Raw genomic sequence first — 57671 nt, forward strand, 5'->3', positions numbered from 1 at the left:
GTTGCTTTGCATATTATTTTTCCACCTGTAGCAGCATTATATACGTTAACTATATCACCAGTCATTACACCAGTGACATATATAGAATCCGCTGTTCCTATTACATTGTTGGTAATTGTAACCTCATCTGAACTCGGTGCAGCTGATGCGCTTAGTGCATAGGCCGTATATGGTTGAAAAACAAAAAATACGATTAATAGTATAGACAAAATTCCTAAAAGTGACTTTTTCATTATAATAACTCCTTTCAATAATAAGATGCATATCAACTATTTACAATTAGATAAATTTTATAAGGTGTTCTTTATCTAACGTTTTAACGACATTTCAGAAGGAAAGCCTCCTACTTCTATAAGTGGGAGGTACATGCTACAACAAAAATAAAACTTCAGTGGGAGTCTAAATCTCCTTCTGAAGTCGTTAATATTGCAACACCGCAGGTGATGATTTAACGACTTGATCTAACTTAAATTATAATAACAATAAAAGCAAATTTTCATGTGTACCTCCAAATTATTAATTTGCATCCTTGCATAAATTTGCATCCTTGCATAAATACTCTTTAAATAAATTATCGTAATAAATTGTCTTTTCTTTAGGGGTAGAGTCAACATTTCCCATAAAGTATGGAGGTGATATATTTGGTAACATTCGATGATCGATTAAAAACTAAAAGAAACAAAAACCATATTAATTAGAAACAATGCCTGATTATTTATCCAGATCTTCATTGTCACTTAAATGGAGTTTGATATGAATTACCACCTTAAATTTTTTATGTCGCCTAAAAGATGTAATATTATAACAATTCAAATACCATCTAAAACGAATCTACAGTAAGTATATACAAGCATGAGGGACAATATATGTTTTTTTGTGAATAAACTCACGAATTTAGTCGTATTTTGTCATAATTGAAGGAATTCCAAATTGATGTTCCTCAATCAATACTATATAATAGAAAAATATTGTAATGATAAATTCTATTATAGAGGTGTATTTATGTTTTCAAAGTTAAGAGAATTACTAATAGGTAAGACACTAAAAACAGAAGAATTAGAGGGAGAAAAATTAAATGTTTTTTGGGGACTGCCCATTTTATCTAGTGATGCTGTTTCTTCCGTTGCATATGCTGGGGAAGAAATTTTAATTGTATTAATTGGCGTTATAGGTCTTATGTCATATAGATATATGTTTTATGCCGCATTGTGCATTGTTGTGCTATTATTTTTACTTGTTATGTCTTACAGGCAGACTATTGATAGCTACCCATGTGGTGGAGGCTCATATATAGTTGCAAAGGATAATCTTGGTATAGTCCCTGGACTTACTGCTGGAGCAGCACTTACCATAGATTATATACTTACAGTTGCTGTTAGTATATGTGCTGGAACCGCTGCAATAACTTCAGCTATGCCATCCTTGCTTCCTCATAAAGTACCTATAGCTCTTACGATGTTATTCATTATAACATTAGGTAACTTAAGAGGAGTGAAGGAATCATCTAAGCTTTTTGGAGTTCCAACATACTTATTTATCTTTTCTTGCGTAGTGCTTATTGTTACTGGTATTGTACGGCACTCTATTTTTAACTATCAACCAGCCCCACTGTATCCAGCGCCACAAGCAATAGGCGACATTACATTGTTCCTGTTTCTTCGCGCATTTGCTTCAGGCTGTACTGCATTATCAGGGGTTGAAGCGGTAAGTAATGGTATACCTAATTTTAAAGAACCATCACAAAAAAATGCAAAAGCTGTTTTGGGTTTACTAGCTTTTTTAGTTCTATTTATTTTTGGTGGTTTATCTTTCCTAGCAACAATTTATCATCCAGTACCTCATCCAGATGTAACAGTCTTTGCTCAAATTGCTCAGCAAGTTTTCGGAAAAAACATTATGTTTTACACTATGCAAGTTACCACTGCATTAATTTTGGTAATGGCTGCAAATACAGCCTATGCGGGCCTACCACTGTTACTTTCTTTGATGGCAAAAGATGGATATGCTCCAAGACAATTTTCTCAAAGAGGAAAGAGGCTAAGTTTTTCAAATGGAATAATAGTACTGGGAGCAGCTGCAGCTATGTTAATTATTGTTTTTAAAGGTGATACTCATTTGCTTCTTCCTTTATATGCAGTAGGTGTATTTTTATCTTTTACACTTTCACAGGTTGGAATGTTCTTAAAGTGGGTAAGAAGTAGAACACCTGGCTTTAGACATAAGGCATTTATAAATGGATTAGGTGCTATTGTAACTTTTATTACGGTAATACTCATAGGTATAACAAAGTTTTTCCATGGTGCTTGGATAGTTTGTATTATAATACCTATACTTGTTTATCTTATGGTGAAGGTTAAGGAACATTATACCAAAGTAGCAGAGCAACTTAAATTAACCTTAGAACAAAGACCTAATGAAGGAGTTACAACGAATAACCAACAACATGTAATAATACTTGTAAGCGCCTTAAATAAATCATTTTTAAAGTCATTAAACTGCGCTAGATGCTTATCACAAAATGTAGTTGCCTTTCATGTATCAACTGATTCAGAAGCTACTGAAAAATTAGAAAGAAAGTGGAAAGAGTATAATCCCGGAATTCAATTAATAATAAAGCATTCTGCCTATAGGGATATAATGAGACCATTAATGAGTTTTATAGAATCTGAAGAACGGGCTTCAAAACATGGTGAAACTGTAACAGTTGTGATAACACAATTTTCTATTACTAAGTGGTGGCATAATATACTTCATAACCAAACAGCATATTTTATAAAGAGTATGCTATATAAAAACAGAAATGTAGCAGTGCTTACTGTACCATATATAATAGAAGAGTAGAAATGGATGTTTTTTCCTCCGTCACCATTAAATTAAAAAAACACCTAAGAAAATTTTTCTTAGGTGTTTTTTTGTATTTGTCTTTTTCAAATTTTATATCACCATCTTACCACTCCATTTACCACATCTATCTCCAAAGCAGCCTATAGTTTTTTCTCCATCTTTTATTTGAATTACCTCACAATTATTTCCACAACCATTACACTCAATACTTCTAGGCACAAAATCATTAGTTGCTATTTCAAAGCCTTTGAAATTAGTTTTTCCACTTTTCATAAGTTCTTCTTTTGCAAGTATAGCAGATCCTATTGCCCCCATTACATCATAGTGCTCTGGAACATAAATCTCAGTATCTAGTGCTCTTTCAAAAGCTGCTTTAATGCCAATATTTGCTGCCACTCCGCCTTGAAAAAATATTTTTGAGCGAATATCTTTTCCTTTGCCTACATTACTTAGATAATTCCGTACCATGGCCTCACAAAGACCTCCTATTATGTCTTCCTCATTATATCCAAGCTGCTGCTTATGTATCATGTCAGATTCAGCAAAAACAGCACATCTACCAGCTATTCTTACGGGTGATTTTGACTTTAATGCGTACTGCCCAAAATTTTCGATAGGAATCTCAAGCCTTTCTGCCTGCCTATCAAGAAAAGACCCTGTACCTGCTGCGCATACCGTATTCATAGCAAAATCTGTAACTATGCCATTTTTCAGTAAGATTATCTTTGAATCTTGGCCTCCAATTTCTAATATAGTGCTTACATCTTTGTCAATTTCAAGGGCTGCCACTGCATGAGCAGTAATTTCATTTTTTATTATGTCAGCGCCTATTAAGAAAGCAGCCATCTGTCTTCCACTACCCGTAGTACCTACTGAAGCTATTTGCTCACTACCATATTGCTCACTTAAAATTTTAAGTCCATTTTGGATTGCCTTTATTGGTTTACCTTTTGTTCTTAAATATAACTTTTGAATAACCTTTAAAGTATTATCTAATAGTACAATGTTAGTACTTACAGATCCTACATCAACTCCCATATAATACATTGCTTTTCTTCCTTTCTAACATATCTACAAATGCTTCTATTCTAGTAATGTATCCTGCCTCTCCAGTCATTTCATCTACTACCAAGGTCATTATTGGAAAATCCTTGTCATTTGAAATTGCAGGCAAAATAGCTTTTGATACAATTTCTGGCATACATCCCATAGGGAAAATTTGAATTGCTCCATCTAAACTCTCTTTCTGCGCAAGTAATGCTTCTCCTATACACTCTCTAGCGTGCCCACCAATATAATGTGGAAGGTATTCTCTAGAGGCTAATCTTATATCAATTGAGTTAAGCTTTAAACACCTAAGCGCCGTGTCTTTAATCCACCAACTAGGAGTAAGCATTCTTTTAGTGGATACTCCGTAATCCATAAGTTTATCTTCTATATAAAGATTAGAAAATGGTTCAATTACAGTATAGATTTCACCAATAATTGCAATTTTTATTGGTGACTTATGTTTATTAATAGAAATCCCACTTATTTTCTTCTTGTATTCTTTTAGGATATTCACCATCTGTGATGGTGTATTTGCTTTTGCAGCATTGTTTTTGCATTCTTTTAAAAGTCTCTTAAATTCTCCTTTGTTTACTTCAAATCCTGTTAAATAATGTGCTTTACTTTCAATTTTCTCTATTAAATCAATTACATTATAGGCCATCTTTAGTGCTCTAAATCTTTCACCCCTACTTTTTGTACTATTATCTGAAATCTTGGATAAACGATTTAAAAATTCCTCTTTGCCTATATCAAAAGGGCTATCGACTACAATAAAAGTCAAATCGTGTCCCATTTTCTTTAGTGCATTGATCTGTAATTCACAGTACTCACCAAATCTACAAGGTCCACAGCTTCCAACTATAATTATGGTATCTGCGCCCTTTTCTATACTCTGCAAATAATTACCCATCATAATTTTATAAGGTAAGCACATTTCTTCTGGAGAAAACTTTGAACCTAATTCTAGCGCCTCGTTACTACTAAAAGGTGGAATTATGCATTCTATTCCCAGTCCATCAAATAGTGCTTTAGCTGCAAGATATGTGTTGCCTAAATGTGGAAATGTTATTTTCATTATTTTTTTTCCTTTCAATCATATCAATAAAAGCCTCAATCCTTGTGTCTAGCCCGCCTTCACCAGTATGTTCATCAACTTTTAACACTAATAGTGGAAAATCCTCAATTTTTTCTTTAATAAGTTCAAGCACCACAGAGTCTATTCCACAAGCAAAGGATGATATATATATTGCTCCGGAAATCTCATTGTGTTTTGCTATAGCAGTTGTAAATCCATAGGAATTTGTAGCAAAGGTCCAAAATGGCCTTTTAAAAAGAGTTTTTACTTGTAAGTTAATTTGCTCCTCCTCTACATATTCTTCTGTTATAACCCCCACCCCCATTTTATTTAATTTTTTTACTATATTCATATTAATAAAAGTGTCATAAAGATTATATGGATGACCTACTAGTGCAATAGTTATTTTAAATCCTTCATCTTTAATACCAAATTTAAAGTTTCTCTGCTCTTCTAAGGCACTGTTAAATGCAGCTCTTATTTTACTAGTATCCCTGGTAATCATCTTCCCAAGTTTTTTACACCAAGTATATAAGTCCTTCTCACTGTTGGCATATATAGGTTCTGTCATTACCTTTGGCATATTGGGTATGCTATATAATATCATTTCCGGAAGCCCACAAAACTTAGGACATATAAATTCTCGCTCCCTGACCCTCATAATTCTAGGTATTATTAATAAATCACATTTGTCTTTTATATCTATTATATGTCCATGAAATATCTTTATAGGCAAACAAGCCTCGTCAACACAGCATTTAACTCCTGCGTTTAAAATATCTTTATTTGTATCTGTAGATGTAATTACTTCTGCATCTAATTCAATTAAAAACTTTTCTATAAAAGGATGGTATTTATAATATAATAAGCCCTTTGGGACACCAACTTTCATATTTTCCTCCTTGTTTTCCAATCTATTAGTACTTCTTTATTCTGAACTATTAAACTAAAAAGTATTCCTAAATATAAAAAAACCTGGACTTAAGTCCAGATTTTTTACACTATTAATCCATTCCAAGTAACTATCCCCACTATACCATCAACATTTATTTTTTTTATAGTTTGATATTTTAATACCGCTTTTTCAGTATCATTACCAAATATTCCATCTATAATTATATTTAATCTCCACTGAATATAACGGTTAGCAACAATATTATTATTGCCAAATTTAAGCAGAGGCTTACTTAAAATATTTGCAAGTGCTGCATTTGTCTTCAAATCGTTAACACCATTTATTTCGAGGCCTATTATGCCTTGGAATCTCTTAATAGAAGATATAGTTTTTTCGCCCATAATTCCATCCTCATTAAGTTTTTTTCCAGTATAATCTAATATATTTAGTATATTCAATCCATTTTGCATTTTTAACAATGCAATGTCCGCTGAGGGTTTTGCATCTCCATTTTCACTGTCTTTTTCATTAACGGTACTTCCTGTTAGCCCTTTTACAATGGCATTTGCTGTCTTTTCTGCATTAAATCTTTGCATATCCTCTTTAGAATCTACAAATCCACCTTCCACAAGTATAGCAGGCATTTTTGTGTTTTTTAGTACATATAACCAGCTACCATCCTTTACCCCTCTATTAACATAATCTAATGCTGCTATGGCATCCACAACTCTTTTTGCTATATCTTTTCCTTCTTTTGATATAGCAAACACTTCTGTTCCACGTCCACCGCCTAGATTAAAATGAATAGACACATAGACATCCACCTTTTCTTCATTTGCTTTATTTACTCTTTTATAAAGTGAGTTGCCTAAATTAGATGCAAAACTTGGAGTACAATTAACTACCTCATACTTAAGTGTTTTTAGTTTTTCTATAACGCGATCTCCAACTTGTTTATTTAACTCATCTTCTTTTCTTATACCCACAGCTCCCGTGTCTACTGGTGGACAGTTGTGTCCAATATCAATCCCATATTTCAAAGTAATTTTCCTCCCCTTTAAACTTTAATTCCAAGTTAATTTTCTATCTCACAATTAAAATATGCTAATATCCATATATTGTGTAATAAAAGATAGTTTTGCAACATATTTTATTTACAAGGCAGTATAAGGATGTGGTTATTTGAAAGTTAATATAAAGAAATCTATTTTAATAGTAGTATGTATTTTTTTCTCTTTAAATCTCTCTGGATGTAATTATAAATTTAATAAAACTGTTTTTACAAAAAATAAACCAAACAATTATTATTACACAAATTTATTAATGAAAGATTTATCTCTAGAAAAGCCAACAGAGCTTTATGCTCTATATATGAATTTTTATAAGAAGAAGGACTTTTCTGCGGAGGATTTATCTGCATTCACTGGATTTTTCAATTCATTAAATAAGGATAATTTCATAGAAAAGCCAGCTAACTTACCAAATAAACCTTTATATAAAATATTTTTAACCTTTAGTAAAAATAAATATATTATAAATGTCTATAGCCAGAATTCTATTTCCATATATCCCTGGGATGGTGAATACAGCATGGATTATATTGACACAAGTAAAATGTACAAAGCTTATAATCTTTATGGACTATGCAAATACCTTATACCTAAATAAGGTATTTGTTTTTTTTCTAGGATAATTGCATTCTCCTCTATAATTAATCACATTATAAGTATATAATTTCTAATATAGATAAGGCACATAGCAATCCATAATTGTTATGTGTCCAAGATAACTATGAGGAGGTATGCATGCAAGCTATAGATTTTAAAGGGATTAATCAAAAAATATCCAAAAAATTATTAAGTCCAAAATATTTGAAAAGACATGATATTCCAAAAGCTCTTATAGAAGATTTTTTATCAAGCTCATGCTATTTAGAAAACTTAAGAATTATGATAGAATGCATGGATTTTACATGCACGCGCACTCTTTTAATTTGTGAACCTGTGATGACTCAGCTGTGCAAAGATAATTTACCCAAAGACATGCTTAAATACTTATATAATTTCGCATTAAATAAATCCTTTCCAGAGGCTGTAACTATGACACTTCATAGTAATTTAGAAACTGCTTGTAAACTGTATCTAGCGGTTCTTAGAATTGTATGCAATGTTCAAAAAAGTTATAGTGATAACACTTGGCAAAGTGAATACGCCATGAATTTTTTACTACAGGAAGAAATAGAAAGTTTAGAAAATGACGATGAATATATAAAATTCACTAAAGCTTTTAAAAAAGATTATATATATGAGATGATGAAACTTAATGGTGAGGTTTTTAAATATAATACCCTTGACCATATTTGTGGAGTGCATTATCTGGCGCTACATCTTGCAAGGCAACTTAAGCGCAAGAATGTTAAAATAGATTTAGGTAGAGTTTCAGGAGCTGCGGCTGGGCATGATGTTGGAAAATATGGTTGCTTTGGTGATGATCTTAAAAGAGTTCCTCATTTACATTACTATTACACCGATCAATGGTTTAAAAAACATAACATAAACTACATTAGAAATATTGCAATAAATCATTCTACCTGGGATTTAGAGCTTGAAAACCTATCACTAGAATCACTAATATTAATATATTCTGACTTTAGAGTTAAAAATCTTGAAACAAGTTTTGGCCCCACTATGAACATCTTCTCCTTAGATAAATCCTTTAAGGTTATACTCGATAAATTAGAAAATGTTGATGAAAAAAAAGAAAAAAGATATAGAAGGGTATATGCTAAACTAAAAGATTTTGAAGATTATTTAATTAGTATTGGCATTAATACGTCTCTAGATAAAAATGAAAATCATGAGATTCCAAAATCTCCAATTTATTCACTAATGCAAGGAAATGATATAGTTCAAAACCTTAAATATCTTTCTATAAATCATAATATTAACTTAATGCATACCTTGCGTGACGAATTTTCTTTAGATGAGGTATTAGAACAAGCTAGAAGTGAAAAAGACTGGAAAAATTTAAGACAATATATAATGGTGTTTGAAGAATATTCTACATATTTAACTCAAAAACAAAAGCTACAGACTATTAAGTTTCTCTATGATAATCTGACTCATTCTGAAGACGATATTAGGCGTGTTTGTGCTCAGCTTATTGGAGTGCTTATAGCTATCTTTGACGAAGACTATAGCAAGGAAATTCCCAAAAATGTTAATATAGAAAACCCTAATATACCAAGCTCAGATTTATTTGTGGAATATTTGAATTTATTACTTTATCCAAGCCACAAAATGATTTCAAGTCATAGAACTTGGATGGGCTATAGCACTAGAATTATGGTTAATAGCTTATTTGAAAATTGCAGAAAAAGTATGCTCATCCCCTACAGAAATATTATTCTTAAGTATTATGATTCTGCACACTTTGGCAATACGGAAACTCAATTGTTTTTACTCGTAACTGCAAAATATATTCCCATGGAACCTTATGAAGAGAAATTGTCCGTATTGTTTAAATATGTGATTTCAATGACAAACAAAAGAAGCAGTATTTTAAGGCTTTCTGCCTTAGAAATTATAAACGACTTAATAATAAAGCTTCCAAAATCTAATTATTTAAAGGACAATTTAATAGGACAGTTTTCCAGTTACTATACTAAAAGTAAACTCCCTGCGGAAAATTTACTTAAACTTAGAATTTTCACACTGCTTAATCTTAAAACTTCTATTCCTATTTTTCAAAAATTTTGCGTGCAGGATTATGCAAAAATACCCGATATATTTTTAAGCAATTTAAAAACAGCAACTGATTGGATAAAAAAGAAAAACCAAATCGATTTATTATTAAATTATACTTTAAATAAAGCCCCTGCCACAGGACTACATACAGCTATTCATTTTTGTAATTTGCTTAAAGTAAGTGCTATTGAGAGTGTCCGCAGTAGGGCAGGCATTGCCATACTTAAAATTATGCCAACACTTACATTACCTGAACGAAACGAAATTTCAGTAGAACTTCTTCGGGCACTCGAGATAGAAGGCCATAGATTTACTGAGTATATTCCACCATATTTCGGTGAAATCCTTCTTTGGTTACAACCTGTAGAGTTAAATGAAATTATTGATGATTTAAAAATTAAAATAAAAATAGCCAATGAAAATGTAAAGCCTCTTATTCTTAAGACCCTAGGTGTGTGCCTAGCTAATTATCCTAAGTACAAAAGTAGATTTATTGAAAAATCAGAGGATTATGATAATCGCCTATTAAATATACTTGGTATACTTTTAAATGGCCTGGCTGATTACAAAACAAAAGTTAAACAGTCCGCCATAAGTACCCTGGGCAAAGATGTTTTTGGTTCTAAACTGCTGTCTTTAGAGGAGAAAATTGTTATATTTAAATTAACTGCAAAAAAAATTCTTACACTAATTACGGAGGATAGCGAAGAACAGTTACTTTTCCTTACAAATTCTGCAGCACTAAATCACATATATAGATTTATATCAGATTTCAGTTTCTTTATAGGTGAAATTAATATACCTATTCCTTCAAAAACAGCTTTTTTCCCGGGCACCTTTGACCCCTTCTCCCTTAGTCATAAAAACATTGCAAAATCTATAAGAAATATGGGTTTTGAAGTTTATTTATCTGTAGATGAGTTTTCTTGGTCAAAGAAAACCTTACCAAATTTACTTCGTAAAAATTTACTAAGTATGTCCATTGCAGATGAATTAGATATTTTTATTTATCCAGAAAGCTTTCCAACAAATATTTCTAATCCAGAGGATTTGAAAAAATTAACGGAAAACTTTAGTGGATCTCAGGTTTATTTTGCCTCTGGCAGTGATGTTATATTAAATGCTAGTTGCTACAAAAAGCCTATAACAGAATTCTCTATACACAATTTTCCACATATAATTTTTGAACGTGGAAAAAACAAACAATTAGATGAGGCTAAGAAAAGAATCCTTGGAGAAATTAAATTGATAAATCTTCCTTCTAATTATGCTAGTATTAGCTCTAGTCAAATAAGAAATTATATTGATGACAACCGTGATATTTCAAGCTTAATTGATCCGTTAGTTCAACAGTATATTTATGAAAATGGTTTTTATCAAAGAGAACCACAGGATAAGCTTTCACTGGCATATCCTCATATAGATATTGAGTTTGCTGAAGAGTTTACTGAAAGCTTTATAAAAAAGCTCTCTAATTCCTGTAGTGACAAAGAACTTGTTTTCCAAATTTTAACCCAGCTATCAAAAAAAATAGCGCCAAAACTTGTCATAATTAAAAATATCCAAAGTCATGAGATTCTAGGTTTTGCATCAATGCATTGGATTCGTTCCAATATTTTATACAGTGAATTATATGATGATAAATTATCAAGATATGTTCGTGAAAATGCCTCTGGTAGAATTATCCTTATTGATCTAATGTATATAAACAATAAGGAAAAAAGTAAAGAAAAGAACAAAATCTTGGAGCAAATACTTATTACAGAGTCTTTAGCTTATGCCTTATCTAAAGACTATGAATATGCAATTTTCAAACCAATTTTACAAGAATTATATGCTCCTTCATTAATAGAACTTCTATATTTACATGGTTTTAAAAAAGTTGATACCACTGATCCTAGTTTAACTGCTCTTGTGGTGGATATGAATAGTCCTTGTGTATTAAACTTAGATTTAGAAAATATTCTTAAAGAACCCTTTAGGAGCAGTGCACGGGTAAAGCAAGTTATTTGCAGTACAAGAAAGCGTTTGCAACAGGTTATATCTAATTTGTATCCTGGAGAACTCGTATTATCCTTTGATAGTGATGTACTTCACCAGCAAATGATAAAAAAGGTTTGTAGTGAAAATGATGTCCCAATTAAAATAAGCCATACAAAGCAAAATGGGGAAGCTATGTGTGTACCTTATGGAGATATTCTTGACAGATATATAGTTCCAAATACTGTTACAAAATCACTACATACAGAAAAGTTTTTTAATCCTGAGCTTAAGAAATTTCATATTGGAGAATTCCCTTATTATTTAAATCTTGAGCATCAAATTAAAATGATAAAGTCTTTTAATAGACCTGTGATACTAGTAGATAATATACTTCATAAAGGTTATAGGATGAAAGCTTTAGACCCTCTCTTAAAAAAGGAGTCCGTAAATGTAAAAAAAATTATTGCTGGTATTCTATCTGGACGAGGAAAGGATCTAATGGATATGCAAAGTCGCGATGTTGATAGTGTTTACTTTATACCAAAGCTTAAAATCTGGTTTAATGAGAATACACTATACCCATTTATTGGTGGAGATGCGCTATGGAGAGGCACTTACCCAAAAAGAAACTTACTTCCCTCCATTAATTTAATACTTCCCTATACTTACCCAGTTTTCATAAAAAATGTACTACCCAAAAATCTTTATGAATTATCAAGAGTGAGTATTGAAAATTCTATAGAGCTTTTAAAAGTTCTGGAAAATGAATACCATATCTTATATACTCGTAATTTAACTTTAGCTTCACTCGGTGAAGTATTTACGGTTCCACGCTGTCCTGATATTGGACGTGATATGCATTATGATTTAAATATTTCACCCTCCCACTACCTAGAAAATGATTTACAGCAATTACGTAGGTTAGATAATTTATTATAAATAAAAAGAGGTGCTTAAAATGTTTTACTATATTTGCCACGAAAAATTATTAATATCTAATGAAGAATATCCAAGTCTTGAGATTATGTCTGAAAGTGAAGCAAAAAAATATAAGGGTATGGTTTTTGCCCTTAGTAAGATTAGCCCAGGACATGGGCGGAGGAGTTTCTCTGTTTCCCATGAGAACTTTCTCTTTTTAAAAGAGGAAAACTTAAATTTACTTGTAAGGCCTGTAGCATCCACTGTGAAAGTGCCACAGTGGGTAAAAGAAGCTATTGTTAATAATCGCGTTACCTCTTTAAATACCATGTATCCTAACTGGCAGCAGGTATTAACATACAGGTCGCCTAATAAATGGAGAATAAATGTAGTAGGACTTGGGGATGTTGGTGGCACTTTACTTACAGGTTTAAAACTCTTAGGCGCTCAAAAAATTCAAAGTCTCGGACTTTACGATAGAGATACAAATCGCAATGAACGCTACAAATATGAACTTAGTCAAATCCTTTCACCAGACATGAATGAAAATTCTATAAATATAGTGTCCTTAAAAGAGGAGGATGTCTTTGACTGTGATATGTTTGTATTTTGTGTATCTGTTGGAGTACCTGAGGTTGGAAAAGAGTCTACAGATGTTAGACTCGCACAGTTTAAAGGTAATTCTAAAGTAATTTCCCACTATGCTACCCTTGCACGTGAAAAAGGATTTATTGGCGTATTTGCGGTAGTATCGGATCCAGTGGATTTGCTTTGCAAAGTAGCATTTGTTGAAAGTAATAAAGATAGTTCTGGGCATATGGACTTTAAGGGCCTTGCTCCAGAACAAATTAGAGGGTATGGCCTGGGAGTTATGAATGCTAGAGCTTGTTATTATGCCATGCAGCAAGATGCTACAAAACATTATATACATGAAGGTAGAGCTTTTGGACCACATGGTGAAGGTCTCCTCATAGCAGATAGTATTGAAAATTATAATGAATCACTTTCAGATTCTTTAACTCTCAGCACTAAGACTGCAAATTTAGAAGTTAGATCTACAGGATTTAAACCCTATATTGCTCCAGCTCTTTCTTCTGGAACTTTGTCAATACTCGCCACTATTAATTCACAGTGGCATTATAGTGCAACATTTATTGGGGGTACTTTTATGGGCTCTAGAAATAGACTTCTACCTTCTGGAACCGAGCTTGAAACCTTGAACCTAAATGAAGCACTCTTATGTAAGTTAAATTCAACCTATAAACTTCTTCGTGACTTTATATAACTTATTTAAGAAGTTTGTAAAAAGGGGGTTTTTATGAAGGATCTATTTGTAATTGTACCAAGCAAAAATGTATCTCCCATGCTTTCAGAAATGATAAGCGAGGTTACTCGTTACACCAATTATACTTTAGTGGAGGATTCTAACAATATTCCTGACCTTCAAAACAAGAAAATATTCTTTGCTTCTGAAAGTACAGATATTAATTGTGATATTGCAATGCTACAATTCTTTTCGAAATTATATGAAAAAGGCAATAAATGCCTTTTGGGTTCTTATGCTGCTGTCCTTGTTCATAGTAGTACGGAACATGGTACCAAACGTACAAGTCAAGATATTATATATCTTGCAAACAACTTAGGTTGCTCCTTCATAGGGCACAGCGTAGTAGAAGCTACTTCAACCCTTCGAAATTTTCTCACTTGGCAAAAGATTTTAAATTTACCATTAGAAGAAATTTGTTTGAACCTGTGCTCTAGGCTTCGAAATCGATTATTAGAATATGACCCAATTACCATAAATAATCCTAAAATATTAGTGCTATACTCAAGTCCACATAAAACTTCTAACACTTTGGATTTATGGCATATGACATCGAATTATCTCTCGCTTTACGATATTAAAGAACTACAAATAGAAAATGGAGAGGTTTTAGACTGTAAAGGTTGCTCTTATAAATTATGTACTCATTACGGCACTCAAAATAAATGCTTTTATGGCGGAGTAATGGTAGATGATGTTCTTCCCTCCATTGAAAAATCTGATGCAATAATATGGCTATGTCCTAACTATAATGATGCAATAGCTTCAAATTTAACAGCTGTAATAAATCGGCTCACAGTGCTGTATAGAAAAATATCCTTTTATGATAAGAATATCTTTGCAGTGGTGGTATCCGGTAGTTCTGGAAGTGATTCTATTAGTAAACAATTAATTGGAGCTTTAAATATAAATAAGGGCTTTAGATTGCCACCATATTTTTCTATAATGGCTATTGCTAATGACCCTGGTGAAATTTTTAAAGTTCCGCAAATTCATGAATCAGCTAAAGATTTTGCTGAGAATATTAAAAAGGAAATAAAAGCCTAATGTGCTTTTATTTCCTTTTTAGGTATCTTTTAAAAATAAACCTTATTCTACTTATTAGTTATTTTTTAAAGATTCCTTGATTTGGATTATAGGTTTATTCAAAATTGGATGAATAACATAAGGTGCTATATCACATAATGGCTCTAAAACAAACATTCTTTCCTGCATTCTTGGGTGTGGCAATATTATTTCTTCTAAAGGACTAATAATATTATCATAAAGCAATACATCCAAGTCTAAAGTTCTAGGACCCCATCTTATAACTCTTTCCCTTTTAAACTCCTTTTCTATAGATAATAGGAATCGTACAAGCGCGAGTGGATTTAAAAGTGTTTTTACCTCAATAGCACAATTTAAGAAATCCTCTTGTTCTAGATATCCTACAGGACTTGTTTCATAAAATTTTGATGTTTTTGTTATTTTAGTATGCGGTGAATTGTTTATACGCTCTAGTGCGCCCTTAACATTTTTTTCTTTGTCTCCCATATTTCCACCTATACCAATATAAGAAATATGCCATTTTCTATCCACCTCTACTGATACATACTTAAGTGGCTTTCCAATAGGTGCCCAAGGTTTTTTAATTTTAACCACTACTCTTTGGACTAAATCATATTTTAAAAGTATAAATTCCGCTAATTTCTCTGTAGCTTTTTCTATTAAATCATAGCTTTCCTTCTTAAACTCTTCCTCCACAAATTGGCAAAGCTCACCATAATGAACTGTTTTAGTTAAGTCATCAGTAGTGCCTGCTTCCCTTAAACTAAGGAAAAGCTCTAGTGAAATTAAAAATCTTTGTCCTAAGTTTTTTTCCTCTTTAAATACACCATGATGGGCGTATACTTCTAAGTCTTTTATATAGATTTTATCCATAGTACTGTAACCCCCTATATTCCTTTGTAACTAAGAGTATTTCTTAAGCTTGCAAATTGTCATCTTTCAACTTCTGCATATAGCATCCGTCATAACGCAAACCCTCTTATTCTCGAGTATATCATGCACTCTTATAAATTCACAACCCTTCATTATTCCTATAGCAGTAGTTGCAAGGGTCCCGCAAAGCCTTTCGCTTGCAGGTAAATCCAGTGCAAATCCTATCATGGATTTTCTTGAAGTTCCAAGCAGTACTGGATATCCTAAGCTATTTAGCTTTTCTAGGTTATTCATAGTTTTTAAATTTTCCTCATAACTTTTTGCGAACCCAATACCTGGATCTAGTATTATATTTTCACTTTTAACTCCTGCCTTTATTGCTATTGCTATGCTCTGTTCTAAATCTTTTAATATATCCACCATTAAATTGTTATATTCTCTATTATCTCTATTGTGCATTAAACAACAAGGCACATTATACTTAGCTGCAACTTTTGCAATGTAATCGTCCTTCTTAAAGCCCCATACATCATTAATCATAGCTGCCCCTGCTTTTATGGCAAGTTCTGCAACCTTACCTTTATATGTATCCACAGAAATAGGAACCTCTATCTCCCTCTTTAAAGCCTCTATAATAGGCACTACTCTTTTAATCTCTTCTTCTTCACTTACAGAATTATGCCCTGGTCTTGTAGATTCACCACCAATATCGATAATATCTACTCCCTCAGAGACCATCTTTTTGGCATGCTTTATGGCTGCCTCAATATTATTAAATCTTCCCCCATCAGAAAAAGAATCAGGGGTAACATTTAAAATTCCCATTATGTACGTCCTTTTACCAATTTCAAAATCTTTGTTTCCTATTTTCATAAACTTCCTCCTAAAAAATAATTTTTAGTATGTTATCTTCAAGTTTTTCTTCTCCACAGGCCATTTGCAATCATAACTAGCCCTACAGTTAGCACAATTTCTTGAAAGCTTGTCACACTTGTATAATATATAGCTTAAACTATTTGATTTTTCAGTATTATTTCTATGATTTCCTATAGCCTCTATAATCTCATCTACTTCTTCAATATCATAACTACACTGCTTCAATATTTCACTCGCAATTTCCACACTAGCAGTATCATGAGGTGTACCATTCTCATACTCTTCTCCACGACCTATATCATGCAAAAGTGCAGTTGCATAAATCATATATTTGGGTATATTTAAGGTATTTTCTAAACTTATTATGTACATAAGTCTTGCCACATCTAAAAAGTGCGGCATATCATGTCTGCAAAATTCTCTTTGCTTTTCTAAATTTTCTATCTTTTTTAAATTATACTGAAAACTATGGTTTTCTATAATAATATTGATTTTATCATTTATTAAATTTTTATCTATTGTTTCCACCCCTTTGGAGTAGTATTTAGGCTAGTTAAAACAAATAACAAATCAATTTGCTAGTCTATTTTCATATGCCTTATTCCTTATAATTTTCCACACATCTATCATAATACTTTTTTATTTGGGAAACAACCAAACTTTCATTAAAAATTTTATCTTCGATTTTATTTATCTTCATTATGCCCATAATACTATTAGTTATAAAAATGCCCTCTGCTTTTATTAATTCGTCATATGTAAACTCACCTTCTTGGATTTTAAATCCCAGTGGCAATGAATTTTGTATAATAAAATCTCGAATAATACCCGGTAGTAAGCCACATTTAATCTTTGGCGTAAATATAATTCCATTTTTCACAAAAAATATATTACTTACAGTTCCCTCACTTATAAATCCTTCTGTATTTAAAAATAGTGCTTCATTATAGCCTTTTTTTATAATCTTATCTCTTTCAATAATATTCTCTACGTAGTTAAAGGATTTCACATAAGTTAAATTAGAATGTGCATTTCGCCGTGTCTCACTCAATCCTAAAGAAAACCCTCGCGCGTAGTCACTATCTATATATGGAATTTCTCTTTTAGTAATTATAGTATTTTTCTCAGATACCATAATCTTAAGCACAGAGTTTTTAGGGCTAAGCTTTTCCACGCCAGCAAAAATTTCAGCTTCTGTAATTTCTTTATTTACCCCTAGTGTGCTAAGTCCACTATTTAACCTTTTTATATGCTCTCTAAGAAATATTGGTTTTTCTTTAACTAATATAGTCTCAAAGACTCCTCTTCCAAAGAAAAAGCCACTATCAAGAGATATCTTGTCTTCGCTTAAGTTACCATTTATAAGTATCATAATACCTCCTTAGGTGTCACCTATGTAGCACTACTCTATAATACTCGCATCAAAGCCTTTGCTTTATCTAAGGTTTCATCATATTCGCATTCTTCATTAGAATCCCAAGTTATTCCGCCACCTACGCCAAAATAAGCCTTATTGTCTTTTATTAAGATTGTTCTAATAATTATATTTAAATCCACGTTTCCATCAAAGCCTAAGTATCCAAGTGCCCCTGTATACACATTTCGACCTACTGGCTCTAATTCCTCAATAATTTCCATTGAACGTATTTTAGGTGTTCCTGTTATAGAACCTCCTGGAAAACAAGCCTTAATGCATTCTAGAGGGCTTATCCCATCTTTTAGTTCACCTACTACTGTAGATACCAAATGAAATACTGTACTATACTCCTCTAATTTAAAAAGTTCAGTTACTTTAACAGAGCTGGGTTTGCATACTTTACTTAAATCGTTTCGCTCTAAATCCACCACCATCAAAAGTTCAGCCTTATCTTTTTCGCTATTTATTAATATATTTTTATTTTTCAAATCTTCTGATTCATCTATTCCTCTTGGCATAGTGCCCTTTATAGGCCTAGTTTCTACCATTCTATTTTTAATTGACAGAAATCTTTCTGGGGAGGAGCATATTATATTAAAATCTTCAAAGTTCATAAAGGCAGCAAAAGGAGCTGGATTTATATGTCTTAAGTCTTTATATATTTTATATGCACTTTTACGAGTGTTACAACTAAATCTTTGAGTTAAATTGGTAATATATATATCCCCACTTTTTATATAAGCTCTTACCTTTGATACAGTATTCATATAATCCTTCTTTTCAAAACCCGAAGTAAATTTATTCACTATGCTTCCTACTTTTTCATATACAATTTTATGTCCCTTTTGTATCAGCTCTGCAATATCTAAAATGCTGTCTTTTGGTGATTTAAGTATGCCTAGTGCAGATATATAAACACTCCTTTCAAGATTATCTAAGACAATAACGTTATCATAAAAATTATAAATGCAATGTGGTATATCTATATCTTGATTTGCTATATTAGGTAGCTCTTCAACTTCCCTAGCAAGGTCGTAGGAAAAATACCCCATCCCGCCAGCTACAAAAGGAAGATGAGTATTGTTTTCTATAGCATATTCTTTTATGATTTTATTTAACTCTTCAAAGGTATCCCCTGCATATACTTCTTCTCCCTTGTAGCATATACCATCTTTACTTTTAAAAGTTAAAAAACAGTTAACCCCTATAAAAGAGTATCTTCCTAAAGTTTCCGCATCTCTAGCACTATCTAATAACATTGTATTTAAATCTTCTTTAAATAGTGAATATATCTCAAATCCATCAAGTTTTGTGTTGAATTTTTCAATTAGTAGATTCATTTTTTCTCCTTAGATTTTTATAACTTTATTTTTAGTTCTGACCTCATTAATAAAATTTTTAAGAATTTCATGTCCATACTCAGTTAGCTCTGCTTCAGGGTGAAATTGTACCCCTTCAATGTGATACTGCTTATGTCTTATTCCCATTATAACTCCATCCTCCGTCTCACTAGTTATCTCTAGCACATCTGGTAGTGATTCTCTCTCTATTATTAAGGAATGATATCTTGTAACCTTCATTGGACTTACAATATTCTTAAACATATATTTTCCACTATGTACAATTTCAAATACTTTTCCATGTACTGGCTGAGACCCTTGAATAATTTTACCACCAAACACCTTACCAATAATCTGATGACCGAGGCATATTCCCAAAATAGGTATACTCCCTTTAAAGGTTTCTACTATTTCCATACAAATTCCTGCATATTCTGGAGATTTTGGACCAGGTGAAATTATTATGGCTTCTGGTTTAATTCTCTCAATATCGGAAAAGGTAATTTTATCGTTTCTATAAATTAATATTTCCTCACCTAATTCTTCAAAGTATCTAACTAGGTTGTATACAAATGAATCATAGTTGTCTATCATCAAAAACATAATGTATCTCCTATTCTCTTATAATTACCTATTATAGCAAATATTTTGCAGAAAATCATTAGGATTAGGATAAGAGTTCACTAAAAGCGATTCATATATTCTTTAAAATTAAATGTATATATTGCTAAAACTGTTTAGAATTTGTGGTATTCCTCCAAATAATAATTATTATTTGTTAGAAACCCCTTTTAATATTCACCATTATTAGTTAAAATGATATTATATAAATAAAATATCATAATTATTTTTTAGTTACTTTAATATTATTTATGATAAACTTTAAATTCGAGGTGATTTTATGTACAATAGAGGTGATTTCCATCTTCATACAAATGCATCTGATGGAAAACTAAGTCCTAAAGAATTAATTTATACAGCTTCTACAAGAGGTTTAGATATTATTGCAATAACGGATCATGACACTACTTTAAATGTTGAAGAAGGAATTAGAGAAGGTGCACGTGAAAATATAAGGGTAGTACCTGCCATAGAGCTCTCTACTATTCACAATAAAGAAAGTATTCATATTTTAGGTTATTTTAAAGATGATAGTTATAAAGATGGTGTTTTTCAAAATTATTTAAAAGAAATGGAAATTTATAGAGTATTAAGAGCTGAAAAAATAGTGGAAAATTTAGATACATTTTTCAAAATAAAATTAGATTACCAGAAAATTTTAGATGATGCCAAAGGTGTAATAGCTAGACCTCATATAGCTAAAGCTATAATGAATGCTGGTTACAAATATGATTGGAAATATATATTTGATAATTTGCTTTCAAACGATAGCCCTGCATACGTGCAAACAAAAAAAATTTCAACAGCTGATGGTATCGCTATGTTAAAGAAAGTTAATGCATTAGTAGTACTTGCACACCCTGTGCTAATTAAAAAGTCTTCTATAGATGAAATGATGTGTTTTGATTTTGATGGTATTGAAGCCGTCTATCCAATGAATACAAAAAAGCAAAAAGCCTTTCTAAAAGCAAAGGCTAGAGAGTACAATAAGTTTATTACCGCTGGTTCAGATTTTCATGGGATCACAACCTCAGATACAAGTCATGGTGTAATTGGTTCAGTTTTCCTAAGTCATAATGAACTAGCTGCCTTTGTGAAAGAATTGGATTCATAAAAGGGATGTTTTCACATCCCTTTTATCATTTAGTGCGTAAAAAAAGTATATATTACGTAAACTGCATTCGACCAAGCTTTAGTAATTCTTAGATAATTTTATGAAATATACGTGAAGAAAAGTACATGTTTGAGCATAGCGAGTTTGTACTTTTTAGTATCCCTCATTAAAATTAGTTTAGAATTACTTAGCGCAGTGAGATGCAGTTGTAGTAATATATACTTTTTTAAATCTCTATTAGGAATGCTTCGTAAGCTCTACAAGCTTCATAAATATCTGCTTTACTTGCAATTTCCCATGGTGCATGCATGTTATGAAGAGCAACTCCTGAATCAATAACCTGCATACCATACTCAGCTAGTATATAAGCTATAGTTCCACCGCCACCTTGATCTACTTTGCCAAGCTCTGATGTTTGCCATGAAATTTTATGTTTAGCCATTATAGTTCTAAGCTCTGCAATAAATTCTGGATTCGCATCGTTGCATCCGCCTTTTCCGCGAGCTCCAGTATACTTGTTTAAAACTATACCTTTACCAAAATATGCAGAATTACGTTTTTCCATAACTGAAGGAAAGTTTGGATCAAAAGCAGCACTTACGTCAGAAGATAACATTTTAGAATTAGCTAATGCTCTTCTTACTTTTAAGTCACTATATTCTCCCATTAAATTAACAACTTCAGCTACTGTGTTTTCAAAGAATCTAGATTGCATTCCTGTTGCACCAATACTGCCTACTTCTTCTTTGTCCACAAGTAAAACAATACAAGTTTTATCTGTTTCTTTGATGTTCATCAAAGCTTCATAAGATGTATAAGCACAAACTCTGTCATCATGTCCATACGCCATAACCATACTACTATCTAGTCCATAGTTTCTAGCACGCCCTGCAGGTACTACTTCTAATTCAGAAGATACAAAATCTTCTTCATCTATATCATATTTATCATTTAAAAGTCTTAATACATTTAACTTAACTCTATTTTTAGCTTCCTTATCTCCTACTGGTATACTTCCCATAAACACATTTAAATCTTCGCCTTCGATACCCTTTGCCATAGTTTTTTGCATTTGGTCTGCAGACAAGTGAATTAGAAGATCTGATATTCCCACTACTGGTTCTTTTTCATCTTCTCCTATTACTATATTTACTACAGTACCATCTTTCTTAACCACAACACCATGAATAGCTAAAGGGATAGTCACCCATTGATATTTCTTAACCCCACCATAATAATGTGTTTTAACTAATGCTAAATCAGAATCTTCATATAATGGATTTTGTTTTAAATCAAGTCTTGGCGAGTCAACATGAGCCCCTAAAATTTTAAAACCATTTTCAATAGGCTCAGAACCAATTAAAAATAATGCTAAAGTTTTTCCCATGCAGTTTGCATAAACTTTATCACCGGCTTTTAATGCAGTGCCATCTTTTATATAAGTATCAATGTTTTTGTAACCATTTGTTTCAGCTAAAGTAATAAATTCAGTTACGCACTCTCTTTCAGTTTTGCATTTTGACATAAAATCTATATAATTATCAGATAATGCGAATACTTTTTCCAAATCACTTTTAGTGTATTTGTCCCAAGCTAATTCATATTTTTTTTCTAAATCTTTAACATCAGACATGTTTACTTACCCCCTCGTATAAATACTCTTTGTATTTACTATTCTACTAAATATTTTATTGAATTACAAATACCAAAACTGTCTAAAAAAATCCGTTTTGGGTTTAGTTGGTTCTAAATCAAATAAAACTTTCAAATTTTACAAATAAACAGTATATTTATGGTATTCACTGTATATTTTTGAAGTTTTATTATCTGAAAATTGCATATTATTAGAATAAATTATTTTTTAATTATTTCGAGCTGCAGTTACTTCCTCTATTCTCATATTTATGGTTTCAACAGGTGTTATCTTAGAATTCAAACTATATCTATAATTAGCTGCAGCAGCTTCTATAATCACCGCTATATTTCTACCCGGCCTAATTGGCAAGGTTATTTTTCTTAAAGGCACATTTAAAATGTCCATAAATTCATTATCTATACCAAGTCTATCATATTCTTCATTCTCATTCCACAGAGTAAGTGAAATATATATACTAATAGTCTTAGTGTTTAGAACAGAACTCATACCATAAATCGCCGGAATATCTATTATTCCCATACCTCTCACTTCCAGCATACCTGAGGTTATATATGGACAACTTCCTAGGAGCACACCATCAATTTCTTTAATGTCTACCGCATCATCTGCAATAAGTCTATGTCCCCTTTTGATTAATTCTAATGCACATTCACTCTTACCTATACCACTTTCACCACTGAGTAATATTCCTATGCCATAAACATCTACTAGAACTCCATGAAGTCTAGTTTCTGGGGCTAGCTTAGTATCTAAGAAATTTGTAAGCTTACTAATAAATCTTGTGGAAATTAATTTGGTCCTTAAAATCCATGTACCATTTTCCTGCGCTGCCTTAAGAATTTCTTTATGAGGTTCCAAATCCCTAGTAAAAATAACACAAAACGGATCTAACTTGAAATATTTATTAATTCGTTTCTTCCTAAGTTCTACTTCCATGCAGTCTAAAAATCCCCACTCTGCCATGCCTATTAATTGAACCCTCTTATTATCAAAATACTGATAAAAGCCTGCAATTTGAAGCCCTGGTCTATTAATATCACTAACATTAATTAATTTACCCTTCTCTCCTTTCACTAAAACCTCTAACTTAAAATTCACTATTAATTCCTCTATAGTAACATCCATTAAAATCCCCCCATTTCTACTCATTAGTAAATTTATTGTTTTTAATCCTTATATTATACTTTTTTTATTGTATCTAATTGCGCTCTAAAATTTCTTTTAACATTATCAATATACTTTTGTCTTAATTCTTGCTGTTCTGCTTTCTCCTCACTAGTAAGTCCCTCTTCTTTGCTTTTCTTGTAAAGGTAATTTATTCTATTGGTTAACTCATCTATACCCATAATATCACTCCTATACTATTTTTAACTTTTTTATTATATCAAAATCTTTTATTAGTAACTATTGAAAATAAACGTGTTCTATTTCTTATAATTGTAGCACAAGAAATTTAAGACCTTTTTCGCCATTTACATATTATGTAAGATAGCTTTCTCAAACATTTGCATGGGTTTATTTGGTATATTTTACCATATAGTGTTTGATTATTTCCCCAATTTATAGTCTATTTTGTAATTTTGTATATTTTATTGACTAAGAAAAAACCTAACATGATTTGGATAATTTGGTATACTATATTTGCTTTACAAAAACAAAATTAACAACAAGGAGTACACGTATATGAATAAGAGGTATAAATTTATGAATATTAAATTACAACTTATAAAAAGAGAATTAGAATCATTAAGACTGATATTGCATTTTCTACTGAATTTTAAAAAACCTACAGATAAAATAGTTGTGTCTTGCAGTCAGCAATTAGATGAAGTTATTGTTAAGTATGAAAAAGTTAAAGCCACTTGCAAAAAAGTGGCTTAACCGTCCACCTATTATTATAAAAGAAATTTAGATATCTAGCTCAAGTAAAATATCATCAATTTCTATATCTGCATCTTCACCATAAAAAACTACAGCGAATTCATTAAATTCATATGCATCTTGTGATATATCACAGCCAATAAACTCGTACTCAATTTCCATTTGCTCCGCACATTCCTCCATAATATCTTCCACATTATCTGCTGCAATATCACTTAAATAAGGTAGAAAATATTCTTCGTACCAGTCCTCTTTATTCTCTTTAAGATTGCCTTCTTCATTTGCATAACAAGTAGCTGCTTCTATTTCTACTTGATCGTAATAATATTTAAATTTTATAGCTATGGTGTCCTTTTTATATTGAATTTCAGCTATATCACTTAAATCATTTGTTTTTAAAAAATTTATTATATATTGTTTATTCATATAAATCCCCTCCATACTATATTGGTAATTTATTCATTGCTATTTTATGCTTATTTAAATAATACTAGAAATAGCTTTTTTTTTCTATAATAAATTGAAATAATATTAATTAATATATTTATGTATCATATTATTTACATATGAAATGCTTTTAATTCTTTATAAAAAAAGGAAAACTCCACTATTAAATCATCTCCTGCGGAGCTGCAATTAACGACTTCAGAAGGAGGTTTAGATTCCTACTTAAGTTTTTTCTTTGTTGCAGCATGTAACTCCCACTTATATAGGTAGGATACTTTCCTTCTGAAATGTCATTAAAGTAAAATTTTCCTTTTTAATTATTTATTTAAGATAACCTGCGATTGACTATTTTAAAATTTCTAAATAGGCTTCTACAAAGTTGTCAGCCATTTCATATTCCTTAGTACTTGGAACGAATTTAAATTTAAGTCCCTCTTCTACCACGTTAAATTTTAAAGATTTTAGCCTTTGTGTAAGCATAGGAATGCCTTCTCCACTCCATCCATATGATCCAAAAGCTGCTGCGGCTTTACCTCTATTGGTTATTGCACACACAAGAGATAAAACATCCCAAGCAGGTTTTACAGCATCTTGATTAATAGTTGGAGAACCTATCATAATACCACTAGCTTTTTCAATTAATTCCACAATATCGCTTAAATTCATGGATGTAATTTCATGAGCCTGAGCTTTTATACCATTTTCATTGATTTTCTTAGCTAAATATTTTCCAACAGTTTCAGTATTACCATAAGCTGAAACATAAAAAATCTGAACATTTTTTTCTTTTATTTCATGAATTTTAGCCCATTCTCTATAAAGGTCTAAATACATTTTAATGTCATCTATATGTATAGGTCCATGACTTGGTGCTATCATATCTAATTCTAAATCTTTGATTTTATCCAGACCCATATTTACAAACTTTTTAAAAGGTCCCATTATAACATCAAAATAATATTTCATTTCATCAAAATAATCACCTGAACAAGAATCCGTTATACAATTAATTGGTGAATAATGACAGCCCATTACATCACAAGTAAACAATATTTTTTCTTCCTTAATATATGTAAAGATTGTATCAGGCCAATGTAAATTTGGTGCTGATATAAATTGCAAGGTATTTTTACCTAAACAAATTTGTTCTATTGCTGGCTTACTATTAAATTCCTTATTAGTAATTTCTTTCAAATAGCTTATAGCAGCTTTTGAAGCAACAACAACAGCCTCTGGATAAACTTCTAAGAACTTAGCTAAAGAACCACTATGATCCAGTTCTGTATGTTGAACAACTATGTAATCAACTTTTCTTTCTCCAATAACACCTTTTATTTTACCTAAAAACTCTTCGAAATAACCATCTTTAACACAATCTATTATAGCAACTTTTTCATCGTCTATTAAATATGAATTATAAGTAGTTCCTTTTTTTGTTTCCATTATAATATCAAACACCCTAAGCTCTGGGTTGTTTACACCAATCCAATAAACATTGTCTTTTAACTTTGTTGTTTTCATTCTAAAATCCTCCTTGTAGTTCTCCAGGCAAGATAACAATCATCAACTGTTATCACACCTATAAACTTATATGATTTTAATCCTCTTATATATAATATATTTTACCACATTTAGCAAACCTGTTCAATAATTATTATTCGTTAGTAGGTTTTTAGTAATTCGCATAACTTTGTTACTTTATAGTTTGTCACTTAAATATCAAAATATTCAACTCAAATTCGCAATGCTGCTTTACAGTCTTTTTTTCTTACTTCGCATCTAGCGATTATTACCCGCTAAGTTATTCTAATAAAATTGAAGGTTTCCCCTTATAAAAGATATACTCCATATGCAGCGCCCTTGTAAGAACTACATATAATATTTTCTTGTCTAACTCATTATCACCGTAACTTTCTTCGTCACAATTATAAACAATACTGCAATCAAATTCTAAGCCTTTAGTCATATAGGAGGGGATAATTATTCTTTCTGACTGAAAATTTTTATCAGTATTTTTTATTAACTCCCAATCATTTTCACTGTACTTTTTAAGTTGAGTTTTTATATATTTGCACTCCTTAAAGGTTTTTCCAATAACTGCAATACTTTTCTTTCCACTTATCTTTACACTTTTTACTATTTCATCTAATTTCTCTACAAACTCTTTTTCAACACTGTAACTTATTAAGTCTGGCTCTTTCCCATGTCTTAGTACAGGACTCGCTGGAGTTATATAATTTTGTTGCTTTTGAAGTACCCTATTTGCAACATTTATTATTTCTATAGTAGATCTATAGCTTTGAGTCAGTGGAATATAATTTGCTTGTCCTTTAAAAACCTCACTAATAAGCTTTTGCCAACTCTCAATGCCCTTATAATAGTAGATTCCTTGCCCAATATCACCTACAATTGTAAAAGAATCATTAACTGCAATGCTTCTAAGCATCAATAATTGAAAATTACTATAATCTTGCGCTTCATCTATTACAATATGAGAAAAATTGAATTTATCTAAACCTTCAATTTTAAGCTTTAAATAAAGTAAAGCTGCTAAATCATCGCTATCTATAACACTACCACTGATGCTTGCAATAGTTTCTGATTTAATAAAGTCATATAACTTTGTACCTATTTTACCTTCTGTAAGTTCAGTGAAGACCTCTTCATCCACAAGTAAATTAAAATATAAATCAATTATGCTCTTTTGGGACCATTGTTTAAAATACTCATCCATGGCTTTTTTAGCATTAGCATTGAAATGCTTTTTTTCCTCATCCCTTTTATCATAAAGTTCAATAATTTTTTTTCTTTTAGAAAGTTCATCCTTAATATCTCTTTTAGCGCTTTGAATGGATCTCTCATAGGTATGATCTATCTTTTCGAAGACTTCTGGAATTATAACCTTTAATTTCAAGTTAAAATATCTCTTAATCTCCTGTTTTCTTTTATTTAACGGGAAGTGTACTAAATCCTTAGAGTATAATCTTTTTATTTCATTTGAACTAAATAATATATATTCCCCCACCATAATATCCTCAATTTGAATATCTTTATTTTCTATATATTTTAAGTATCTGTCCATAATACTTTTATATGTCATACTTCCTTTAAATTTACTGCTAGTAGTTATAAATTTCACTTTTTCCTTATTGCTCTCTTCCATAACTAAGGAAAATTTCATATCCTTAGTGTGAATTTTGCCACTATATTTTAAGATGCTGCAAGCGATATCCTCAAAAGTGCTTTGCTTAACTCCACTTACCCCAAGACTAGGTAATATATCAGAAATATAATCTAAGAATAGCTTATTAGGCGCTATAACTAAAATTTCATGGGTATTTAAGTTTTCACTATATTTATACATGAGGTATGCTAGCCTATGTAGGGCAACTGTAGTTTTTCCGGAACCTGCAGAACCCTGTATTATCATTACTGTATTTTTACTTGCCCTTATAATTTCATTCTGTTCCTTTTGAATTGTAGCAACAACATCTTTAAGCTTGCTTCCTATGCTTTGTTCTAAATTTATCTTTAAAAATTCATCTACTAGTGCATTATCCCCAGTTTCATCACTTGAAGATCTTAAAATTATATCATTAATACCTTCATCGAAAGCATTTTCTAATTTTTCATTTTCAATAAGAAATTTACGTTTTAGAGATAGCACACCGTAAACAAAACCTATAGGTGCCTTATAACTAACCTTACCTTGCTGCCCACTATAATATAATTCTGCAATGGGAGCTCTCCAATCAATTACTTTTTCTTCTCCCTCACTGCTATCATTTAAACCAAATTTACCTATATAATAGCTTTCCTTATCTCTTCGAACCTCACTAAAATCAATCCTTGCAAAATATGGTTTATGAGATGCTTCACTGTACTTTTGTAAATTATTATTTGCAAACTCATATACCTGCTGTGTTAAAGCTAACTCCTCATTATATGTGCCACCAGAACTTTTCTTTAACATAGATACTTTTTTTTCTAATTCTTCATGTTTTTCAGCAGCTAAATTGACTTGCTTATTGAGCCAGTCTACAGTTTCCTCTAGTCTACGCTTTTCTAATTCCATTTCACTCTTATTTATTGTCATTACATCGCCCCCATTCCTATACTTTGATTTACAATTATATAATTTATCGCATTAAATGTCAATTTGTGCTTACATACCCTAAAAAAGTAATTATACAATATGAGGATCTACTCTACTTTATTTCAGATGCCCTATACTATATATCACAAGTAAGTAAAATTTCTTTAAGGAAATTTATGAATTCCTTAATAATAAAAATACCAAATCATATAATTTAGTAGTATGAAATTTAAGGGGGTATTTATGAATATTTTAATAACTGGTGCAAAAGGTAATATTGGAACATATCTTTGCAGCGTCTTGTCAAAATCACATACTATATATGGGTTAGATAAAACTCAGCTTAACATAATAGATAAAATAACCACTGAGAAAACTCTGAATGAATTAAAGCCTGATGCTGTAATTCATACCGCAGCCATAACAAATAAATATATTTGTGAATACAATGAAGATTTAGCCTATGGCGTAAACACTGTAGGAACTTTAAATATTGCTACTTGTTGTAATTCTCTTAATATTCCCATATTATACCTATCAAGCACAGATGTATATGGTGATATTAAATCTTCACCCTACATTGAAAGTGATGAATGTACTCCAATAAATGCATATAGTAAGAGTAAACTCGGAGCAGAAGAATTAATCCAAACTATTTGCAGCAAATATTTTATTATTCGCAGCTCAAATATATTTGGTGGCAATGATTGTTTTGTTACAAAACTTCTAAAAGGTAAACATACCGCAATTTATCTGTTTTCAAATCCCACTCTTTCCATAACTAATATTGAAGATTTGACCGCAGTGATTCAGAGGCTTCTAGTCACTGATAAATATGGAGTATATAACTATACCAATGAAGGTTGTTTATCAAAATCACAGCTAATAAATAGTATAATAGAGTTTGGTAATCTTAATGTTCCATTGATTTTAAACTCAGATAAACTTCTATTTAATCTCATCAAAGAACCTAAGTATACCTGTGTTAATAGTTCTCTTATAAAAAACTCCCTTGATATTGAAATTCCGCCTTGGAATGATAGACTTAAGGACTATATTAATAAGCAAATTTAGAATAGACTAGATCAGTTTACTGACTTGTTATTTATTTGAATGTACCTGGAAATCTTAAATTTTGTATCTTCATTGACATTTAGACACTTTCGGAATAGAATATCAGTATAGGTATACCCACTATGGGTATGGAGGTGTTTTATGTTAACTATAGATGATAAAGCAATTAATGCTATACGAAAATCGAATTCAGTTTTGGTGGTTAAGTCTGTACTAAATTCTTGTGGTTGAGGAGGAACACCTACAAGAAGTCTCTGGATTGAGACTCAGAAAAATTTTTCTCCTTCAGAACAATTTATTTTAATGGAATATGAGGGCGTGAAGGTATACCTTCATAAAAGCCTTATCCTAAATAAAGATATACACGTATATCAGAAGTTAAAAATCCCATTTTTCGGCTCCATATATGGAGTCAAAGGAGTTAGATTATAAATGTTATAATATTCTATAGTTCAAGAGTTTTTCTTGGATTATGCTATAACTAAAAGTATATATGCTAGAAATGCGTTTACGACGCCAAGTAATTCTAAAATTTATTTTAGAATTACTAAGGTTTGTTCAGACGCATTTTACGTAATATATACTTTTGTTAGCATAATCCAAGAAAAATATTTTATTTTACGGAATAATAATGTATAAATTATAAATAATCATACAACATTATTCAAATATACTGTAACTTTATCAAATCTTTGTCTGTATACATACGATAACCTAATTTATTATAATGGGATGGTGTTAACCGCAATTTATATATAGTACCCTATTTCCTCAATACATTTTAAAAATTCTTGAAGTTTACTAATTTTCTACTTGTATCTCAAGAATACTCTTAATACAATATGAAAATTATAATTAATACTGACAGGTTTATGTCAGTATTAATATGTTATTATTTATTTAAAATATATTTTATATGAGGTGATCTAATGTGCACAAAATTGAACGATTAATGGCTATTATTTTAGCATTAAAGAATAAGAAAAAAATGACTGCAAAAGAAATAGCAACTACTTTTGAGGTGGATATTAGAACGATTTATAGAGACATGCAGGCTCTAAGTGAAATGAATATACCAATAGTGTCTTATACAGGTAGTGAAGGTGGATATGAGTTATTAGATAATTATTTTATACAACCAATAATGTTTAATAAAGATGAGGTTTTTGCTTTGCTTCTGGCTAAAAAGGTAATTGATATAGTTCATATTCCAGGATATGCGGCCTTTGCAAACTCTGCATTTTTAAAGATTGAAAATCTAGTATCAGAATGTTTTAAAAAAGATTTTGAAGATGTTCAAAAGAAAATAGTTTTTGATATAAAATCTAATGATATTGATATTGAAAACTCTTATGTTTTTGATATTGTAAAACAAGCTCTTAAATATAATTTTAAACTTAAGGTAACTTATAATGAAAATGCTGGCCTTGATTTAACAGATCAGATAGTACAACCTTATGGAATTGTCTTTGAGGATGGCATATGGTATATTGTTGCATTCTCTGAGGCAAGTGATTCAAAAATACACCTAAATATTGAAAAGATAAAGGATATTGCTTTATTAGATGAAGTATTTGATTCTAGTAAAGATTTTAATATGGGAAATTATTATAGCTCTTGTTGCTTTAAAAGTGCCTATAATAATGAAAATAGTATACTTATAAAATTAAAAATAAATAAAGAACTATATCCTAGCATAAAAGATTATGTATTTTTTAAATATGGTGAAATTAAGGAAAAGAGTGATTGCTATATAATTGATGTAAAAACAACCAAACCAGATTTTTATGTGTCACTTGCTTTTCGATTTTTTAAAAGCATGGAAATTGTAGAGCCTTTATGGATTAGGGAAAAACTTAAAGATGAACTAAAGCAATTAAATAAAACTTATGAGGTTTAACATTTATGATTAGCATAAAACAAATATAAAGGTTCATTTATATTAAATCATCTCCTGGGTCGCTGTAATTAACGACTTCAGAAGGAGATTTACCCCCTTGTAGCGCTCTGGAGTAGATAGCAATTCTCAATTGTTATCCCCCCACTGAAGTTTTCTTTTTGTTGTAGTATGTGACCCCTACTTATAGAAGTGGGAGACTTCCTTCTGAAATGTCGTTAAAATATAAAATTTAAGAATAATAAGGGGATAATAGTATGATTAAAGAAATTGAAACACGCAGAAGTATAAGAAAATACAAAAATAAGCCTGTAGAAGATGAAAAGATTCTTCAGTTGCTTGAAAGTGCGAGAATTGCTCCATCCGGCAGCAACACACAACCATGGCACTTTATTATAGTCAAATCAGAGGAAACAAAACAAAAAATATCAAAAGTATCTCATGATCAAAAATGGATGAACGCAGCTCCTATCCATATCGTATGCGTTGCAGATATACGTGTAAGAATAAATGAAGACATAGACATATCACTAAATGAGAATAGTCCAGAACCAGAGCTTAAGCTTATAATTAGAGATACAACTATTGCAATAGAACACCTAGTACTTGAAGCTGAAAATTTAGGCTTAGGTACTTGTTGGGTCGCTTGGTTTACTCAAGAAGAAATTAGACCAATATTAAATATTCCTTCAGATAAATATGTGGTTGGTATTATTCCTGTTGGTTATGCAGATGAAACACCAAAAGCTCGTCCACGAAAGAAATTTGAAGAAATAGCACATTATGAAAAATGGTAAAAATTAATATATGAATCAAACCTGTTAATTCGCAACTTCCTTAAGTTGCGTCACAACTGTAAAAAATTGTGACACACTGTAATAAAAAAAGATGGAGAGACACCGATATATATTTTAAATAGGAGTGATAAAATGAATAAACTACAAGATACTTTAATAATTAGAGGTAACGCAATCAAAAATAGAATTGTAATGGGGCCTATGTTTACTTTTTCATTTAAAGGAAATAATGGCTCATTTTATGGCAAGCAACATATTGAGCATTATACAGAGTGTGCAAAGGGTGGTGCTGGTTTAATAATTGTTCAAGCTACTAATGTACTTGGTGCGACGAATTCTACCAATAAGTGGTCAACTGACAATATAACAGCATTAAGGCAAATTGCGGATAACTGCCATAAGTATGATGCGACTATAATGATGCAGCTTTCCTGTGGCGATGTGAATATTAACGATATATCAGTTACAGAAATTCATTCAATGCAGATGGACATGAATCAAGCAACCATCTCAGCTTGTAAAATTGGCTTCGATGGTGTTGAATTCAACTTTGCCCATGGCTTTACCCTATGCAAGTTTCTAGATGCCTCTTATAATCAGCGAACTGACCAATATGGTGGAGATGCTGTAAATAGAACAAGAATCCTAACAGATATTTTGTCAGAGATTCGAGAAAATACTCATGAAAGATTTATTATTAGTCTGCGTATGGGACAGTATTTACCAGAAAGTAAAGATGGCGTTGAAGTGGCCAAAATCTTTGAAAACGTCGGCATCGATTTACTACATATCTCATTTGGTATGAACCCTCCTATACATACTGTTCCAGTAGGTTTTATTTGCAGTCCCTTGACCTATAGTGGATGCGTAATAAAAAAAGAAGTAAATATTCCAATTATCGCAGTCGGTGAAATTCGTTCAGAAGAACAGGCTAGATTCTTAATCGAAAATGATTATGTGGATTTTGCTTGTGTAGGCAGAGGTATATTAGCTGATCCTGAATTCGCTAACAATGTAATAAATAACAAACCAATAAATAAGTGCTATGGGTGTAAGTCGTGTTTTTGGTATACTGATCACATTAAATGCCCTGCAATAAAAAAAAGAATACAACGAAAAATATTACTTTAAAATGCTATAAGGTATTGTTTTCACTCCTCTGGTAATGTTTATTATAGTTAACATAGTACAGGCTATTAGTCAATTAAATATAAAAAGTTAGGAGAGCAAAAATGTCGATGGTTAAAATAAATGGAATAAATTTAAACATTAAAATACAAGGTGAGGGGGAGCCTTTAATACTTATACATGGACTCGGTTGCGATAATACCCAATGGAATACCGAAATTCAGAAACTTTCTAGAGAGTTTAAAACAGTTTTATTAGACTGTAGGGGACATGGAAAATCCGATAAACCAGATAGTTATACATTAAATGATCATATTCAAGATATTTTATCTATAATGGATACTTTTGGGTTTAAAACTGCAAATCTTTATGGAGTTTCAATGGGAAGTTATATTGCGCAAGGTGTAGCAATTTCACAACCTCATAGAATAAAAAAGCTAATCTTGACTGTTCCTAAATCAAATGGTTTAACATCATCAACTCAAAGATTGATAAAGGAGCATACGGGAGAATTGGAAGGGGTAAATCCCTCTTCTGATGGGATGTTATGTGCTTCACTAATACCAAATGCAACCTTTATTGAAATGCAATATTCAGGGCATATACCTATGATTGAGGAGCCAGAATTATATAGCAACATAATTAATAAATTTCTAAGTGAATAAATTAAACATCTTACTAAGAGATGAGAATCAAATGTAATAGATAACTCATTTAGCTATGAGGGTTACGAAATACTTAAAGCTGAAAATGAAGTTGCCCTCGTGCTTTTGGATATTATGATATTTCAACCTTTAAGTAAATATACTCTTATCATAACTAATATACTTGTAATTTCGTAATAATTAGTTTGCAAAGCAGCATAATTGTAAAATCTATAAAGACTACTGTGGGAATAGGAAGTTTTTCCGCAGTGACTTGCAATAAAAAACCACAAATCTATTGAAATTTCATTGCAAGGCACATAGGAGAAACTTGATAGGATTCTTAAAGTCGTAGCGGATTGTCATTATTTTTAACTATTAATTAAATTCTTCATACTCAAATCTAATACCCTAAAAGAGTGGGTCAACGCCCCTACAGAAATATAGTCAACTCCGCTACTAGCCACTTCCAAAATATTATCTAATGTTACATTTCCAGATGCCTCAACTAGTGCTTTTTTATTAATTAACTCTACAGCTTTTTTCATAGTAATAGCATCCATATTATCTAACATTATAATATCCGCACCAACTTCTAAAGCCTCATTAATTTGCTGCAAAGTTTCAACTTCAACTTCGATTTTTTTAACAAAGGAAACATTCTGGCGTATAATACTAACTGCCGCTTTTATTCCGCCCGCCGCACTTATATGATTTTCTTTTATTAATACACTATCAGATAAATTGTATCTATGGTTACATCCTCCACCAATTTTTACAGCATATTTTTCAAATATCCTCATATTAGGTGTAGTTTTTCTTGTATCCAAAATCTTTACGGTGCTACCTCGCAATTTATCTACATAGGTTTTAGTTAATGTGGCGATTCCACTCATTCTTCCAAGAAAGTTTAATGCTGTTCTCTCCCCTGTCAAAATGTGTTTTGTTTTTCCACTTAGTTGTGCAATACACTGCCCTTCACACACTTCATCTCCATCTTTTTTAAAAAACTCTATATTCACCTCTCCCAGTATTTTAAAAACCCTTTCAAATACAGCAAGTCCAGCAATTACTCCATTTTCTTTAGCTATTAAATCAATACTACAATTACACTCATCACTTACAATAAATTCTGTTGTAATATCATTTTGAGGTACATCTTCTTTTATTGCCTCTATAAGAATATCATCAATAATTAACCAATTCATTCCTTATACCCTCTCCCATTTTCTTGAATTTATCTACAACTATAGTTTTATTAATTTCTCTATAATCTTTAATTCCCTTTAAATCATTTAAATCTTCATAATTTAAAAGGTCAGTACTATCAATTGACTTATTTATAAATTGTGAAGCTCTTCTAGAAAAAACTAAGGCCTCCAATAGTGAATTACTTGCTAGCCTATTTGCTCCATGTACTCCCGTGCAGCTCACCTCGCCACAGGCAAATAAATTCTCCATGGATGTTCTAGAACTTAAGTCAACAGCAATTCCGCCCATGTGATAGTGTTGTACTGGCGTTACTGGAATTTTATTTTTTGTAATATCTATACCCCTTTGCAAACAGTGATTGTAAATACTTGGAAACCTATTAGTTATATAATCCTTGCCTTTAAATGAAATATCTAAAAACACAAAAGGCAGACTACTCTTTTTTTCTTCTCCATAAATTGCCTTAGCAACTACATCTCTTGGTAGCAGTTCGTCTACAAATCTTCTACCATATTCATTTAGAAGTTTGGCGCCCTCACCTCTTAGCGATTCTGATATGAGGAATTTCTCACAATTCAAATTATCATCATATAGTGCAGTTGGATGAAATTGCACATAGTCTAAATCAGAGGTTTTAATCTTATGTCGCAATGCAATAGCTATGCCATCCCCCGTTAAGCTTCTTCTATTAGTTGAATTTTTAAAGAGACCTCCAATACCACCTGTTGCTAAAACAGTTGCCTTAGAATAGATATTTATTCTTTTTTCACCTTTAGTTGCAATACCTCCACAGCAGATATTATTTTTAGTAATAATATCAACCAAAGTAGTATTTTCTAATATACTCACATTTTTTTTATTTCTTAATGCTTCTAGCAAAGATAAAAAAAGTTCTTTTCCGGTTTCATCCTTTCTATGGACAATTCTATTGATGCTATGTGCACCCTCCTTTGTATATTTAAATTCGCCATTTTCCCTGTCAAAGCTTACCCCAAGATCTTTTACTTTATTTATATTACCTATGGATTCATATACTAGAGTTTGTACCGCTTTTATGGAATTTTTAAACTTCCCTGCTTTTAGTGTATCTTGTATAAACAAATCAAAATCACTTTGATCTCTAGCTACTGAAATCCCACCTTGAGCTAGAAATGTATTACATTTATTTACTTCATCTTTAGTTATTAGAAGTATATTTAAGTCTTCTCTTAAATTCAATGCAGAGTATAAGCCCGCTGCACCAGTTCCAACTATTAGCACATCTACATAAATATCCATTAAATCACCTTGCCATTTCATGCATTGCATTTAGACATTTCTGTGCTGCGCGTCTTACATCTTCGTCTAAGGTTATTTCATATTGCTTACTTCGAAGACTATTATAAACATTCTCTAAGGTGGTTTTTTTCATACTTTTACAAATCATAGGTGTCTTCGGTGTTATGAATTGTTTATTAGGATTTTTATTTTTAAGTTCATAAAGTATACCTTCCTCTGTTACAATCATGTACTTTTGGCCGCTGTCATCACTGGCAAATTTAATTATCTCTCCAGTGCTTCCTATAAAGTCAGCTAGTTTTCTAATTTCACTATTACATTCAGGATGAACTAAAATTTTTATATCTTTATCCGAATTTTTCACTTCAATAATCTCTTCTGCGTTTACAAATTCATGCACACAGCAAAAACCATTCCATAAAATCATATCCACATCGGGAGCTTTTTCATTTATATATTCACCTAGATTTTTATCTGGTATAAAAATTATTTCCTCCTTATCTAAGCTATTAATTATTTTTAATGCATTGGAAGAAGTACAACATATATCGCTTTCGGCTTTAACTTCTGCTGTTGAATTTATATAACATATAACCTTTGCCTTTGGATGCTGCTTTTTTAGCTGCCTAACATCTTCCCCATTAATCATATCTGCCATAGTACATCCCGCCTCTATATTGGGAAGAAGCACTGTTTTTTCTGGTGAAAGTATTTTTGCACTCTCAGCCATGAACTTTACCCCACAAAATACTATAGTATCTTCATTACATTCTTTGGCTATTTTACTAAGATAATAAGAATCTCCTACAAAATCAGCTATCTCCTGAATATCATCATTTTCATAATAATGCGCTAGAATCAAAGCATTTTTTTCTACTTTCAATTGCTGAATCTTTTCTTTTAACTCTTGCATTTATTTATACACCTCTTTATATATGCGTATACAGGTGTATATACACCTGTATTACCTACTATAATAGCATTTGTGTAGTAATATATCAATATCCTGAGAAAATAAAAAAAGGCATACTCTATGATATTAAAATCACATAGCATGCTCTTCTTACAGTATTTTTTAACAATATATATATTTTAAGGACATTATGATTGTCTGCCATGTAGAACGCTAAACAATTAATAACTGTTTAGCGTCTATTAGGAATACGATGGGTTGACAGAAGAGTTTATTCTTATATTATGCTAGCAATATATACTTTTTGTTATAGCATAATCTAAGAATAATTACTCTTCCTCTTCAGCTAACTCGTACATTTCCTCAGCCTTAGACATATATAGTATTCCATCTAAATGATCAATCTCATGGCAGAAGGCTCTTGCAAGTAACCCTTCAGCTTTATAAGTTACTGGTTTTCCTTTAATATTCATTCCTTCCACTGTAACATTTGTAGGTCTAAAGACTTCACCCTCATGTCCCAAATAACTTAAACAACCCTCATAATCCTTTTCATTTCCTGACTTTGATGTTATTTTAGGATTTATAACTATTATCGGTTCTTCTTCTTCATCGCCTAAATCAATTAAGATAACCCTTTTTAAAACGCCTATTTGAGGAGCTGCAAGGCCTATGCCATTACCCTCATAAAGTGTATCCATCATATCGTCTACTAAGTTTAATATTTTACCGTCTACCTTGAAAACCTTGTCACAAATCGAATTAAGACGTTTGTCCCCATATTGTAAAATCTTTCTAACTGCCATATGCATTCTCCTCTACCTTATATTAATTGCTTTCCAACGCAATAAATTTTAGTTTATTATATTTTATATTCTATTATAAATAGCTCTATACATCAATATATATTTTCATCAAAAAAAATTAAGGTGTCACAAAACCACCTTAATTTCATCATGATTACCCGCTAATTCTCTTTGCTTCTGCTATTCGTTGGGTTTCTTCCATCATGCTTTTAACCTTCATAAGTCTAGTTAAAGCACCTCTTTCATTTTCACCAAGCTTCATTTTTATATACTTTATGGTTTCTTGAAGTTGAGGTATTATCATATATTCCAGGGCATTAACTGTTCTTCTGGTTTTTTCAATTTCGTCTGCCATGAGCTGACAAGATTTTTCTACTTCTGCAAGTTCTAAAAGCTTTGGCAAAATTAAATATAACTTTTCTATAGCTCCATCAAGCTCTCCAGAAGTATTCGCAAATCCATAAGGATATATGCTACCAGGATCATCTTCTAATTTTCTTTTAAATTTCATTATGGGAACATTAACACTCATAAGATTTTTTGTTGCAACTTCTACAGAAATACTTTCTTTTGGGTAGGCAATAGCCTCCTCTAGAAATTCTGAAGACATTAATGCACTTGCCATAAGAAAATCCTTATAAGAATTTTGTAATTCTTCTTCAACTTTTTTCCTAAGTTCATTGTTATGTTTTATAAGATCAATAAATCTTCTCATAAGTTCATCTTGTTTATCTTTTAATAATTTATGTCCACGAGTTGCTGTACCTAATCTTTTTTTAAGTTTAGTAAGCTCCATTCTAGTGGGATTGACATTTAACCTTGTCATGCTTACTCACCCTCTTTTTTAGGTAAATATTTTTCTACGTATTCATCTCTAATCCTCTTAAGTTCATTTCTTGGTAGAATAGATAGAAGCTCCCATCCTAAATTTATTGTTTCATCAATAGTTCTATTAGTTTCAAATCCTTGCGCTACATATTGCTTTTCAAAAGCATCTGCAAATATTGCATATTTTTTGTCTGCCTCAGATAAAGCTGACTCTCCTAATATAACTGCTAGCTCTTTTGCTTGTTTACCTTGAGCATATGCAGCAAATAATTGATTCATTGTATCCGCATGATCTTCACGTGTTTTACCTTTACCTATACCCTTATCTTTAAGTCTTGATAGTGAAGGTAGAACATCTATTGGAGGCATAATTCCTTTTTTATAAAGTTCTCGACTTAAAATAATCTGTCCTTCAGTTATATATCCTGTCAGATCTGGAATCGGATGAGTTATATCATCTTCTGGCATTGTAAGTATAGGAATTTGAGTTATTGAACCTTCAAGTCCTTTAATTCTTCCTGCTCTTTCATATAAGGTAGAAAGGTCAGTATAAAGATATCCTGGATATCCACGTCTACCTGGAACTTCTTTTCTTGCAGCTGAAACTTCACGTAGAGCTTCACAGTAATTTGTAATATCCGTCATAATTACAAGAACATGATATCCTTTTTCATAAGCAAGATATTCAGCTGTAGTCAGTGCCATTCTAGGTGTAGCTATTCTCTCAATTGCTGGGTCATTTGCAAGATTCATAAACAATACAGTCCTATCAATAGCACCAGTATTTGTAAAATCGTCTACGAAAAATTGTGCTTCCTGAAAAGTTATTCCTATAGCTGCAAATACAACAACAAATTTGGAATCTGAATTTACTACCTTAGCTTGCCTTGCTATTTGAGCCGCAAGTTGCGCGTGTGGAAGACCTGATCCAGAAAATACTGGTAACTTTTGTCCTCTAACTAGTGTATTAAGTCCATCAATAGCAGAAATACCTGTTTGAATAAACTCTGAGGGATAATCTCTTGCCACCGGGTTTAGTGCTTCTCCATTAATGTCGAGTCTCTTATCAGGAATAATTTTAGGTCCGCCATCTTTAGGCCTTCCAAGACCGTCAAAGACTCTTCCAAGCATATCTTCTGAAACACCAAGTTCCAGTGGTCTACCTAAGAATTTAGCCTTACTACCCTTTAAGTTAATTCCTGCAGAACTTTCAAATAACTGAACCATTGCTTTATCTTCATTTATTTCAAGTACTTTTCCGCTACGAATTTCACCATTTTGTAGCTCTATTTCTACTAGTTCATCATATCTAACGCCTTCAACTTTCTCTACAACCATTAGTGGTCCTACAACTTCTGATATGGTTCTGTATTCTTTAATCACGAGCAACTCCTCCTTCCGTTATTAATTTTTCTATTTCGTCGGACAAGGCTATAAATACATCATCGATTTTCGACATTTCAGTTTCTGAAATATATTTTACTCTTGCTATTTTATCTCTTGCTTCCATTTTTAATATCTTATCTAAATAAACTCCTGCAGTCAAAGCTTTTTCAGCTTCAACATGGAATGCTATAACGAGCTTTAGCATTTTATATTGTTTATCTAAAGATGAATATGTATCAACCTCATGGAAGGCGTTTTGTTGTAGATAATCTTCTCTAATTGACTTTGCAACTTCTAATTTCAATCTATCTTTTTCAGAAAGAGCGTCTACACCTACAAGTCTTACTATTTCATCAAGCTTTGCTTCTTCTTGCAGAAGAAGCATGGCTTTAATTCTAAGTTCAGTCCAATCCTCTGCTACGGTATCATTCATCCACTTAGCTGTTTGATCTAAATATAGTGAATAAGAATCCAACCAATTTATTGCTGGAAAATGCCTTCTATAAGCAAGTTGGGCATCTAGTCCCCAAAACACTTTAACTATTCTAAGGGTTGCTTGAGTAACTGGCTCAGATAAATCTCCACCTGGAGGTGATACTGCACCAATAACTGTAATTGCTCCTTCGCGTTCACCATCTCCAACGCAAACTATCTTTCCTGATCTTTCATAAAAATCAGCTACACGTGAACCAAGATATGCTGGATATCCCTCATCACCCGGCATCTCTTCAAGTCTTCCGGACATTTCACGTAGTGCCTCTGCCCATCTAGACGTAGAATCCGCCATTAATGCTACAGAAAAACCCATGTCTCTAAAATACTCTGCAATAGTTATACCTGTATATACAGAAGCTTCTCTAGCTGCAACTGGCATATTAGAGGTATTTGCAATTAGCACTGTTCTTTTCATTAATGATTCGCCTGTTTTTGGATCTTTAAGTTCTGGGAACTCATTCAAAACGTCTGTCATTTCATTTCCACGCTCACCACAACCTATATAAACTACTATTTCAGCGTCTGCCCATTTCGCAAATTGATGCTGAACTACAGTTTTTCCACTTCCGAAAGGACCAGGAACACATGCAGTACCACCTTTTGTTACTGGGAAGAAAGTATCTATTACTCTTTGACCTGTAAGTAGTGGCTCTACTGGATTTAATTTTGTAGCATAAGGTCTTCCACGTCTTACTGGCCATTTTTGCATCAATGTAATTTGCACAATACCCTCTGAAGTTTGCACTTGCGCAACTGTATCTTCTACAGTATACTCACCTTGAGTTATAGAAGTTATAGTTCCAGAAATCCCCTTGGGTATCATTATTTTTTGAGTTATAACAGTAGTTTCCTTAACTGTACCTATAACGTAACCATAAGAAACTTCATCGCCAACCACAGCCGTAGGAACAAATTCCCATTTCCTACTTCTATCTAAAGGCGAAACATTTACACCTTTTGTTAAGTAATTACCAGCTATAGCTCTTATTGCATCAAGAGGTCTTTGAATACCATCAAACATTGATTCCATAAGTCCTGGTCCAAGTTCCACACTTAAGGGCTCTCCGGTAGACACTACTGGGTCTCCTGGTCCTAGGCCTGATGTTTCCTCATATACTTGAATGGAGGCTCTATCTCCTCTCATTTCGATAATTTCGCCAATAAGACCTTTTTCTCCAACCTTAACTACGTCATATATATTAGCTTCGTCCATGTCTTTTGCAACAACTAATGGGCCAGAAACTTTTACAATTTTACCGATTTTCAAGTTATCTCCCTACCCTTCTATAAAATATTTACGCCCACCGCTTTTTCCACGTTATCGCGAATTCTTTGCATTCCTATATTTAGCGAGCCCTGATTACTTGGTATTAATATAACGGCCGGAAGCATCTGTCTGTTATACCTTTTGATAGTTTCATCTAAATGCTGAGCTATCTGCTCTGTAACAAATATAACCGCATAATTATCTAATGCCATTTTATCTATAGCTTTTCTAGCTTCTTCAATTTCAATAACAGGGTATACATCAATTCCGAGAGCTTTAAACGCAAGTATTGAATCTTTATCTCCAACTACTCCTACTTTATGCATAAACCTCACGCACCCTTTCTCTTATAACCGAAGTATCAACATTATTTAATTTTCCAACCATAATTATTCTTATTATTTTTATTTCTGTTTCCTTGGCTAGGATATAAGCAAATACTGGTTCAGGTCCAAAAGTAATATACTTAGCAACTTTTAAAGTTTTCATAATATAGTTTTCTGAAAGCTTTTCAAGAGCGGAGAGTTTCCCAGTTTTTATATACTCTTCTAGTCCCAATTTTATAACGTCACCATATTTTAATGAAGAAAATTTAGCTGCCATGTTTTCAATAGTATCATCAAATACTCTTAATAAAATATCATTAGCTATATCTCCACCAGAAAGCATAACTTCTTTTAAAAATTCTACATCCTTCTCTTGCCTTTTTAATCTAATAATTGATTTTATATTACAAAAATTTATACTTGTCACAACATAATGGATTATAAAATCAATTTTTGTTTCTTTTGCCCGTTCTAATATATCTATATACATATATTTATCTATTATAATATCTATCTTTTGAGGATCCTTAAGTTCATTGTAGACTTTTTGTGCCTGGATTATAGCTTCTCTCATCTTAGGATTTAATTCCCTATAATCTTCCACTGTCATGTATAATTTAAGTTTTTCTATATCCACTGTACCTACGGGAATTAGCATATGAGAAAAGTCCTTATTTAAAGCTTTACCTTTTAACATTACCTTGATATTGTGGTAATCATATTTTAAGCTCATAATATCTACTATAAGAGGGTCTGGAGAAACACTATACATAAGGGAATATACGCGATTTAATTCCTCCTTAAGTAGTATATTGTAGTCCTCTGGCCTTTTTACATTTACCATTAAACTTGCATATTCAGTTTCTTGCAAGATTTTAATCACGTCTTCCGCGGAGGTACTATCAATCATTCTCTCAACCTTTACATTACTCAGGAGTCTTGTTTCTAATACTCTTAGCCTAGCCACAGCTTGTGTAAAATTCATTTTATCCATATATGGCTATCCTCCTTGTTTTGCTTAAGATAAGATAACAATTATTAATTGTTATCTTACTTAAATTTATTTGAATAATTCTTCAACAATTTCTGGTTCTAGCTCAGCTCTTAAAGAGTTAACTAGACTTTCAAAAGTATTATTAATTTCTATGCCATTTTTAAGTACTATAAATCCACTATTTATGTCCCTAGGCTGATCACTTAACTTTATTTCGCCTATTTTTCCAACGGCTTTTAGTCCTGTATTTATTTGGGATAAATAATCTTCGCTTACAATGCTTTTATATTTCCCAGGAAGTATTATTTCTTCATCCCCTGCTATTGGCATTGATAAAAGATATTTTTTTACAAGTTCCAAATATTCATTTTCCCCCATTACTAAAAGATTTTCTAGGGATTTCGCAAATACCTTATCAATCATCTTTTGCATAGCTACTAATTTTTCATTTCTAACTGTTAGCTTAGCATTTGATATAATTCTTTGTTTAACTGTAATAGCTTCAATTTTAGCTTTTTCTAACATCTGTACCTCTAGTTCCTTGGCACCTTTTACTTTACTTTCTATCATTGAAGCTCCATTATCTTTAGCTTCCTTCAATATAGCCTCTGCTTTAATACTCGCATCCTCTACTATTTTAGAAGATAAATTTTCTAAATTTGACATATCTCCACATCCTCTAAACTCTTAGTTTTAAAATTAGAATGTCTTACTTACGAGTATTATTGAAACAACGAATGCTAAAATCGCATAAGTTTCAACCATTGCTGCAAGTATAATAGCTTTTGTGCTATGCTCTGGTTTTTTAGCTACTATTGCAATACCAGCTGCAGCTGTTTTAGCCTGAGATATTGCTGAGTATAAACCTACAAATGCTATTGGTAAGCAAGCCATAAATAAGTACATTCCCTTATCTAAGCTCATAGCCGTAGCTAATTTGGGTAGCACCATAAGTCCTATAACGAAACCATAAAGTCCTTGTGTACCTGGCAATAATTGAAGAATAAGAGCTTTACCAAATTTTTCTGGTTCTTCAGTTGTGAGTCCCGCAGCGGCTTCCCCAACTATACCTACACCTCTTGCTGATCCTATTCCCGGTAAAATTACCGCTAGTGCCATTCCTAATGCTGCAAAAACATATCCACCATTTTTACCTAAAAATTCCATGAACGTCATAATTAATTCCTCCTTAAATTTGCTTTCCTTTTATTACAGTAATATATTGATTTTTTGGTTTAAATATTATAAACGCCTTTCCTCCACCTTCATAAAACTTACTAAAATACTCTACATATTGAAGTCTTGCACTATGAACAAATGCTCCTAAAGCACTTAGTAACATATTAAAGGTTTGTGCACCCACAAATATAAATACTCCAAAAATAATATTAAATGGAGCTGGTATCATTTTAATAAGCATATTAAAGGACACTGCTATAAATCCGCCAGAAAGTCCTAGTGCCATAAGTCTTGAGTAGGAAACCAAATCTCCTATATAGCTTGATATACCATATAAACCATATAGTCCTCCACCAAGCTTTGCACCAATACCTTTATTTTGTCTTCCTTGGGTTAATACTAATGCAACCATTCCTACTATCATAACCCATTTACCTATATTGATTACATCTGGACTTAATTTTAGTGTTGCTCCACCTAGGAATAAAAATGCTCCAGTTAATGCAGCGTACCATGTTAAAACATCATAAATAGCATCCATTGGCTTACCATCCCGAATTAGCATATAACCGCGAACTCCAAGACCAAAATAAATTTGGAATGCACCTATTACTATAGATATAACTAATAGTTTCATTAAATCTTCTCCAGGATTTATTAAACCCTTAAATTCAATTAAATTCCCAAAAAAACTTCCATAAAGAGCGCCTGTTATTGCTGTTGGTATACTTAGAAATAAGAAAAACTTAGCAAACTTTTTCTGCCCGACATCCAAATTGAATTTCATTAATGCAAGTGCGCAAACTATGAACATTACTATCCCATATCCTAAATCAGCTAGCATCATTCCAAAAAACACCATGTAAAAAGGTGTATGCAATGGTGTTGGGTCTATCTCTGAATATTTAGGCAGACTATACATTGATGTTATTAACTCAAAAGGTTCTACTAGTGAGTTATTCTTTAAAAGTATAGGGACTTCATCATCTTCCTGAGTAGCATCTTCTACCTCTAAATAGAAATTTTCTTTAGTTATAGCCTTTATTACCTCTTCTAAATCCTTTGCTAATTCTGTTGGTACCCAACCCTCTATAGCAACTACGCTTTCTGTTTTCAAGAAATTTTCACAAGCTGATGCTTTTATATGTTTATTTAATAAATATTCAGATACTATTTTAAAATCCTCTAAAAACTGACAATCATCTTTTATTTCAACATTTATTCTTTCTTCTTCCTTTGATATCTCTTCTAATCTAGCCTTATATTCGCGTACCACCTGTGCTGGAATTCCATCATATTTTAAATTAATAGCATTAAAGCTATAGTTCTTAAGAATTTCTTTAGCTTTCTCTTCGTACTCTTTATATACTAAAGCAATTACATTTACTCCGTTTTTCCCTTCACTTATAACTTCTAAATAAGAATATGGAATTTCACTGTCAAATTTTTCTCTAAAAGTATCTTTAGGAACTTTTGGAATTGACCCCATTAGAAATAGGGTGGAATTTAATGCTTTTAAATCCTGAAAATTTGAATCCAGTGGTATCCAAGGTGTCAATACTTCTATTTCAGAATTAATTTTAGCTCTTTCATTCTTCATTTCCGTAAGTGTATTGTCTTTTTCCTTCAACTTTTTATAGTTTTCACTATAATTTGATTTTTTAGCTAATGTTTCTAGTTCTTCATAATTCAAAGATCTTTTGCCCTTGACTAAAGATTTTATAGCGCCTTCTTTTTCTATGTGCTTTAGTAATAGGTCAATAGCAAATTTTACTTTTGCCAGTTCACCTTCTAAATAAGAAACTTTTTCATTTTCCGAGTCTTTTACTAGAGATTGTAAATGTTCTTCTTCAAGCTTTTGTAGATTTATAAATTGAACATTTTCAAATCTATGAAGACTATCTAGTAAAGTTTCTTTTTGTGATTCAAAGGCAAATAATGTAAATTTACTCATTTTAACTATTGCCATTATTTTTCACTATCCTCTCAACCACTATGCTTACTGCTCTATTGAATTTTTCACTTTCTAAACTAAGTATACTCTCTACCTCTATTTTACCTTTTTCTAAAATAGGTTCAGAACTTATTCTACCTTGTTCTTTAGCATTTTCGATGATTTTTTTAGTTTCTTCTCTAGCAGCATCCAAAACCTTTTTGTACTGCCCTTCAGCTTCTGTATCCGATTTTTTTAATATATCCTTGCTACGGTCAATTGCCTTATTAATATTATCTGCTGCTTGCTCCTCTGCATTTTTTATACTTTTTATTGCCTCTAGTGCCAAAATATCACCACCTTTTTTCTAAGAAGGCACCTTAAAATAAATAAAAATGAAGTTTCTAATTTATTTATTTTTCCGTACCTAAATAGATATAATGAGTATAGCTCAATTATTAAATACTTTTTTATAATATTAAATATCCAGTATGGTATTTAATATTATACTTTATGTAGTATTGAATACAACTTAATTATACTTAGTATTAGTAAAAATTTCAACTGATTTTTTTGATAATTAACAAATATTCGTAATATTAAATCATTTTTCTGCGATTATGACGATTTTTAAGCTAGTTTTTGGGTTTTTTTTGAAATTTCATGAAGTTCTTCTTTCATATTTTAAACTAGTATATAAGTTACGTCCTTTATATTCTCCTCATCATTAATATCATAAATTAAATAATGAGCTTCCTCACAAATATTATTATTCTCTATATAGCCTAAAATATTAATCATAAATTTTTCAATATGAATATTATTAGTATTGTTTATACTATCGTTTTGTAGCAACTTTTCTTTAATCTTTTTTTCTTTTTCCTTATTTACATCTCTAAGTAGAAAATTTGGAAGCCATTTCTTTTTGTTATATTTAAGATAGTCATATTTAACAATCTCTTTTAAAGCGAAGTCTTCCCCTTTAAGTTTTTCCTCATTAAATTCAATAAATATTTTATAGTAATCTACAGAAGATATACTTCTACTAAGATACCCTTTATCATAAAAAAATGTGCCTAAACACAAATAAAAATCAAAGGCAGATTCAAATTTAGGAGTAAAATATTTTAATATAGTTTTAAATTTTTGAGAATTATAGTATTTATCCACCATCTCTTCAACTCTTTTTAGAAGAATGATTTCATCATAACTTATGTCCTTGGTTTTCAGCACCTCATAGGGAGTATAGTTTGAGTGAACAATCCCCCACTTTTCTGCTTCGTCTTTCATAGGCGCACCTTTTAATATTTTAAGGAATCCAAGTTGTATTTCGTCCGGTTCTATGGCGTATAAATCATTAAAAGACTTTTTAAAGGATTCAAAGTTTTCCCCTGGAAGTCCTGCAATTAAATCTAAATGTTGCTTTATATTGCCATATTTTTTTAGCTCCATAACCTGTTTTTTTATATCGCCGAAAACTACAAATCTATTTATATTTTTTAATACTTCATTATTTGTTGTCTGAACGCCTACTTCAAACTGAAATCTCCCCTTTGGTGCCCTTTCTAAAAGTTTAAGCTGCTTATCATTTAATATATCTGCTGAGATTTCAAAATGAAAAGTGGTCTCTGTCTCTAAACTCATTAAATATTCCCAAATTCCCATAGCGAATTCATCACTACAATTAAAAGTCCTATCAACAAATTTTATAAGTTTTACATTTTTATCTATTAGAAACTTTAAATCAACTTTAACCCTTTCTAAATCCATAAACCTAACTCCACGTATAGTTGAAGAAAGACAATATTTGCAGTTAAAAGGACATCCACGTGAAGCTTCGAAATATACTATTTTGTTATTTAAATCATCCTCAATGTTATATGGGAAAACAATCTTATTTAAATCCATAAGTTTTCTTTTCCCACCATAAAATATTTTATCATTTTCTTTATAGTACAACCCTTTAATATCTTTAAGGTCAATACCTCCTATCATATATTCTATAAATTCTCTGTAGGTTTCTTCCCCTTCTCCCTCAATTAAGTAATCCGCAAAACTATCTTTTAAATAATTTTCACTATCAAAAGATACTTCCGGACCTCCATATAACAATTTTATATTATTATCTATAAGTTTTAGCAAATCAGATATATGTTTAACATAATCTCTATTCCATATGTAACAAGAAAAAACCACTACATCGGCTTTTTCTCTTATAATTTCTTGAACAATTCGCTCCACTCTATCATTTATAGAAAACTCTCTTATAAGGCACTGATAATTTAAATCCTCAGTAAATGCTTTTAAATACCTAATTGCAAGGTTACTGTGTGTAAATCTAGAATTAATTCCCACTAATAATACTTTCATCTTTTGATTTCCCTCTCCTTTTGCATATCATGTAATAAATATCGTCAGAACTTTTCAAAGTTGTTATTTCAAAATAAGGCTTTAAAATTTCAATTGTATTTTCTTTAGAACTATTTTTAAATAAATTTAAGTCTCTTAAATTTATTTTTTTTGTACTTTTATCAGGTAACACAATATTTATTCTTGAATTAAAAATTTTACCAAAGCCCTTATCTATGTCCCATATATATAATAACCCATCCGTTTTCAAAAATTTATATACATCTTCTATCAATTTTTCTTTGCTCTTCATGAATTTCATATCACTTAGTGTAAAAAACAGTGCACAAGTGTCATATGAACCTTCCTCTATTTTTGTCTTGTCCCCTTTCCCTTCTATATACTCTACACTATTGCTATCATCAATATATTGTTTGCATATGTTATATATAATCCCATAATTAGAAAAACCTATGTCTAATATATTTCCCTTGAAAATTTCTTTCTCAAGATTTATAAAAACCTCCCTTTTCAATTATTGACCCCCTCATCAAATATAATTTTATATGTTTACTTGTTTTTAAATTATTCTTCAAAAACAAAATAATTCCTCTAAAATAAAGGAATTATTTCTTAATTTCATTATAAAAATTTAGCATTAACCCTGCAGTAGTCTTTTGTGCCCTCTGCACTATAAGTACAGATATTTTATTGTATTTTTCTTCTTTACTTTTTACATTTGCGTAGGAAATATAAGTCTTATTAGCAAATACTGCATTGTTTTTTATATAGTCTTCTACCTTATCTTGCTTTATTATTTCATTGAAAATAGGAAAAGAATAATCACTCATTAATTTACTTATAATCCAAAGTTCAAAATTTCTGTGATTTTTCAGGAGTTTATTGTTCACATGCTGCGGAACTGTAGCATCTTGAACTAAATGGCTTGCTGCTCCAAAATAAAACATTGCTTGCCTAATATCCCCTGCCTCCACAAATTTCAAAGCGCTTTTATAATATTTCTGGAATTCAGTTAATGCATTTGAAAATCCATAAAGGCCAGTACCCTTAAAGTGATGATAAAAATGATTTGAGCTCTTAAAATCTTGATCTGCCCAAGTAACTCCATTGTTTAATTCTTTTATATGTGATTTGTAAAAACTATGAACTTCACTATATCCCTGATTCTTTAATATTTCGATAGCTTGAATATTTATAAATTTATGAACAATACAATGAGTTTTCATAATCTTTTTTTTGATTGGATTTACTGTTATCATTAAGGCTTTTAAAGTTTTTCCATAAGTAGCTTCAATTTTTTTCTTCAAACTGTTCACCTCTTAATTTAGTATACACTAAATTGACTTTGAAAACATATTATTAATTTGCAACAATATGTATTTACTCTATTCTAGTTCTTTTTGCCGAGTCCTACAAGTATGCTAACTATTAAAGTTACTACAATTGCTAATAAATAGTAAAAAACTCTTTCTGTTCCCTTCCCTATAACATCACTTTGTTTTTTTTCTATTGATATTAGATATCCACTTTTAGAATCTAATAGAATTAATTTATTAAAAAACTTAATACTAGATATATAGGTGTCGCCTCCAAAGTTAATCTTTTCTTTAAGTACATTATTCTTATTTAAACTATATATACTATTATCTTTCTTTTCATAAAAATATATACATTCTTTATCACCGAGGATTCCCTGTTTATCAAATGATAAACCTACCAAACTATCCACTGACCCATGCTTATATATTGGTGCAGGTGGGTTTGTTGTAGGGTGCTGATCTAAAATAAATGGTATAGTATTGTTATTTATACCTTTAAATTTAGGGGAGCTTATTGGATCTCCACCAGCATAATCTGGAAAACCATACCATACATTCTTTTTAATTTGATATATATAATCACTATCTCCAATCACAGGTCTTAATCCTCTATCCTCCATTCCTCCAACAGAAGCTATTATTTTCCCCTCACTGTTAAAATCTATGCCTTTGATATTTCTAATACCCCAAGCAAAATTTCCCTGAGCTCCAGTTTTTAAATTGTAAATTATCATGGATGAATTTCCAATCATATGTCCTGTTATGATTTGTCCCTTTATATTTTTAGTTTTATATGAAACAAATGATCCAGTTTCTTCCTCTCCGAAATTAATCCCTTTTATAGTTATATCTTTTGGTGAAATATCATGATTTTGTGGGTAATCATCTATCCACGAATTATCAGGCCCCACTACCCCAGAATTGCTAGCTGATCCTATTGTAACAAATAGATAATCTCCATTAACTCTAATCAAACTCTTATTATAATCCCCATAATTAGGTATATTCTTAATTATTTCACTATTTTTCTTTGATTGTAAATTATAAGAATAAATAAATGCACCTGATGCATAATATAGCACACTATTATTATAATCTAAACTAGTTATACTTAGCTTCTTGCTTTCAAACAAATTATATGCACTACCAGTTTTATCAATGTACTGCACGTGGTCCTTGAAAGCTACGTAATAGTTTCCCTCACTGTCTCTCGTAAAATCTACCGCTCCACTTAATCCCTTAAACAGTATCTGTGATTTTATAGCTTCATCTTTCATGGTGATCTTATATTCGCTTAAAGAACTCTTTAATGAAAACAGTACAAAAGCCATTATAGCTAAAATCACTATAAAACCAATGTTCTTCTTCATACTTTCCCCCCAAATTAAAAATACTCTAATCTATATATATTTACATAGATTAAAGTATATGTATTAATAATTTCTAGCAATTTGTATATGCTCTCGTTCAACTGACCATAAAGCATGAAATACTTCTTTAACAATTAAATTATTTATTTTGTTCCCCTGTTTTTCGTAAAACATAGCAGCATGAATTTCTCTGTTTTCTGCCAGTTCCATTAAGCTTTTGTCGCTTTTATGTTTACTATAGTCTATATTAACTAGTGTAGGTATTTGTTTGAAGCCTCCTAGCTTTTGATGCACTATAGCATGTACATATTCAATCTTTGAGAGTGCTACAAAAGTTTCTTTAACAGCCAAGCTATGAGCAAGTTTTGCTGCTGCCTTATAAAAATCCGAATTAAATATTTCAAGCTTCATTGCATGCTCTAGTATTATCAAAGTATTCTCATCTAAACTTTCAGTAGGGACTTTATAGATTTCTTCTTTAAAATTTGTTTCGTCTTCAGGTTTTAAATATGCAACACTAACACCACAAAAGGGACAATATTTAATATGATCTCTTTCATTCGTTTCTAATAATCCTTGGTTATTCATATTGAAATTGTTTATATTTATATCCATCCCGCATATCAAACATTTCATATTATTACTCTCCTTAACGCACACTCAGTTAATTATCAAGTCCTGTGCTAGTCTATTTTGACTTGTTATTTTTTTTATTACTAATACAACTATTTTAACATAAAAAGCTCTCCATTCTTACAATTTGCATTATATAATTTTCATGTTCTTTTAGAATATAATCATAAAGCTTCACATAATAATTATTAATAACCGTTAACTACCAATGTTAAAAAAAGGGGGGGCTTTTATGATTAAAGATAATTTCTATAGAGACTCAATAATTCTCACGGTATCAAATTTGACTGCTGGAATACTCAGGTTTATGTTTTCAATTCTACTTTCAAAAAAATTAGGGGCAGAAGGTATGGGTCTATATAGCCTAGTAATGCCTATTTATGATTTATTCACTTGCCTTATTTGTGGTGGAATGGTAACCGCTATTTCAAAGGAAGCTTCAGCTTATTATGGAATAAATGATTATGGTAATCTTAACAAATCTATACATACTGCCTTAGTTTTTGATTTTGCATGGGCTATATTAATAACAATTTTAGTATTTCTTTTTTCACCCTACATTAGTACATATATAATAAAAGACACAAGGACACTATATTCCCTTTGGGTTATTTGCCCCGCACTAATCTTTGTTGCTCTTTCATCTATATACAAGGGTTATTTCTACGGTATTTCAAATGTTAAAGTGCCTGCAATCATAGACGTAGTTGAAAAATTCGTAAGAATGGCAATAATACTTGGTCTAATAAATTATTTTGCATTAAAAAATGTAACTTCTACTGTGACTGCTACTTATATTTCCTTAAGCATTGGAGAATTTATAAGTTTTATTCTATTATTTATCTTCTATGAAAAAAGCAAAAATAAATTTAGGAATTACACAAAAAAAATTGAAGGAAGAGCTCAACTTTTATTTAACATTCTAGTTGTTTCACTCCCCTTAAGCTTAAATGGTTTTTTAAGCACTGTAATTTCCGCCCTATCCACTCTTATTGTACCAAGGCGGCTAGTTTGCGCAGGCCTTGAATATACCGCCAGCCTCGCCCTAATAGGTAAGTTTTCGGGTATGGCTATGAGCATAGTCTTCTTTCCTTTTATCATTGTAATGTCCATGGCAACCATATTAACTCCAGATATTTCTAAAAGTATTAGTAAAAATGATTATAATGCACTAGAAAGTAGAATAATGGAAGTTATAAAGATTTCATTTTTACTAGGTATTTCAACTATGATAATATGTTTATGCATTGGGGATTCTCTAGGAAAACTATTTTTTGACAGATATGATTTAGGCACCTACATACGCCTTGCTGCATTAAGCGCACCATTTATGTACATGTCTGGTTCAACCTTTGGAATTTTGAATGGACTTGGCAAACAAAAATTTCTTTTAATAAATTCAGTAATAACCTCTATTCTCCAGCTTATATTGCTGTATATATTATTAGGTATCCCAAGCATAAACATTTTAGGCTACGGAGTAACTCTCATTATAACCTCTGTAGTAAGTTTCATATTGAATATTAATGCCATCAAAAAGAGCTGCTATCTAGAGTTTTCAGGGGTAGAAATGTTAATCAATATTTGTCTTAGCATATTCTTATACTTTATATTGAAAATTCTAGATAATGCATTTCCAAATTCTATGTTTATTACTAAAAACATAGTAATTATTGCCACTGGATTCTCTCTGATATTCTTTTCTTTTTTCCTTACAAAAAAAAGTAAACAAGTCTAGTGCCTTAAAAGCATTAGATTTGTTTAAATTTCTACCTAATTCTATTTAAAATATGCTTAGGTATAAGTTTCGTAATCTTGTGAGGTAATACCCCTAAATCTTCTTTAGTTATTCCACCTATCATCACTAAAGTAAAGAAATAAGTTAATATAGCAAAAACCATAGCTATTAATATAGCAATAGCATTAGCAAAATAACCTTCGCGAACAAAACTAAATACAAAATTAAAGTTAACATACATTAGTTTTGCGACAATGGCCATGAAACCTGAGGCTATTATTGGTTTAATTGCATGACTAAATAGATTAATTTTAACCCTTAGCACTTTGTTCATAGCACTATAGTTCAATATTAAAAGTATGGCAAAACTTACTCCATTGGCCATAACAGCACCCAATATATTAATGCTTGGTATTGCTACAAAAATATAATTAGTAACTGTTTTCCCTATTAATCCCACCACTGCATAAATGGTAACTAAGTAAAGTTTTCCAAGCCCTTGAAGAATTGAAGTTTGAATAGCGACCACAGCCATAAGTATTATTATCACTGATCCATATATTAGTAATCTTGAGACATCAGAATCATACTTAAGTAAACCTACTATTGGTTTAGCTAAAACCGCAAGTCCAACTGCAGAAGGGACTGCCACTAAAAAACATAGCCTAAAAGCATAATTAACTTTGTCTCTTACAGCTTTTTTATCCCTAAGTGCCATTAAGCTAGATATAGATGGTAAAATAGTTATAGCAAGTGATGAGATAATAGCTATCGGCACACTTATTAAAGATGTGTATTTATTTAGTACACCCCACAAAACATCACCCTGTATTTTGTCAATTCCAACAGCTATCATTCTTGATTTAACTAACCATAAATCTATAATTAACCCTGATTGTTGTATTCCTAAGCATACTGTCATTGGTACAGAATAACTTAATAATTTTTTTATTAGTTTTTTAGTAGTCAATCTTTTTATTTCTAATTTGTTATATCCTTTTGGAACTCTAAAAACTTTATTTTTCTCATAAAAATAGATCATATATAAAACTGCAACTAGCGCGCCTACAGATGTTCCAATAGTTCCCCCTGCCGCACCTGCTGCTATTCCATATCTTATAAAATAAGCTGCAAAAGCTAAACTAAATATAGTATTAGCAATTTGTTCTAATACCTGAGATACAGCAGTTGGGGTCATATTTCCTCTACCTTGAAAATATCCTCTATAGGCCGATAATACAGATGATATTAAAATAGTTGGTGCCAGTGACATAATTGCCAGTCTTGCAGGAGCGCTTTCGGTTTTATTAGCTAGAGATCCTGCAAAAATAATCATTAAAATAGACATAATCATTCCTAATATCAAAAGTAAAAATCTAGCTATTTTAAAAGTCTTTACTGCATCTTTATAATTTCCCATAGCTATAAGCTCTGAAACCATCTTGGAAATAGCCACAGGAATACCTGCATTTGTTAAAATATACATATATACAAATATACTGTAAGCAGAGGAATATACACCATAGCCTTGCTTCCCTAATATATTGTTTAAAAAAGGTACGTAGAGTAGGGATAAAAGCTTAACCATAAAACCTGCTGCAGATAATATGGCAAAACCTTTTGTGGTAGATTGTTTATTTGAATTTGCATTTTCACTCATTAAATCATCACCTTCGGTGCTGTAATGTGTACTAAACACCCTCTAAAATTTAAATACGTCTTTTTTAATCTTTTTTAATACTGGTGGTAAACTTTCTGCAATAGTTTTGTTTTCCATATAAGATAGTTCTTCTGGGCAATTCTTAAATGTTGCCTTATATGCATATAGAAATTGATAATCTAAACCATATTTGTTATTGAAAAAACTATTCATTTTTTTATCTCCGTATTTTGAATCACCAACAATTGCATTTCCTAAATGGCTTAAATGTGCGCGAAGCTGATGGCTTCTTCCTGTTAAAAGATTAATATCTATTAAAGAAAATGTACCACAACTTTGCAAAGTTTTAACTTCCATTGCTATTTTTTTTGTATTTGGCATTTGAGTGTCGAATACCTGTGATATATTTGCATCTTCATCTTTACGTATATATCCTTCGTAAACTCCATCTTTAATCCTATTACTTACTAGTGCCATATAAAATTTTTCAACGTTTCTCTCTCTTATCATCTCATTCAAAAGTTTAAGAGATTTAAAATTCTTACCAAAGATAACTATACCTGAAGTATTTCTATCTAGTCTATTACATGGTGCTGGAGTAAAGGTTATTTCATTTTCTGGTTTGTAATCTCCCTTATCATATAAATAAGAAAGCACATAATCTATTAAGGTAGCTTCGCCGCCCACTTTATCAGAATGAACTAAAACACCTGGCCATTTTTCCACCATTAATATATTTGAATCCTCAAAGGTTATTTTCAAGTTATTCTCAATTCTTTTAAACTCTTCCTTTTTAAACTCACTGGTAATATATTTTGTTTCAACAATATCGCCTTCTGCTAATGAATGCTTTTCTTTAATTTTGCTACCATTGACCCTAATATCACCTTTTCTAAAAGCTTTATATATTTTGCTAAGTGGTACATCACCAAGTACTTTTCTCATAAATTTATCTGTTCTTTGCCCTGCTTCATTTGCTCCAATTTCTATCCTCATCCATATCCTCCTAATTCTTCTATCTCTTGTTCTTTTATATAATGACGAATCCTCAGATAATCTAATTTATTTTGTAATAAATCAACTTACACTTAAAAAAAAACACATCAAGCATCAATTATATACTAATATGGGTTATGAATTCAATAAAAATTCGTAAGCTAATTTGCATTGCATAGCTACACCTACTTTTAAACAACTCTCATCTATGTCAAATAAGCTTC

Annotated in this window: 51 protein-coding genes (2 of these 51 running past the window's edge); 13 read left to right on the forward strand and 38 right to left on the reverse strand. The window is 31.2% G+C overall.

Annotation, left to right across the window (positions count from 1 at the left end):
- Positions 1–233, reverse strand: the 5' end (the start) of a protein-coding gene (locus tag G9F70_RS18155; protein ID WP_164944521.1) for a beta strand repeat-containing protein. 3799 nt of this gene lie to the left of the window's left edge; 233 of the gene's 4032 nt are visible here — the first part of the coding sequence; the start codon lies at positions 231–233; its stop codon lies off the left edge, out of view.
- A gap of 769 nt (positions 234–1002) precedes the next feature.
- Between G9F70_RS18155 and G9F70_RS18160 the strand changes: the two genes are divergently transcribed.
- Positions 1003–2841, forward strand: coding sequence for an APC family permease (locus G9F70_RS18160; RefSeq protein WP_164944522.1), 1839 nt, complete (start codon positions 1003–1005; stop codon positions 2839–2841).
- A 93-nt stretch (positions 2842–2934) separates the two neighbouring features.
- On the opposite strand, the gene G9F70_RS18165 is transcribed toward G9F70_RS18160, so the two are convergent.
- From G9F70_RS18165 to G9F70_RS18180, 4 genes are all read right to left on the reverse strand, one after another.
- Complete coding sequence (locus G9F70_RS18165) at positions 2935–3891, reverse strand: acyl-CoA dehydratase activase (RefSeq protein WP_164944523.1); 957 nt, start codon at positions 3889–3891, stop codon at positions 2935–2937.
- A complete protein-coding gene (locus G9F70_RS18170; RefSeq protein WP_164944524.1) occupies positions 3872–4969 on the reverse strand; it encodes a 2-hydroxyglutaryl-CoA dehydratase in 1098 nt (365 codons plus the stop codon). Before G9F70_RS18170 ends, G9F70_RS18165 begins: the two co-directional genes overlap by 20 nt.
- A complete protein-coding gene (locus tag G9F70_RS18175; protein WP_164944525.1) occupies positions 4923–5861 on the reverse strand; it encodes an acyl-CoA dehydratase activase-related protein in 939 nt (312 codons plus the stop codon). The genes G9F70_RS18170 and G9F70_RS18175 overlap by 47 nt, the downstream gene beginning before the upstream one ends.
- Before the next feature lie 104 nt (positions 5862–5965).
- Positions 5966–6904, reverse strand: a complete 939-nt coding sequence (locus tag G9F70_RS18180) for an N-acetylmuramoyl-L-alanine amidase (RefSeq protein ID WP_164944526.1) — start codon at positions 6902–6904, stop codon at positions 5966–5968.
- 142 nt (positions 6905–7046) lie between these two features.
- Between G9F70_RS18180 and G9F70_RS18185 the strand changes: the two genes are divergently transcribed.
- The 4 genes from G9F70_RS18185 to G9F70_RS18200 all read left to right on the forward strand — a co-directional run bounded on the left by G9F70_RS18185 (position 7047) and on the right by G9F70_RS18200 (position 14882).
- Positions 7047–7532, forward strand: coding sequence for a DUF4883 family protein (locus tag G9F70_RS18185; protein ID WP_224617662.1), 486 nt, complete (start codon positions 7047–7049; stop codon positions 7530–7532).
- Positions 7533–7669: 137 nt separating this feature from the next.
- Positions 7670–12532 carry a cytidyltransferase gene (locus tag G9F70_RS18190; protein ID WP_164944527.1) on the forward strand — a complete coding sequence of 1621 codons (4863 nt, stop codon included), beginning with the start codon at positions 7670–7672 and terminating at the stop codon, positions 12530–12532.
- 19 nt (positions 12533–12551) lie between these two features.
- Positions 12552–13796 carry a lactate/malate family dehydrogenase gene (locus G9F70_RS18195; RefSeq protein WP_164944528.1) on the forward strand — a complete coding sequence of 415 codons (1245 nt, stop codon included), beginning with the start codon at positions 12552–12554 and terminating at the stop codon, positions 13794–13796.
- Positions 13797–13829: 33 nt separating this feature from the next.
- Positions 13830–14882, forward strand: a complete 1053-nt coding sequence (locus G9F70_RS18200; protein ID WP_164944529.1) for a flavodoxin family protein — start codon at positions 13830–13832, stop codon at positions 14880–14882.
- Positions 14883–14936: 54 nt separating this feature from the next.
- Here the strand turns inward: G9F70_RS18200 and folK are convergent, their stop codons facing one another.
- From folK to G9F70_RS18230, 6 genes are all read right to left on the reverse strand, one after another.
- Positions 14937–15755 carry a 2-amino-4-hydroxy-6-hydroxymethyldihydropteridine diphosphokinase gene (gene folK, locus G9F70_RS18205; RefSeq protein WP_164944530.1) on the reverse strand — a complete coding sequence of 273 codons (819 nt, stop codon included), beginning with the start codon at positions 15753–15755 and terminating at the stop codon, positions 14937–14939.
- Positions 15756–15821: 66 nt separating this feature from the next.
- Positions 15822–16628: a dihydropteroate synthase gene (gene folP / locus G9F70_RS18210; protein WP_164944531.1), complete on the reverse strand. Its 807-nt coding sequence runs from the start codon at positions 16626–16628 to the stop codon at positions 15822–15824.
- 24 nt (positions 16629–16652) lie between these two features.
- Positions 16653–17159 carry an HD domain-containing protein gene (locus G9F70_RS18215; protein ID WP_224617664.1) on the reverse strand — a complete coding sequence of 169 codons (507 nt, stop codon included), beginning with the start codon at positions 17157–17159 and terminating at the stop codon, positions 16653–16655.
- A 70-nt stretch (positions 17160–17229) separates the two neighbouring features.
- Complete coding sequence (locus G9F70_RS18220) at positions 17230–18003, reverse strand: aminotransferase class IV (protein ID WP_164944532.1); 774 nt, start codon at positions 18001–18003, stop codon at positions 17230–17232.
- A gap of 35 nt (positions 18004–18038) precedes the next feature.
- Positions 18039–19388: an aminodeoxychorismate synthase component I gene (gene pabB / locus G9F70_RS18225; protein ID WP_187352970.1), complete on the reverse strand. Its 1350-nt coding sequence runs from the start codon at positions 19386–19388 to the stop codon at positions 18039–18041.
- Positions 19389–19397: 9 nt separating this feature from the next.
- Positions 19398–19991, reverse strand: coding sequence for an anthranilate synthase component II (locus tag G9F70_RS18230; RefSeq protein WP_187352971.1), 594 nt, complete (start codon positions 19989–19991; stop codon positions 19398–19400).
- Between the two features lie 298 nt (positions 19992–20289).
- Between G9F70_RS18230 and G9F70_RS18235 the strand changes: the two genes are divergently transcribed.
- A complete protein-coding gene (locus G9F70_RS18235; protein ID WP_164944533.1) occupies positions 20290–21123 on the forward strand; it encodes a PHP domain-containing protein in 834 nt (277 codons plus the stop codon).
- A gap of 226 nt (positions 21124–21349) precedes the next feature.
- Here the strand turns inward: G9F70_RS18235 and G9F70_RS18240 are convergent, their stop codons facing one another.
- The 3 genes from G9F70_RS18240 to G9F70_RS18250 all read right to left on the reverse strand — a co-directional run bounded on the left by G9F70_RS18240 (position 21350) and on the right by G9F70_RS18250 (position 24126).
- On the reverse strand, positions 21350–22756 hold the full coding sequence (locus G9F70_RS18240) for an aminopeptidase (RefSeq protein ID WP_164944534.1): 1407 nt from the start codon (positions 22754–22756) through the stop codon (positions 21350–21352).
- Positions 22757–22984: 228 nt separating this feature from the next.
- Positions 22985–23905: an HPr(Ser) kinase/phosphatase gene (hprK, locus tag G9F70_RS18245; RefSeq protein ID WP_164944535.1), complete on the reverse strand. Its 921-nt coding sequence runs from the start codon at positions 23903–23905 to the stop codon at positions 22985–22987.
- A 53-nt stretch (positions 23906–23958) separates the two neighbouring features.
- Positions 23959–24126 (reverse strand): DUF896 domain-containing protein, encoded by a 168-nt coding sequence (locus tag G9F70_RS18250; protein ID WP_164944536.1) that lies wholly within the window; start codon positions 24124–24126, stop codon positions 23959–23961.
- Between the two features lie 337 nt (positions 24127–24463).
- Here G9F70_RS18250 and G9F70_RS18255 point away from each other — a divergent pair, with 337 nt between their 5' ends.
- Positions 24464–24661: an aspartyl-phosphate phosphatase Spo0E family protein gene (locus G9F70_RS18255; RefSeq protein ID WP_125003977.1), complete on the forward strand. Its 198-nt coding sequence runs from the start codon at positions 24464–24466 to the stop codon at positions 24659–24661.
- 27 nt (positions 24662–24688) lie between these two features.
- On the opposite strand, the gene G9F70_RS18260 is transcribed toward G9F70_RS18255, so the two are convergent.
- The 3 genes from G9F70_RS18260 to helD all read right to left on the reverse strand — a co-directional run bounded on the left by G9F70_RS18260 (position 24689) and on the right by helD (position 29204).
- Positions 24689–25087 (reverse strand): hypothetical protein, encoded by a 399-nt coding sequence (locus tag G9F70_RS18260; protein ID WP_164944537.1) that lies wholly within the window; start codon positions 25085–25087, stop codon positions 24689–24691.
- 366 nt (positions 25088–25453) lie between these two features.
- Positions 25454–26629, reverse strand: coding sequence for an FprA family A-type flavoprotein (locus G9F70_RS18265; RefSeq protein WP_164944538.1), 1176 nt, complete (start codon positions 26627–26629; stop codon positions 25454–25456).
- A gap of 280 nt (positions 26630–26909) precedes the next feature.
- Positions 26910–29204 (reverse strand): RNA polymerase recycling motor HelD, encoded by a 2295-nt coding sequence (gene helD, locus G9F70_RS18270; RefSeq protein ID WP_164944539.1) that lies wholly within the window; start codon positions 29202–29204, stop codon positions 26910–26912.
- Between the two features lie 243 nt (positions 29205–29447).
- Here helD and G9F70_RS18275 point away from each other — a divergent pair, with 243 nt between their 5' ends.
- From G9F70_RS18275 to G9F70_RS18295, 5 genes are all read left to right on the forward strand, one after another.
- Positions 29448–30278, forward strand: coding sequence for an SDR family oxidoreductase (locus G9F70_RS18275; RefSeq protein ID WP_164944540.1), 831 nt, complete (start codon positions 29448–29450; stop codon positions 30276–30278).
- Positions 30279–31209: 931 nt separating this feature from the next.
- A complete protein-coding gene (locus G9F70_RS18280; RefSeq protein ID WP_164944541.1) occupies positions 31210–32178 on the forward strand; it encodes a helix-turn-helix transcriptional regulator in 969 nt (322 codons plus the stop codon).
- A gap of 254 nt (positions 32179–32432) precedes the next feature.
- Entirely contained in the window at positions 32433–32972 is a 540-nt protein-coding gene (locus tag G9F70_RS18285; protein ID WP_164944542.1) for a nitroreductase family protein, read from the forward strand.
- 132 nt (positions 32973–33104) lie between these two features.
- Positions 33105–34103: an NADH:flavin oxidoreductase gene (locus tag G9F70_RS18290; RefSeq protein ID WP_164944543.1), complete on the forward strand. Its 999-nt coding sequence runs from the start codon at positions 33105–33107 to the stop codon at positions 34101–34103.
- Between the two features lie 101 nt (positions 34104–34204).
- The gene (locus G9F70_RS18295) at positions 34205–34765 is read left to right on the forward strand and encodes an alpha/beta fold hydrolase (RefSeq protein ID WP_164944544.1); all 561 of its coding nucleotides are present in this window, start codon (positions 34205–34207) and stop codon (positions 34763–34765) included.
- A 350-nt stretch (positions 34766–35115) separates the two neighbouring features.
- Here G9F70_RS18295 and nadC read toward each other — a convergent pair whose 3' ends face one another.
- From nadC to G9F70_RS18385, 18 genes are all read right to left on the reverse strand, one after another.
- On the reverse strand, positions 35116–35952 hold the full coding sequence (gene nadC / locus G9F70_RS18300; RefSeq protein WP_164944545.1) for a carboxylating nicotinate-nucleotide diphosphorylase: 837 nt from the start codon (positions 35950–35952) through the stop codon (positions 35116–35118).
- Positions 35933–37234, reverse strand: coding sequence for an L-aspartate oxidase (locus tag G9F70_RS18305; protein ID WP_164944546.1), 1302 nt, complete (start codon positions 37232–37234; stop codon positions 35933–35935). Before G9F70_RS18305 ends, nadC begins: the two co-directional genes overlap by 20 nt.
- 4 nt (positions 37235–37238) lie before the next feature.
- Positions 37239–38147, reverse strand: coding sequence for a quinolinate synthase NadA (nadA, locus tag G9F70_RS18310; RefSeq protein WP_164944547.1), 909 nt, complete (start codon positions 38145–38147; stop codon positions 37239–37241).
- A gap of 329 nt (positions 38148–38476) precedes the next feature.
- Positions 38477–38953 (reverse strand): peptide deformylase, encoded by a 477-nt coding sequence (gene def, locus G9F70_RS18315; RefSeq protein WP_164944548.1) that lies wholly within the window; start codon positions 38951–38953, stop codon positions 38477–38479.
- A 154-nt stretch (positions 38954–39107) separates the two neighbouring features.
- Entirely contained in the window at positions 39108–39779 is a 672-nt protein-coding gene (locus tag G9F70_RS18320) for a V-type ATP synthase subunit D (RefSeq protein WP_125003956.1), read from the reverse strand.
- 2 nt (positions 39780–39781) lie between these two features.
- Positions 39782–41164, reverse strand: coding sequence for a V-type ATP synthase subunit B (locus G9F70_RS18325; RefSeq protein WP_125003954.1), 1383 nt, complete (start codon positions 41162–41164; stop codon positions 39782–39784).
- Positions 41157–42929 carry a V-type ATP synthase subunit A gene (locus G9F70_RS18330; RefSeq protein WP_164944549.1) on the reverse strand — a complete coding sequence of 591 codons (1773 nt, stop codon included), beginning with the start codon at positions 42927–42929 and terminating at the stop codon, positions 41157–41159. The genes G9F70_RS18325 and G9F70_RS18330 overlap by 8 nt, the downstream gene beginning before the upstream one ends.
- 17 nt (positions 42930–42946) lie before the next feature.
- Positions 42947–43255, reverse strand: coding sequence for a V-type ATP synthase subunit F (locus G9F70_RS18335; protein WP_125003951.1), 309 nt, complete (start codon positions 43253–43255; stop codon positions 42947–42949).
- Positions 43248–44249, reverse strand: coding sequence for a V-type ATP synthase subunit C (locus tag G9F70_RS18340; RefSeq protein WP_164944550.1), 1002 nt, complete (start codon positions 44247–44249; stop codon positions 43248–43250). Before G9F70_RS18340 ends, G9F70_RS18335 begins: the two co-directional genes overlap by 8 nt.
- A gap of 66 nt (positions 44250–44315) precedes the next feature.
- Positions 44316–44915 (reverse strand): V-type ATP synthase subunit E, encoded by a 600-nt coding sequence (locus G9F70_RS18345; protein WP_164944551.1) that lies wholly within the window; start codon positions 44913–44915, stop codon positions 44316–44318.
- Between the two features lie 33 nt (positions 44916–44948).
- Entirely contained in the window at positions 44949–45425 is a 477-nt protein-coding gene (locus tag G9F70_RS18350) for a V-type ATP synthase subunit K (protein ID WP_164944552.1), read from the reverse strand.
- Between the two features lie 13 nt (positions 45426–45438).
- The gene (locus G9F70_RS18355; protein ID WP_164944553.1) at positions 45439–47397 is read right to left on the reverse strand and encodes a V-type ATP synthase subunit I; all 1959 of its coding nucleotides are present in this window, start codon (positions 47395–47397) and stop codon (positions 45439–45441) included.
- Positions 47384–47710: an ATPase gene (locus G9F70_RS18360; RefSeq protein WP_164944554.1), complete on the reverse strand. Its 327-nt coding sequence runs from the start codon at positions 47708–47710 to the stop codon at positions 47384–47386. The genes G9F70_RS18355 and G9F70_RS18360 overlap by 14 nt, the downstream gene beginning before the upstream one ends.
- Before the next feature lie 335 nt (positions 47711–48045).
- Positions 48046–49731, reverse strand: a complete 1686-nt coding sequence (locus tag G9F70_RS18365; RefSeq protein ID WP_164944555.1) for a B12-binding domain-containing radical SAM protein — start codon at positions 49729–49731, stop codon at positions 48046–48048.
- Positions 49706–50245 carry a class I SAM-dependent methyltransferase gene (locus G9F70_RS18370; protein WP_164944556.1) on the reverse strand — a complete coding sequence of 180 codons (540 nt, stop codon included), beginning with the start codon at positions 50243–50245 and terminating at the stop codon, positions 49706–49708. Before G9F70_RS18370 ends, G9F70_RS18365 begins: the two co-directional genes overlap by 26 nt.
- A gap of 91 nt (positions 50246–50336) precedes the next feature.
- Positions 50337–51038: a zinc dependent phospholipase C family protein gene (locus G9F70_RS18375; RefSeq protein WP_164944557.1), complete on the reverse strand. Its 702-nt coding sequence runs from the start codon at positions 51036–51038 to the stop codon at positions 50337–50339.
- 83 nt (positions 51039–51121) lie between these two features.
- Positions 51122–52420, reverse strand: coding sequence for a hypothetical protein (locus G9F70_RS18380; protein WP_164944558.1), 1299 nt, complete (start codon positions 52418–52420; stop codon positions 51122–51124).
- Positions 52421–52483: 63 nt separating this feature from the next.
- Positions 52484–53056 (reverse strand): ferritin-like domain-containing protein, encoded by a 573-nt coding sequence (locus tag G9F70_RS18385; protein ID WP_164944559.1) that lies wholly within the window; start codon positions 53054–53056, stop codon positions 52484–52486.
- A gap of 229 nt (positions 53057–53285) precedes the next feature.
- Between G9F70_RS18385 and spoVB the strand changes: the two genes are divergently transcribed.
- Positions 53286–54791, forward strand: coding sequence for a stage V sporulation protein B (gene spoVB / locus G9F70_RS18390; protein ID WP_164944560.1), 1506 nt, complete (start codon positions 53286–53288; stop codon positions 54789–54791).
- 31 nt (positions 54792–54822) lie between these two features.
- On the opposite strand, the gene G9F70_RS18395 is transcribed toward spoVB, so the two are convergent.
- The 3 genes from G9F70_RS18395 to G9F70_RS18405 form a co-directional block, all read right to left on the reverse strand.
- Entirely contained in the window at positions 54823–56451 is a 1629-nt protein-coding gene (locus tag G9F70_RS18395; protein WP_164944561.1) for a polysaccharide biosynthesis protein, read from the reverse strand.
- Between the two features lie 42 nt (positions 56452–56493).
- A complete protein-coding gene (locus G9F70_RS18400; RefSeq protein WP_164944562.1) occupies positions 56494–57447 on the reverse strand; it encodes an RluA family pseudouridine synthase in 954 nt (317 codons plus the stop codon).
- 135 nt (positions 57448–57582) lie between these two features.
- Positions 57583–57671, reverse strand: the final stretch of a protein-coding gene (locus G9F70_RS18405) for a M20 family metallopeptidase (RefSeq protein WP_164944563.1). 1084 nt of this gene lie beyond the right edge of the window; only the last 89 of its 1173 coding nucleotides appear in the window; its start codon lies off the right edge, out of view; its stop codon occupies positions 57583–57585.

Origin of the sequence: Clostridium sp. FP1, from assembly GCF_011065975.2 — a bacterium.
Classification (GTDB): Bacteria; Bacillota; Clostridia; order Clostridiales; family Clostridiaceae; genus Clostridium_AD; species Clostridium_AD tagluense.

Bases quoted from the DNA above. Each gene is read 5' to 3' on its own strand.
- G9F70_RS18160 (WP_164944522.1), top strand. From the start codon at position 1,003: ATGTTTTCAAAGTTAAGAGAATTACTAATAGGTAAGACACTAAAAACA.
- G9F70_RS18165 (WP_164944523.1), bottom strand. From the start codon at position 3,891: ATGTATTATATGGGAGTTGATGTAGGATCTGTAAGTACTAACATTGTA.
- G9F70_RS18170 (WP_164944524.1), bottom strand. From the start codon at position 4,969: ATGAAAATAACATTTCCACATTTAGGCAACACATATCTTGCAGCTAAA.
- G9F70_RS18175 (WP_164944525.1), bottom strand. From the start codon at position 5,861: ATGAAAGTTGGTGTCCCAAAGGGCTTATTATATTATAAATACCATCCT.
- G9F70_RS18190 (WP_164944527.1), top strand. From the start codon at position 7,670: ATGCAAGCTATAGATTTTAAAGGGATTAATCAAAAAATATCCAAAAAA.
- G9F70_RS18195 (WP_164944528.1), top strand. From the start codon at position 12,552: ATGTTTTACTATATTTGCCACGAAAAATTATTAATATCTAATGAAGAA.
- G9F70_RS18200 (WP_164944529.1), top strand. From the start codon at position 13,830: ATGAAGGATCTATTTGTAATTGTACCAAGCAAAAATGTATCTCCCATG.
- folK (WP_164944530.1), bottom strand. From the start codon at position 15,755: ATGGATAAAATCTATATAAAAGACTTAGAAGTATACGCCCATCATGGT.
- folP (WP_164944531.1), bottom strand. From the start codon at position 16,628: ATGAAAATAGGAAACAAAGATTTTGAAATTGGTAAAAGGACGTACATA.
- G9F70_RS18220 (WP_164944532.1), bottom strand. From the start codon at position 18,003: ATGATACTTATAAATGGTAACTTAAGCGAAGACAAGATATCTCTTGAT.
- pabB (WP_187352970.1), bottom strand. From the start codon at position 19,388: ATGAATCTACTAATTGAAAAATTCAACACAAAACTTGATGGATTTGAG.
- G9F70_RS18230 (WP_187352971.1), bottom strand. From the start codon at position 19,991: ATGTTTTTGATGATAGACAACTATGATTCATTTGTATACAACCTAGTT.
- G9F70_RS18235 (WP_164944533.1), top strand. From the start codon at position 20,290: ATGTACAATAGAGGTGATTTCCATCTTCATACAAATGCATCTGATGGA.
- G9F70_RS18240 (WP_164944534.1), bottom strand. From the start codon at position 22,756: ATGTCTGATGTTAAAGATTTAGAAAAAAAATATGAATTAGCTTGGGAC.
- hprK (WP_164944535.1), bottom strand. From the start codon at position 23,905: ATGGATGTTACTATAGAGGAATTAATAGTGAATTTTAAGTTAGAGGTT.
- G9F70_RS18250 (WP_164944536.1), bottom strand. From the start codon at position 24,126: ATGGGTATAGATGAGTTAACCAATAGAATAAATTACCTTTACAAGAAA.
- G9F70_RS18255 (WP_125003977.1), top strand. From the start codon at position 24,464: ATGAATAAGAGGTATAAATTTATGAATATTAAATTACAACTTATAAAA.
- G9F70_RS18260 (WP_164944537.1), bottom strand. From the start codon at position 25,087: ATGAATAAACAATATATAATAAATTTTTTAAAAACAAATGATTTAAGT.
- G9F70_RS18265 (WP_164944538.1), bottom strand. From the start codon at position 26,629: ATGAAAACAACAAAGTTAAAAGACAATGTTTATTGGATTGGTGTAAAC.
- helD (WP_164944539.1), bottom strand. From the start codon at position 29,204: ATGACAATAAATAAGAGTGAAATGGAATTAGAAAAGCGTAGACTAGAG.
- G9F70_RS18275 (WP_164944540.1), top strand. From the start codon at position 29,448: ATGAATATTTTAATAACTGGTGCAAAAGGTAATATTGGAACATATCTT.
- G9F70_RS18285 (WP_164944542.1), top strand. From the start codon at position 32,433: ATGATTAAAGAAATTGAAACACGCAGAAGTATAAGAAAATACAAAAAT.
- G9F70_RS18290 (WP_164944543.1), top strand. From the start codon at position 33,105: ATGAATAAACTACAAGATACTTTAATAATTAGAGGTAACGCAATCAAA.
- G9F70_RS18295 (WP_164944544.1), top strand. From the start codon at position 34,205: ATGTCGATGGTTAAAATAAATGGAATAAATTTAAACATTAAAATACAA.
- nadC (WP_164944545.1), bottom strand. From the start codon at position 35,952: ATGAATTGGTTAATTATTGATGATATTCTTATAGAGGCAATAAAAGAA.
- G9F70_RS18305 (WP_164944546.1), bottom strand. From the start codon at position 37,234: ATGGATATTTATGTAGATGTGCTAATAGTTGGAACTGGTGCAGCGGGC.
- nadA (WP_164944547.1), bottom strand. From the start codon at position 38,147: ATGCAAGAGTTAAAAGAAAAGATTCAGCAATTGAAAGTAGAAAAAAAT.
- def (WP_164944548.1), bottom strand. From the start codon at position 38,953: ATGGCAGTTAGAAAGATTTTACAATATGGGGACAAACGTCTTAATTCG.
- G9F70_RS18320 (WP_125003956.1), bottom strand. From the start codon at position 39,779: ATGACAAGGTTAAATGTCAATCCCACTAGAATGGAGCTTACTAAACTT.
- G9F70_RS18335 (WP_125003951.1), bottom strand. From the start codon at position 43,255: ATGCATAAAGTAGGAGTAGTTGGAGATAAAGATTCAATACTTGCGTTT.
- G9F70_RS18340 (WP_164944550.1), bottom strand. From the start codon at position 44,249: ATGGATAAAATGAATTTTACACAAGCTGTGGCTAGGCTAAGAGTATTA.
- G9F70_RS18345 (WP_164944551.1), bottom strand. From the start codon at position 44,915: ATGTCAAATTTAGAAAATTTATCTTCTAAAATAGTAGAGGATGCGAGT.
- G9F70_RS18350 (WP_164944552.1), bottom strand. From the start codon at position 45,425: ATGACGTTCATGGAATTTTTAGGTAAAAATGGTGGATATGTTTTTGCA.
- G9F70_RS18355 (WP_164944553.1), bottom strand. From the start codon at position 47,397: ATGGCAATAGTTAAAATGAGTAAATTTACATTATTTGCCTTTGAATCA.
- G9F70_RS18365 (WP_164944555.1), bottom strand. From the start codon at position 49,731: ATGAAAGTATTATTAGTGGGAATTAATTCTAGATTTACACACAGTAAC.
- G9F70_RS18380 (WP_164944558.1), bottom strand. From the start codon at position 52,420: ATGAAGAAGAACATTGGTTTTATAGTGATTTTAGCTATAATGGCTTTT.
- G9F70_RS18385 (WP_164944559.1), bottom strand. From the start codon at position 53,056: ATGAAATGTTTGATATGCGGGATGGATATAAATATAAACAATTTCAAT.
- spoVB (WP_164944560.1), top strand. From the start codon at position 53,286: ATGATTAAAGATAATTTCTATAGAGACTCAATAATTCTCACGGTATCA.
- G9F70_RS18395 (WP_164944561.1), bottom strand. From the start codon at position 56,451: ATGAGTGAAAATGCAAATTCAAATAAACAATCTACCACAAAAGGTTTT.
- G9F70_RS18400 (WP_164944562.1), bottom strand. From the start codon at position 57,447: ATGAGGATAGAAATTGGAGCAAATGAAGCAGGGCAAAGAACAGATAAA.